Source organism: Streptosporangium pseudovulgare, assembly GCF_014648055.1.
In the GTDB taxonomy this organism is placed as follows: Bacteria; Actinomycetota; Actinomycetes; order Streptosporangiales; family Streptosporangiaceae; genus Streptosporangium; species Streptosporangium pseudovulgare.
On record NZ_BMQJ01000006.1, the window covers coordinates 341,822 to 384,421 of the forward strand.

The 42,600-nt window shown below is 73.5% G+C and carries 35 protein-coding genes and 2 pseudogenes (1 of these 37 running past the window's edge); 23 read left to right on the top strand and 14 right to left on the bottom strand.

Translation table 11 applies throughout. The features are described from left to right. The 5 genes from IEZ10_RS15110 to nrfD all read left to right on the top strand — a co-directional run. A protein-coding gene (locus IEZ10_RS15110; protein ID WP_189247106.1) for a WXG100-like domain-containing protein crosses the window boundary here: on the top strand, positions 1-7,252 show its 3' portion. It extends 2,792 nt beyond the left edge of the window; only the last 7,252 of its 10,044 coding nucleotides appear in the window; its start codon lies beyond the left edge, outside the window; it ends in the stop codon at positions 7,250-7,252. Between the two features lie 109 nt (positions 7,253-7,361). Further along, a complete protein-coding gene (locus IEZ10_RS15115; RefSeq protein ID WP_189247107.1) occupies positions 7,362-7,889 on the top strand; it encodes a hypothetical protein in 528 nt (175 codons plus the stop codon). A 63-nt stretch (positions 7,890-7,952) separates the two neighbouring features. Then, positions 7,953-11,141, top strand: coding sequence for a formate dehydrogenase (gene fdh / locus IEZ10_RS15125; RefSeq protein ID WP_229811278.1), 3,189 nt, complete (start codon positions 7,953-7,955; stop codon positions 11,139-11,141). Further along, the gene (locus tag IEZ10_RS15130) at positions 11,134-12,015 is read left to right on the top strand and encodes a 4Fe-4S dicluster domain-containing protein (protein WP_189247109.1); all 882 of its coding nucleotides are present in this window, start codon (positions 11,134-11,136) and stop codon (positions 12,013-12,015) included. The genes fdh and IEZ10_RS15130 overlap by 8 nt, the downstream gene beginning before the upstream one ends. Positions 12,016-12,019: 4 nt before the next feature. Beyond that, complete coding sequence (gene nrfD / locus IEZ10_RS15135) at positions 12,020-13,021, top strand: NrfD/PsrC family molybdoenzyme membrane anchor subunit (RefSeq protein WP_229811279.1); 1,002 nt, start codon at positions 12,020-12,022, stop codon at positions 13,019-13,021. A gap of 16 nt (positions 13,022-13,037) precedes the next feature. Here the strand turns inward: nrfD and IEZ10_RS15140 are convergent, their stop codons facing one another. Together IEZ10_RS15140 and IEZ10_RS15145 are read right to left on the bottom strand one after the other, a co-directional pair. After that, the gene (locus tag IEZ10_RS15140; RefSeq protein ID WP_189247110.1) at positions 13,038-13,703 is read right to left on the bottom strand and encodes a response regulator; all 666 of its coding nucleotides are present in this window, start codon (positions 13,701-13,703) and stop codon (positions 13,038-13,040) included. Further along, the gene (locus IEZ10_RS15145) at positions 13,700-14,896 is read right to left on the bottom strand and encodes a sensor histidine kinase (protein WP_189247111.1); all 1,197 of its coding nucleotides are present in this window, start codon (positions 14,894-14,896) and stop codon (positions 13,700-13,702) included. Before IEZ10_RS15145 ends, IEZ10_RS15140 begins: the two co-directional genes overlap by 4 nt. A 159-nt stretch (positions 14,897-15,055) precedes the next feature. On the opposite strand from IEZ10_RS15145, the gene IEZ10_RS15150 reads away from it, so the two are divergent. Then, positions 15,056-15,748 (top strand): hypothetical protein, encoded by a 693-nt coding sequence (locus IEZ10_RS15150; protein WP_189247112.1) that lies wholly within the window; start codon positions 15,056-15,058, stop codon positions 15,746-15,748. Positions 15,749-15,879: 131 nt separating this feature from the next. On the opposite strand, the gene selD is transcribed toward IEZ10_RS15150, so the two are convergent. Then, positions 15,880-16,953: a selenide, water dikinase SelD gene (gene selD / locus IEZ10_RS15155; protein WP_189247113.1), complete on the bottom strand. Its 1,074-nt coding sequence runs from the start codon at positions 16,951-16,953 to the stop codon at positions 15,880-15,882. A 151-nt stretch (positions 16,954-17,104) separates the two neighbouring features. Between selD and selA the strand changes: the two genes are divergently transcribed. The 4 genes from selA to IEZ10_RS15175 all read left to right on the top strand — a co-directional run bounded on the left by selA (position 17,105) and on the right by IEZ10_RS15175 (position 22,200). Beyond that, positions 17,105-18,487 carry an L-seryl-tRNA(Sec) selenium transferase gene (gene selA / locus IEZ10_RS15160; protein ID WP_229811280.1) on the top strand — a complete coding sequence of 461 codons (1,383 nt, stop codon included), beginning with the start codon at positions 17,105-17,107 and terminating at the stop codon, positions 18,485-18,487. Then, entirely contained in the window at positions 18,487-20,430 is a 1,944-nt protein-coding gene (locus IEZ10_RS15165) for a SelB domain-containing protein (RefSeq protein ID WP_189247115.1), read from the top strand. The genes selA and IEZ10_RS15165 overlap by 1 nt, the downstream gene beginning before the upstream one ends. Before the next feature lie 49 nt (positions 20,431-20,479). Then, entirely contained in the window at positions 20,480-21,700 is a 1,221-nt protein-coding gene (gene fdhA / locus IEZ10_RS15170) for a formaldehyde dehydrogenase, glutathione-independent (RefSeq protein ID WP_189247116.1), read from the top strand. 329 nt (positions 21,701-22,029) lie between these two features. After that, positions 22,030-22,200 carry a DUF3073 domain-containing protein gene (locus IEZ10_RS15175; RefSeq protein ID WP_179822136.1) on the top strand — a complete coding sequence of 57 codons (171 nt, stop codon included), beginning with the start codon at positions 22,030-22,032 and terminating at the stop codon, positions 22,198-22,200. Positions 22,201-22,432: 232 nt separating this feature from the next. On the opposite strand, the gene IEZ10_RS15180 is transcribed toward IEZ10_RS15175, so the two are convergent. Then, positions 22,433-23,233 carry an SDR family NAD(P)-dependent oxidoreductase gene (locus IEZ10_RS15180; RefSeq protein WP_189247117.1) on the bottom strand — a complete coding sequence of 267 codons (801 nt, stop codon included), beginning with the start codon at positions 23,231-23,233 and terminating at the stop codon, positions 22,433-22,435. A gap of 178 nt (positions 23,234-23,411) precedes the next feature. On the opposite strand from IEZ10_RS15180, the gene IEZ10_RS15185 reads away from it, so the two are divergent. Both IEZ10_RS15185 and IEZ10_RS15190 read left to right on the top strand, forming a co-directional pair. Further along, positions 23,412-24,254, top strand: coding sequence for an SDR family oxidoreductase (locus IEZ10_RS15185; protein WP_189247118.1), 843 nt, complete (start codon positions 23,412-23,414; stop codon positions 24,252-24,254). Between the two features lie 117 nt (positions 24,255-24,371). Next, positions 24,372-24,908 (top strand): glycosyltransferase family 2 protein, encoded by a 537-nt coding sequence (locus tag IEZ10_RS15190; RefSeq protein ID WP_229811281.1) that lies wholly within the window; start codon positions 24,372-24,374, stop codon positions 24,906-24,908. Between the two features lie 71 nt (positions 24,909-24,979). On the opposite strand, the gene IEZ10_RS15195 is transcribed toward IEZ10_RS15190, so the two are convergent. Next, positions 24,980-26,269, bottom strand: coding sequence for an endonuclease Q family protein (locus IEZ10_RS15195; RefSeq protein WP_189247119.1), 1,290 nt, complete (start codon positions 26,267-26,269; stop codon positions 24,980-24,982). Positions 26,270-26,518: 249 nt separating this feature from the next. Between IEZ10_RS15195 and IEZ10_RS15200 the strand changes: the two genes are divergently transcribed. Next, a complete protein-coding gene (locus tag IEZ10_RS15200; RefSeq protein WP_189247120.1) occupies positions 26,519-26,890 on the top strand; it encodes a sensory rhodopsin transducer in 372 nt (123 codons plus the stop codon). Positions 26,891-26,961: 71 nt separating this feature from the next. On the opposite strand, the gene IEZ10_RS15205 is transcribed toward IEZ10_RS15200, so the two are convergent. After that, the gene (locus IEZ10_RS15205) at positions 26,962-27,873 is read right to left on the bottom strand and encodes an alpha/beta fold hydrolase (protein WP_189247121.1); all 912 of its coding nucleotides are present in this window, start codon (positions 27,871-27,873) and stop codon (positions 26,962-26,964) included. A 297-nt stretch (positions 27,874-28,170) separates the two neighbouring features. Between IEZ10_RS15205 and IEZ10_RS15210 the strand changes: the two genes are divergently transcribed. Genes IEZ10_RS15210 through IEZ10_RS15220 form a run of 3 tightly spaced genes read left to right on the top strand, consistent with a single transcriptional unit; the run spans position 28,171 to position 29,985 of the window. Beyond that, positions 28,171-28,893, top strand: a complete 723-nt coding sequence (locus IEZ10_RS15210) for a CPBP family intramembrane glutamic endopeptidase (RefSeq protein ID WP_189247122.1) — start codon at positions 28,171-28,173, stop codon at positions 28,891-28,893. Between the two features lie 4 nt (positions 28,894-28,897). After that, positions 28,898-29,236 (top strand): PadR family transcriptional regulator, encoded by a 339-nt coding sequence (locus IEZ10_RS15215; RefSeq protein ID WP_189247123.1) that lies wholly within the window; start codon positions 28,898-28,900, stop codon positions 29,234-29,236. After that, positions 29,233-29,985, top strand: a complete 753-nt coding sequence (locus IEZ10_RS15220) for a hypothetical protein (RefSeq protein WP_189247124.1) — start codon at positions 29,233-29,235, stop codon at positions 29,983-29,985. The genes IEZ10_RS15215 and IEZ10_RS15220 overlap by 4 nt, the downstream gene beginning before the upstream one ends. Positions 29,986-30,068: 83 nt before the next feature. On the opposite strand, the pseudogene IEZ10_RS15225 reads toward IEZ10_RS15220, so the two are convergent. Together IEZ10_RS15225 and IEZ10_RS15230 are read right to left on the bottom strand one after the other, a co-directional pair. Beyond that, positions 30,069-31,211, bottom strand: a pseudogene (locus IEZ10_RS15225) (sensor histidine kinase); the annotation flags it as partial. Continuing rightward, positions 31,208-31,864: a response regulator transcription factor gene (locus tag IEZ10_RS15230; protein ID WP_189247171.1), complete on the bottom strand. Its 657-nt coding sequence runs from the start codon at positions 31,862-31,864 to the stop codon at positions 31,208-31,210. The pseudogene IEZ10_RS15225 and the gene IEZ10_RS15230, both read right to left, overlap by 4 nt. A gap of 262 nt (positions 31,865-32,126) precedes the next feature. On the opposite strand from IEZ10_RS15230, the gene IEZ10_RS15235 reads away from it, so the two are divergent. The 4 genes from IEZ10_RS15235 (at position 32,127) to IEZ10_RS15250 (ending at position 35,762) form a co-directional block, all read left to right on the top strand. Continuing rightward, entirely contained in the window at positions 32,127-32,645 is a 519-nt protein-coding gene (locus IEZ10_RS15235; RefSeq protein ID WP_189247125.1) for a hypothetical protein, read from the top strand. Next, positions 32,645-33,775: a peptidoglycan-binding protein gene (locus IEZ10_RS15240; RefSeq protein ID WP_189247126.1), complete on the top strand. Its 1,131-nt coding sequence runs from the start codon at positions 32,645-32,647 to the stop codon at positions 33,773-33,775. Before IEZ10_RS15235 ends, IEZ10_RS15240 begins: the two co-directional genes overlap by 1 nt. Further along, positions 33,772-34,509 (top strand): ABC transporter ATP-binding protein, encoded by a 738-nt coding sequence (locus tag IEZ10_RS15245; protein WP_189247127.1) that lies wholly within the window; start codon positions 33,772-33,774, stop codon positions 34,507-34,509. The genes IEZ10_RS15240 and IEZ10_RS15245 overlap by 4 nt, the downstream gene beginning before the upstream one ends. Positions 34,510-34,586: 77 nt before the next feature. Then, positions 34,587-35,762: an ABC transporter permease gene (locus IEZ10_RS15250; RefSeq protein ID WP_189247172.1), complete on the top strand. Its 1,176-nt coding sequence runs from the start codon at positions 34,587-34,589 to the stop codon at positions 35,760-35,762. 43 nt (positions 35,763-35,805) lie between these two features. Here the strand turns inward: IEZ10_RS15250 and IEZ10_RS15255 are convergent, their stop codons facing one another. Then, positions 35,806-36,615, bottom strand: a complete 810-nt coding sequence (locus tag IEZ10_RS15255) for a class I SAM-dependent methyltransferase (protein WP_189247128.1) — start codon at positions 36,613-36,615, stop codon at positions 35,806-35,808. 126 nt (positions 36,616-36,741) lie between these two features. On the opposite strand from IEZ10_RS15255, the gene IEZ10_RS15260 reads away from it, so the two are divergent. Then, positions 36,742-37,950, top strand: a complete 1,209-nt coding sequence (locus IEZ10_RS15260; RefSeq protein WP_189247129.1) for an amidohydrolase family protein — start codon at positions 36,742-36,744, stop codon at positions 37,948-37,950. Positions 37,951-38,066: 116 nt separating this feature from the next. Here IEZ10_RS15260 and IEZ10_RS15265 read toward each other — a convergent pair whose 3' ends face one another. The 3 genes from IEZ10_RS15265 to IEZ10_RS15275 form a co-directional block, all read right to left on the bottom strand. Beyond that, entirely contained in the window at positions 38,067-38,582 is a 516-nt protein-coding gene (locus tag IEZ10_RS15265; RefSeq protein ID WP_189247130.1) for a MarR family winged helix-turn-helix transcriptional regulator, read from the bottom strand. A gap of 118 nt (positions 38,583-38,700) precedes the next feature. Beyond that, positions 38,701-39,615, bottom strand: a complete 915-nt coding sequence (locus IEZ10_RS15270) for a YbhB/YbcL family Raf kinase inhibitor-like protein (protein ID WP_229811282.1) — start codon at positions 39,613-39,615, stop codon at positions 38,701-38,703. A gap of 84 nt (positions 39,616-39,699) precedes the next feature. Beyond that, positions 39,700-40,281, bottom strand: coding sequence for a DUF6817 domain-containing protein (locus IEZ10_RS15275; protein WP_229811283.1), 582 nt, complete (start codon positions 40,279-40,281; stop codon positions 39,700-39,702). A gap of 21 nt (positions 40,282-40,302) precedes the next feature. Between IEZ10_RS15275 and IEZ10_RS15280 the strand changes: the two genes are divergently transcribed. Then, positions 40,303-40,908, top strand: a complete 606-nt coding sequence (locus IEZ10_RS15280) for a CGNR zinc finger domain-containing protein (RefSeq protein ID WP_229811284.1) — start codon at positions 40,303-40,305, stop codon at positions 40,906-40,908. A 20-nt stretch (positions 40,909-40,928) separates the two neighbouring features. Here the strand turns inward: IEZ10_RS15280 and IEZ10_RS15285 are convergent, their stop codons facing one another. After that, positions 40,929-41,888 (bottom strand): LysR family transcriptional regulator, encoded by a 960-nt coding sequence (locus tag IEZ10_RS15285; protein WP_189247175.1) that lies wholly within the window; start codon positions 41,886-41,888, stop codon positions 40,929-40,931. Positions 41,889-42,329: 441 nt separating this feature from the next. Between IEZ10_RS15285 and IEZ10_RS15290 the strand changes: the two genes are divergently transcribed. Next, the gene (locus IEZ10_RS15290) at positions 42,330-42,518 is read left to right on the top strand and encodes an ASCH domain-containing protein (RefSeq protein WP_229811285.1); all 189 of its coding nucleotides are present in this window, start codon (positions 42,330-42,332) and stop codon (positions 42,516-42,518) included. Here IEZ10_RS15290 and IEZ10_RS15295 read toward each other — a convergent pair. Continuing rightward, a pseudogene (locus IEZ10_RS15295) lies at positions 42,506-42,600 on the bottom strand (IS5/IS1182 family transposase); the annotation flags it as partial. The gene IEZ10_RS15290 and the pseudogene IEZ10_RS15295 overlap by 13 nt on opposite strands.

A 42,600-nucleotide genomic window follows, 5' to 3' on the forward strand; every position in this document is an offset into this window, starting at 1 on the left:
CGAGGAAGTGGCCGAGCGGGCGAAGGAGCCCGCGAGGGCGCCGGTGGACGAATACGCCGAGCTCCGGGCGACGGCGATGAGCCGGGAGGTCGGCGCTCTCCTGCAGCAGGTCACCACGTCCGGACAGGCGGGGGCTCCGGCGGGCACGGCGACCGCGGAGCCGGGACAGGAGGTCCTTCCGCCCGCGGAGCTGTCCGTCAGGCTGCAGCGGCTGGCCGAGACCGTGGCGAAGGCCGAGACCGCCCTGGAAGAGCGCGCCAAAGCATGGTCGGGCAGGGCGAAGGCCGCCCGTGAGGACGCGGACAGCACGCTTGAGAAGGTGGAGGCCGCGGAGAAGGCCGAGCGGGAGGGGAAGCCGCTCAGGGGAGAGCGCGACAGCCGGGCGCAGGAACGGCGCCGCCAGGCTCGCGAGAGCGCCAAGGCCGGCCGGGAGGCGGCGGCCATGGACAGCCGGGTCGCCGCCAGGTACAGGACGGCCCGGACCCGGGCCGTGGCGGCGCGTGCGGCGCTGGCGGAGGCGGCCGACGCCCTGAACCGGCTGGCCGGCGAGCGGGAGGGGAGCCCGACGGCGGCCGGCCTGTCCGCCGAGGCCGCGCGGCTCGCCGGGAATGCGCAGGACGCGTTCGACAGGTACCTCGACGCGATGAAGGAGGCGCTGCCGCCGGAGGCCGTACGGTCCGCGACCTTCGCGGCCGGTCCGCTGCCGCACATGGCCGCGCTGACCGACGCGGTCAACAAGCTGCTGGCCGACCAGAGGATCGATCACGAGTTCTCCCCGGCCGAGCTGGAGGACCGCCTGCGGGCGGAGTTCCGCCGGATGATGTCCACCGACGGAGCGGTGCTGCGGCTGGAGACAGGCAAGGGCGCCGAGCTGGTGATCAGGATGGAGGTCGAGGACCTCGTGGAGGTCCTCGACCCGGAGGTGACGCACTCCGAGACGATGCTCGGCTGGCTGACGCAGGGAAACCGCTCGGCGTCGGCCGGTGCCGGCCGCAGCGCCGGCACGTCCGTCGGCGCCGACGTGCCGGGGTTGGTCGGGAACCTTCTCGGGCTCCTGCCGGGCGCCGGCCCCGCCCTGGCAATGGTGAAGGGACTGGCGAAGCGTCTCGGCCTCGACGTCGGCTACGGCCGCGAACAGGGATCGTCGCAGAGTGTGAACGGTTCCAGGTACGTGCTGGGCGGCGGGGTCCTGGACAACCGGGGCCCGGCGGCCAAGTACCAGGCGGGGAAGGTCAAGTTCACCGCCGGGCTCGACGCCCCCGGGATGAGCGGGCGGGTCACCGTCCAGGTCACCGAGGGCGCCCCCGGCGACGGGACGACCGCAGAGCTGTGGGTCTCGCACGCCCACATCGAACCGGCCCCCGAGAAGACGGCCCAGCGCGACTTCGCCGAGGGACACCGGCCGACCCTTCCCGGCCTCCAGGTCATCCACGTGGCCGGTCTGGAGGAGGCGATCGACGAGGTTGAGGTGAGCCTCGCGGACAGGGGCGCCGGCGTGGGCTCCATGATCCATCACGAGATCCGCACCGCCCTCGCCGAGGAGGTGGCGAGCAGGCTGCCCGAGGTGGTCAACAACCCGGGCGGGCTGTCGCGGCCCATCGCCGGGGCGTCGGGGATCACCCTCGACGTCGAAGGTGATCTCAAGGTGCGGCGCGCCGGGCAGGGAAGGTTCACGGTCGACGCCGAGATGGTGGGAACGGCCACTTCCCAGCAGTTGGGGGAGGAACTGGGCGTCGGGTTCGTCTCGATCTCGGACGGCCAGGGAGTCAACCAGTCGCGGAACGTGAACCTCACGGTGGGCGGGAAGTTCGCCGACCACGTACCCTTCCTCGACATCGACGCCAAGGGCCTGTCGGGGAAGCTGAGCGGCAGCGGCTCCCGGGGAGTCTCGCGGTCGGAGGGGGTGAACGCGAACGGCACGGGCATCCTGCCGCTCGTCGGGCGGAAGAAGGACCACAACGAGACGTGCGTGTTCGACGTGATCACCACGATCACCGTGCGGGTGCCCGGGGAGAGCGAGCCGCGACGGCTGGGGCCGATCACGCTGACGGTGACGGCGCAGATGACGGAGAGCGACGCCTACAAGGCGTACTTCCCGGTCGACGAGGCGGCGGTCACCCGGGACGAGGACGCGGTGACCCTGAGGGACGACGTCCTTCCGGAGGCGCCCCCGGGACGGCGGAACCGGCCCGCGGACTGGGAGGGAGAGGGGCCCGGGCGGGTGCGCAGCGTCGGTTTCGCGCACGTCGAGCTGATGGACGACATCACCGGCCTGCGGGAGCAGGCGGAGACGTACCTGCGCGGGCTGGACCTGCTGCCCGGCCCGGACGGCGAGGTGTCGAAGGACGAGGTGCGGGCCGCCGGCCAGCGCGACAACCAGCGGGCCCTCGACGAGACGCTGTCCAAGTCGCGGTTGCAGACCGAGTACGGCAACCGGGTGCTCTACCTCCCCGTCGTGGACCAGCGCAAGGGCCGTCAACCGCAGCACTCCACCCTGCGCATCCAGGTCAACCGGGGCTGGAGGACCAGGATCTACGCCGGCCACACCCCCGGCAGGCCGGTGGTCTCCCTGTTCATCGGGTCCGACACCTCCGGAAGTTCGAGCGGCGGGTCGGGGTCGTTGTCGGGGAATGTCGGGGTGGGTGCCGGGTACGGGACCGCGGACGGGGAGTCGAAGATCTCCGGGGGCGCGGGGCACGGCAGGAGCATGGGCCGGGGGTCCGGCGAGAGCCGGGGCTTCACCACCAACGACGTCTATCTGGTGGAGAACCTGACGTCGACGGCGCTGACCGACGAGGTCGACACCGTGACGATCGACCACCTGACGGGCGACACCTCCCATCGGGTCGCCTCCGACCAGGTGCGGGTACGGCAGAAGCTGCCCGCCGACCTGCTGCCCGCGGCCGGCTCCGCGATGCCCGCGACCGGCATGCCCTCCTCCGAGGAACTGCTGGACGTGTCCGTGCCGCTGGCACTGGACCTGGGCAGGGACGCGGATGCGGCCCCGGGCCGGAACGCCGAGATCGCCGAGGAAATCGCCAGGAAGGCCGGCATACAGCCGGGCACCCTCGCCTTCCAGGCGGTCACCGGGTTCCTGAGCACCCTGAACCTCCTGACCCACCCCGACTTCCTGCACACTCCTCACGAGATCGAATTCACCGTCGACCCGGACGGCCCCAGTCCGCGCCGCTGGTCGCTGACGATCGGCGCCCGCCTGGGCGACTCCACGTTCGTCGGTGAGAGCGACCTGGTGGACAGCCCGCTCAACCTCTCCCTGACCAGTCACGGCGCCACCACCGGCAAGCAGAGCGGCCGTACGACCGACGGTTCGGTCTCCGGGGGCCTCAGCCAGGCCGAGGACCCCACGACCGGCGGGGACGCGAACGGCTCCGCGGGCAAGAACACCTCCAGCGAGGTCATGGACCTGGGAATCGGCGGAAACGAGGTCCTGCCCATCCGGACCGGCCCGAAGGACGTGTTCCGGGCCGACCTGGAGACCGTCATCACCCTCGCGGAGGTGGGCACCGACAACAGCGTCACGATGCGGACGACCGACGGCACCTACATGTACGGCGTCCCGCTCCGGGACGGGCTGAGGGCCTACGCCGAGGGAAGGGCGTCCCTGCCGCTGGACTACGTGGCAGACGTGGTGGAGCGCTACCTCTACGGCCACGTGACCCTCGGCCGCGACGTCCAGGCGCCCCTGGTCCAGCGCTACCTGAAGGATCTGGCCGCCGCGCGCCGTTCCGGTGTGAAGGTCCCGCTGGCCGACGAGCACACTCCGCGGGCGCTGCTCGACCGGATGATGCAGTTGTTCGGCAACCATGACGAGGAGCTCAGGCGGGAGGCCGACCCCGGCCGCCGCCTGGCCAAGCTGCTCGCCAAGGAACGCGACAGGATCGCGGATCCGGAGAAGGTGCGGCTCGCCGACTCCGTCAGGGAGCGGATGGGCCAGTCGTGGCCCGAACGGGTCGTGCTGCGCACCGAGGACGGCACCAGGACCGACGTCCACCACGCGATCCTGCGGGCCGTCGAGGAATACGCGCCCGGCGCCCTGGCGGCGAACTCCGCGTTGCGGCGGCGCCTGTTCGGTGACTTCGCGGGCAAGCGCTGGTGGGGAAAGATCATCAACATGCTGGGGCAGAACGGGCACGCCCAGTCCCAGCCGCTGACGGACGAGGCGCGGCGCGGCCTGCAGATCCCCATCAGGCTGAAGATGAGGATCGACGGCGAGGACGTCGTGCTGCTCGCCCATGTCAGCGAGGACGGCATCATCGTCCAGGGATACGACTACGAGGAGAAGGCCGTCACCGAGACGGTCACCAGGTCGCTCGGGGGCGGCGTGGGAGGCAACGGCTCGGTGGGCGTCTCCGGCATCAGCGTCGGCACCTCCGGTTCGCTGAGCACCGGGCGGAGCCGCTCCGAGTCGACGACCCGGGGCGAGCAGTGGACCTGGATGGAGCGGATCGCCTCGTTCAACGGGATGGAGAAGGTCCGGCACGGGTTCGAGATCACCATCGAGGTCGGAGACGGCCAGGCCGCCCAGGGCACCCGGCCGCCCGTCACCGTCACGCTGAACGGGGAGATGACCCGCTTCGTCCCCACGGAACTGGTGGAGACCGAGGAGAACGGGCCCGTGGAACCCGACCCCCGGCCGGTGAGGCTCCCCCAGCTCTTCAAGGTGGACAACCTGCAGCTCGACGGGTTGCCGACGGCGGTGCAGGAGGTGCTGGCGGACAAGAGGCTGCTGGGCGCGGAGAACGCCCGCGCGGTGTTGCCGATGCTGGAGCAGAACCTGTCCCGGCTGCGGCAGACCGGTCATCTCCGCGCCCTGCTGGAGGGACGGGCCACCACGCTCCGTCTCCGGCATCCGGATCACCCTCGCAGGTTCGTGGACGTGACCGTCCGCGCCCGGCCGAAGGACGTACGCGTCACCGTCACCGGCCGGCACAACACCGAACTCGGCCGGGTGCACCGTATCCAGCGCATCATCTCCAGGTCCTTCGCGTACACCCGGCGATTCTCGCTCAGCAGGGTGCGCAGGTTCTTCGGCCTGTCCAGGACCCGCACCAACGGCTGGCAGGTCTCCTTCAGCTCCTCCTACAGCGGCGGCAACCGCAACGAGACCAGCGTCTTCGAGAAGGGCACCGCCGCCAGCGCCGAAGTGCCGCTCGTGCTCGACGTCACCGCCGAGACGAAGATCGTCAAGCGCAACCGGGCCGTGAAGATCCGCGCACGGGTCGACGCGCCGAACGCCGCGACCGGCATGGCCGAGGTGACGCTGTTCGAGCGCGACCTGCGGGCGCTGGAGGCCCAGCGCGGAACCGAGGGCCGACGCCGGTGGGGCTGGAGGTTCGGTGATCCGGAGGTCACCCGGACCGCCGAGCGCCCCGGCTGGCGTGCGCGGTGGCGGAACGGGGCGCCGGCCGCCGCACCCGGGTTCGATCTGAACGAGCTCGCCGCCGAGATCTCGGACCGCTCGCTGACCGCCGTCGAGACGGAGCGTGAGATGACCGCGGCCGCCAGACGGCGGCTGCCCGAAGGCTGGAGGCCCGGTACGCCGGTCCGGATCACCGCCCGGGCGGACGCCCCCGGACGGTTGGGGCAGGTGACGGCCGCGCGCCTGCTGGCGCAGAGTCTGGCCACCGACGTCTACGTCGAGATCCGCGATCCCGGCGGCGCCGTCCGCGGTCACTACCGTGCCACCCGTGAGGGTGAGCTGAGCAGCGCGGTGCTCGACGGCACACGGCCCAGGGCGATGCCCGACGGCGGGTTCGCCTCGGCGTTCGCCACGCTCCCCGCCGCGCTGGTGAGACAGGCGGACGAGGCGGGGATCGACCTGCGCGTGCTGTACAACGGCTCGCCGGACAACGGGGACTTCGCCGCGCGCGTCCGGGAGAGGCTGTCCCCGGTCGGCGAGACCGGTGGCCGACCCGGCACCTCGCAGGAGACACAGGAGACAGAGGAGGCGGGCTCGCCCCGGCCGAGCGGTGGCACCTACCAGGGGGCCGCCGCGGGCTCACAGCCGGGGGGCGCCGGAGGTTCGGTCCAGGGCGGCGGTTTCGCGGCGATGGCGTCCCAGATCCCGGGGACGACGTTCACCGTGGACAGCCGGCCGCCGCATCTGCCCTCGCTGACGCGGGAGGAGATCCGTCAGGTGATGGCGGCCGTCCATCCGTCGGTTCTGGGCCCGGACGTCGTGAACGTGAGCTGGTCCGCCGACGGCTCGACGATGGCGGTGGAGACCCGCAACCGGGGTGTCCTGCACATCCGGTTCGACATCGGCCGGCCCAGGAGGTGGATGACGTGGGACCGGGTGTCGGGTATGCCGAGCCTGACGTTCGGCCGGTCCGGCAGGGTGATGGCGAGGACGCGGATCAGGTCCGGCACCGCGGAGGCCCCGCACCGGGTGCTGGTCACCAGCAGGCCCCACCCGAGGGTGGTGACGCGGATCGTGATCCACGAGCTCAGCCACATCCGCCAGCGGGTGGCCGCCGCCGATCGCCTGGCGGATTCGAGGGCGTTCCGCCGTGCCCTCGCGCGGGTCTCCGAAACCGCGACGCAGGACCACTGCGTGCAGGCCCGGTACGACGAGCACCGTGAGCTCGGGAGGCAGTGGAGGGCGGCCCGCACCGCTGACGACAGGCTCTACTACGAGCATGAGATCAAGGGGGTGGCGCAGGCCATCTGGGAGCACGGCCACGTCCCCCCGGTGCCGCCCTGGGAGGCCGGGACGCCCGCCGAACCCGGGTTCGGGCTGGACGCCCTGCTGAACCGCCCCGCGACGCCGTCCACGACCGAGGAGACGAAGGACGCCTACTGGGCGCGAATGCGCCGGCTCACCAACTCCACCGGCTGGATCCCGCCGGAGAACGAGGAGTGCGTCTGCCCGCCCACCGGCCCGTGCGTCTGCGGGCGGCGTTCGCGGACGCCGGGGGACGGCACGTCACCGGTCCCCTCCCCGCGTGCGTCCTCACCGGCCCCCTCCGAGGGCACGGCCCCGGGACCCGGCGAGCCGGAGGACCCGCGCCCGCGGGACGGCGGGGACACGCCGGTGACCGGCCGCCGGGTGAAGGTCTCCCGGGACACCTCGCTCTGGGCGCTGGCCGAGCGGTACTACGGCGAGGGCCGCCACTGGAAGGTCATCTGGGAGCGCAACCGTGAGGTGATCGGTGACGACCCCGGCATGCTCCGGGCGGGGATGACCATCACCGTTCCCGACCTGCCCCGGAAAGCCGGACGGGCCGGGTGAGCGGGGTGACCCGGTGGCCCGCCGTACGGTGCCCGGACGGGCCGGATGAACGGGAGGATCGGAGGAGGACGGTTCGCGGGCCGGAGAGGACCGGGGAAGGGAGGATGCGATGCCGTTTCCGGTGGCGCGGAGCCGGGACGAGGCGCTGTTCTATCTCGACCTGAACCCCTGCGGATGCGGTTCGGCCGATACGGCCTGGCAGAGCGGGCTGGTGACCGTGGCGGACGAGCTGGTCTCCCGCTACGCGGGAAGGTGCCGGGGCTGCGGTGCCGACCGGGAGTTCTTCTTCGGTCTGCCCGAGCGGGAGACGACGTCCGCCCGGTTCCCGGCGTTCGGCGGCCCTGAGCCCTCAGGGCTTCTCGACGCCGGGGAGTGGCTGTGGGCCTCCGACCGGATCGCGGGCAACGTGCCCTCCGACGACCCGCACGAGGCCGCGATCGCCCTGGCGATCGCGACGGCGGCGGTGGAGGAGGTCGTCAAGTTCGTCCCGCCCGGTCAGGAGGAGGTGCCCGGGGAGGCGTTCTGGACCGAGCGCGGCAGGCGGATGCGGGACGCCGGTCCGGGGCGGTTCCGCCTGGACCGGCTGCTGGTCGTCCGCGACGCCTACCGGTCCATGGCCGCCCAGAAGACGACATGACAGCAAATACGAAGAAATCCTAAAAGCGGGTTAGGCCGCCGAGGCATGGGTAACAAGAGGCGCATGACACGGGAGAGGGGGATCTTCCGCTGGCCGGTACTCCGGCAGCTCAGAGGAGAGGATCCCCGGAGCGACGCGGCGCGGTCGGCGCGGACCGACGCGCTCCGTCCCCGTGTCGAGCAGGCGGACAAGGTCGCGCGGTCGGTGTGCCCGTACTGCGCGGTCGGCTGCGGCCAGCTGGTCTACGCCAAGGAAGGCCGGGTCACCCAGATCGAGGGCGACCCCGACTCCCCCATCTCCCGGGGGCGCCTGTGCCCCAAGGGCTCGGCCAGCAAGCAGCTCGTCAACCACCCCGACCGGCAGACGACGGTGCTCTACCGGCGCCCGCACGGCACGGAGTGGGAGCGCCTCGACCTCGACACCGCGATGGACATGATCGCCGACCGGGTGGTCCGCACCCGGCGGGAGACCTGGCAGCAGGAGGAGGACGGCAAGGTCGTCCGGCGCACCCTGGGCATCGCCAGCCTGGGCGGAGCGACGCTGGACAACGAAGAGAACTACCTGATGAAGAAGCTCTACACCGCCCTCGGGGCCATACAGGTGGAGAACCAGGCCCGTATTTGACACTCCTCCACCATCCCCGGTCTGGGGATCAGCTTCGGGCGTGGCGGCGCCACGGACTTCCAGCAGGATCTGGCCGAGTCCGACTGCATCGTCATCCAGGGCTCCAACATGGCCGAGTGCCACCCGGTGGGCTTCCAGTGGGTGATGGAGGCCAAGGCCCGGGGCGCGAAGGTCTTCCACATCGACCCGCGCTTCACGCGGACCAGCGCGCTCGCCGACCGGTACCTGCCGATCCGCGCGGGCACCGACATCGTGCTGCTCGGCGCGCTGATCAACCACGTGCTGACGAACGGGCTCGACTTCCGCGAGTACGTCCTGGCCTACACCAACGCCTCGACGATCATCTCGGAGGACTTCCGCGACACCGAGGACCTCGACGGGCTGTTCTCCGGCTACGACGCCGAGGGCCGCAAGTACGACCCGTCGAGCTGGGCCTACGAGGGCGCGGAGGAGGAGGCCGCGGCCGGGCAGCGCCGGGAGCAGCTTGAGGGCGGGGCCCTGCACGCCGAGGCGGCCGGTCCGCACGAGTACGGCTCGGGCGGTCCCGCCATGCTGGCCACGCCGTCCACCGACCCGACGCTGAACCACCCGCGCTGCGTCTACCAGATCCTCAAGCGGCACTTCGCCCGCTACACCCCGGAGATGGTGGCCGAGGCGTGCGGCATCGAGCCGGAGGCGTTCGCCGAGCTGGCCGAGGCGATCACCGCCAACTCCGGCCGGGAGCGCACCACCGCCTGGGTGTACTCGGTCGGCTGGACCCAGCACTCGGTGGGCGCGCAGTACATCCGCGCGGGAGCCATCCTGCAGCTGCTGCTCGGCAACATAGGACGGCCCGGCGGCGGCATCCTGGCGCTGCGCGGCCACGCCAGCATCCAGGGCTCCTCCGACATCCCGACGCTGTTCAACATCCTGCCCGGCTACCTGCCGATGCCGCACGCCCACCGGCACGAGGACCTCGACGGCTACCTCGCCGCCGCCGGCGCCGACACCGGCTTCTGGGGCAGGAAGCGCTCCTACATGGTGAGCCTGCTCAAATCGTGGTGGGGTGACGCGGCCACCGCCGACAACGACTTCCGCTTCGACCACCTGCCGCGCCTCACCGGCGACCACGGCCACTACACGACCGTGCTGGGGCAGATCGACGGCACCGTGAAGGGCTACTTCGTGGTGGGCGAGAACCCCGCGGTCGGCTCCTCCTCCGGCAGGCTCCAGCGTCTCGGGCTCGCCAACCTGGACTGGCTGGTGGTGCGCGACCTGCGGCTGGTGGAGACCGCCACCTTCTGGAAGGACAGCCCGGAGCTGGAGACCGGGGAGATGCGCACCGAGGACATCGGCACCGAGGTGTTCTTCATGCCCGCCGCCAGCCACGTCGAGAAGGAAGGCACCTTCACCAACACCCAGCGGCTGCTGCAGTGGCGCGAGAAGGCGATCGACCCGCCGGGCGAAGCCCGCAGCGACCTGTGGTTCTACTACCACCTCGGCAAACGGATCAGACGGCGGTTGACCGACGACGACATCGACCTGCCGCTGCGTGAGCTGACCTGGGACTACCCCGAGCACGGCGAGCACGCCGAGCCGTCGGCCGAGGCGGTGCTGCGCGAGATCAACGGCACCGGCCCCGACGGGCGGGCACTGTCGGCCTACACCGAGCTGGAGCCGGACGGCTCCACCCGGTGCGGCTGCTGGATCTACTGCGGCGTCTACGCCGACGAGGTCAACCAGGCCGCCCGCCGCAAGTCCCGTCACGAGCAGGGCCGGATCGCCCCGGAGTGGGGCTGGGCCTGGCCGGCCAACCGGCGCGTCCTGTACAACCGCGCCTCCGCCGACCCCGAGGGCCGCCCGTGGAGCGAGCGCAAGAAGCTCGTCTGGTGGGACGAGGAGAAGGGCGAGTGGACCGGCCTCGACGTGCCGGACTTCGAGAAGGACAAGCCGCCGCACTACCTGCCACCGGACGAGGCCAGGGCCGAGGACGCGATCTCCGGCAGCACGCCGTTCATCATGCAGGCCGACGGCAAGGGCTGGCTGTACGCCCCGGCGGGCATGGCCGACGGACCGCTGCCCACGCACTACGAGCCGCACGAGTCGCCGGTGCCCAACCCGCTGTACGGCCGGCGGGCCAACCCCTGCCGGAAGGTCTACGACCGTCCGGAGGTGCCCTACAACCCCGCGGGGTCGTCGCGCTTCCCGTACGTGCTGACGACCTACCGGCTGACCGAGCACCACACGGCGGGCGGCATGAGCCGGTCGCTGCCGTACCTCGCCGAGCTCCAGCCGGAGCTGTTCTGCGAGGTGTCGCCCCGGCTGGCCGAGGAGCTGGGCCTGGTCAACGGGGGCTGGGCGACGATCGTGACGACGCGCGCCGCGATCGAGGCCCGCGTCCTGGTGACCGGCCGGATCCGCCCGCTGCGGCTCGACGGCCGCCGGATCGAGCAGGTCGGCCTGCCGTACCACTGGGGCTGGAGCGGCGGCGTGGCGACCGGCGACGTGACCAACGACCTGATGCCCGTGGTGCTCGACCCGAACGTCTACATTCAGGAGGGCAAGGCCGCGACCTGCGACGTGCGACCCGGCAGGCGTCCCAGGGGACCGGCGCTGCTCGAACTGATGGAGGAGTACCGCCGTGGCTGAGCGGGTGGGGTTCTTCACCGACACGAGCATCTGCATCGGATGCAAGGCGTGCGAGGTGGCCTGCAAGGAGTGGAACGACGTCCCCGACGACGGGTTCGTCTTCCGGGCGACCTCCTACGACAACACGGGCGGCCTCGGCGCGAGCACCTGGCGGCACGTGGCGTTCATCGAGCAGCGCGTCCCCGCCCCGGGGGACGGCGGGCCCGGCGGCCCGTCCGGCGCCGGCGAGCTGCCCGCCGACTCCGTGGGCCCCGGCGTCGAGACCGGCGCGGACGGCGAGCGGCCCGGCGCCGTGACAGGCGAGCCGGTGGACCGCTGGCTGATGGCGTCCGACGTGTGCAAGCACTGCACGCACGCCGCCTGCCTGGACGTCTGCCCCACCGGAGCGCTGTTCCGCACCGAGTTCGACACGGTGGTGGTGCAGGCCGACGTGTGCAACGGCTGCGGGTACTGCGTGCCGGCCTGTCCCTACGGCGTGATCGGCCGCCGGGAGGACGACGGCCGGGCCTTCAAGTGCACGATGTGCTACGACCGGCTGCGCGGCGGGCTGGAACCGGCCTGCGCCAAGGCGTGCCCGACCGACTCCATCCAGTTCGGCCCGCTGGACGAACTCCTGGAACGCGCCGAGCGGCGGGTCACGGACCTGCACGGGCAGGGCAGGACCGAGGCCCGGCTGTACGGCGCCGACCCCACCGACGGCGTGGGCGGCGACGGCGCGTTCTTCCTGCTGATGGACGACCCCGAGGTGTACGGCCTGCCGCCCGACCCGGTGGTCACCACCCGCGACCTGCCCGCGATGTGGGGCTGGGCCGCGGGCGCGGCGCTGTCCATGGCCGGGATCATGACCGCGGCGTTCCTGAGAGGAAGGCGGTAAGGCGGTGGCAAGGCGCGAGGACGCGATGGTGCCGGAGGCCGAGTTCCGGTCCTACTACGGGCAGCCGGTGATCAAGGCCCCGGTCTGGCACGTGCCCCACATGCCGCTCTACCTCTACCTGGGCGGGCTTTCCGGCGGGGCGTCGCTGATGTCGGCCGCGGCCCGGCTCGCCGGGCACGACCGGCTCGGGCTCACCGCCCGGGTCACCGCCGCCGCCGGGGCCACCCTCGGCGCGGGCTTCCTGGTCGCCGAACTCGGCCGGCCCGAGCGGTTCCTCAACATGCTGCGGATCTTCAAGCCCACCTCGCCGATGAGCGTGGGCTCCTGGATCCTGGCCGCGCACAGCGGGCTGAGCGCGCTCGCCACGGCCTCGGCGGTGGCGTCCGCCGCGCCCGCCTCGGCCGTCGCCGCCCGGCTGCCCCGGAGGGTCGCCGCCGCGCTGCCCGCCGTGGGCGACGCCGCGGCCGTGGCCACCGCCCTCACCGGTCCGCTGATGGCGACCTACACGGCCGTGCTCGTCGCCGACACCGCCGTGCCGGCCTGGCACGAGGCACACCGGGAACTGCCGTTCCTGTTCGCCGGGAGCGCGCTGGCCAGCGCGGGCGCCATGGGCATGCTGGCCACCCCCCGCGCCCAGGCGGGCCCGGCCCGCGTCGCCGCCGCGGCGGGGGCGGCCGTCGAACTGGCCGCGGGCGCGGTGATCGAACGCCGGCTCGGCCTGGTCGGCGAACCGTACCGGGAGGGGAAGTCGGGCCGCCTGATGCGGGCCGCCCGCGCCCTCACCACCGGCGGCGGCCTGCTCGCCACGGTCGCCGGCCGCAGCCGCGCGCTGACCGCGCTGTCCGGCCTCGCGCTGACCGCCGGCGCCCTGTGCACCCGGTTCGGAGTCCTGGAGGCCGGCCGGGCCTCCGCCGCCGACCCCAAGTACACCGTGGTGCCCCAGCGGCAACGCCTGGAATCAGGCGACCGCGCCTCCACCCCGGCCCCCGCCCGCTCCTGGCCGTAGGCCGACGGACGTCCCTTCACCGGTCGCGCGCCTCGCGCCGGGGCCGAACCACGCCGGCCTCGTACGCGAGCACCACCGCCTGCACGCGGTCCCGCACACCGAGCTTGGCGAAGATGCGGTTGATGTGCGTCTTCACGGTCGCCTCGCCGAGATGCAGTTCCCCGGAGATCTCGCGGTTGGACAGCCCCCGGGCCAGCAACCGCAGCACCTCGGTCTCCCGGGCGGTCAGGTCGGCCAGCCCGGGAGCGGTGACCGGTGGCGCCTGGGAGGTGTAGTGGTCGATCAGACGGCGGGTGATCTCCGGTGAGAGCAGCGCGTCCCCACGGGCGACGGCGTGCAGCGCACCCGCCAGTTCCTTAGGCGGGGTGGTCTTGAGCAGGAATCCACAGGCGCCCGCGCGCAACGACCGGTAGACGTACTCGTCGAGATCGAACGTGGTGAGCATGACGACGCGACGGTCGGGGCGGTCCGCGAGGATCCGCTCCGTCGCGGCCACGCCGTCGAGCCTCGGCATGTGGATGTCCATCAGCACGACGTCCGGCTCTTCCCGGATGGTCAGCCTCAGCGCCTCCTCGCCGTCCGTGGCCTCCGCGACCACCTCGATGCCGGGCTGAGCGCCGAGGATCATCCGCAGGCCGGTGCGTACGAGCACCTCGTCGTCCGCGATGAGGACGCGCGTCACACCGACGCTCCCGTGTGCGACGGCACGGGGGCCGCGGAATCTCCGCTCAGGGGCAGTTCCACCCGCACCTCGAACCCACCGCCTTCCCTCGGACCGGTGACGGCCGTGCCCCCGAAGAGTTCCACGCGCTCGCTGATCCCCGTCAACCCGAGGCCGCCGCCGTCGCTCTGGCGGACGATCCGCGGGCCGTCGTTGACGGCGTGAATCCTCAGATCGGTGCGTCCGACGTCGATCGCGACCGAGACCGTGGTCCCCGGCGCGTGTTTGACCGCGTTGGTCAGGGCCTCCTGCAGCACCCGGTAGCCACTGACGTCGACGGCCGCGGGCACCCTGCCGAGGTCGCCGTTGACGGCGACGTCGACCCGCCCGCCGGCGGCCCGGACTCCGGTCAGGAGCGGCTCGATGTGCCGCAGCGAGGGCAGCCGCTCCAGAGTCCCCTCGCCACGGAGGATGACGAGCAGGCGACGCAACTCGGTGACGACGTCACGACCGACCTCCTGCACCACGTCCAGCGACTCATGGGCCTGCCGGACGTCGGAGTCGAGCATGACCTGGGCGGCTCCGGCCTGCAGCACCATCACGGCGACGCCGTGCGAGACGATGTCGTGCAGCTCCCGGGCCATCCGGAGCCGCTCGTCGGTGCGCGCGGCGGCCTCCCGTTCGGCGGCCAGCGCGACCAGACGTTCCGCCTGGGCACGCCGCATGCGTACGGCGTAGGCCGGTCCCATGACCGCGAGCGCGACGAAGACGATGAAGGCCCAGTCCGGGTCGTCCGCGACCGTGGTCTCGATCCCGAGCGAAACGAAGTAGGAGACACCGGCGATCACCGGGCCGTGGCGGCCGCCCACGGCGACGCACGCGAAGCAGACGACGACCAATGCCAGGAGCGGCACGACCGGCCATTCGGGGAGGACCGGCGTGAAACTCTGCGCGACGAAACAGACGCCGACCAGGACCACCGCGGCCCGGGGGTACGACCCGCAGGCCGCGACCGCGAGGCAGTAGCCGGCGAGCAGTACGGTCAGCACGGCCAGCCAGCCACCGGGCAGCGCGGCGAGATCGGGGCTCTCGCCCTCGACGTACGGGGCGAGCGGCACGTAGATCTCAACCGAGCCGAACCCGAACAGCGCGAGGCCCGCCGCGACAGGCCCGAGGTCACGCCGACGCCGTCCGAAGCCCCGGAGCCATCCCATGGCGGGGAGCATATTCGAGCCGCCCGCCGCCCGGCATCCACCCACGGGTGGAGCGGCGTCCCGCGGCGTCAACCCGTCGATCAACATCCGGACCGACGACCTGAGCGGTACGACGCTCCTAGCCTCTGCACCGTCAACGGATCACGACGGGAGATGTCGATGGATGACCAGGCCGCCAGGCCGTACGGCCGGCGTTTCGCAGCGATCGCGATGGCGGGTGGCGGCGTTCTCTACGCCGTCGCCAACGCCTTCTACTGGGTGATGTTCCCGGACGAGGTGTCCGAGACCGCGGCGAACGTGGATGTGGCCGCTTCCGACCTCGGCGCCTGGCGGGCCGAGACGATCCTCTTCGCGCTGGCGCACCTGCTGCTCCTGCCGGCGGTGGCGGGCCTGATCGTGGCGGTCGGCCGCCGCAGGCGCCTGGTCGCCACCGTCGGCGGAGCCTTCGCCGTTCCCGCTCTCTACTTCTCGGCGATCCACCTGTGGCACTACAACGCCTTCTTCGGGGCCCTCGCCGGAGGGGGCGTGAAGGTGGAGGCGGTCCGGCCGGTCGTCGGCGCCCTCGACGAGGACCCGCTGGTGATGGCGTCGTTCGCGGTCTGGATCCTGGGCTGGATGATCGGGCTCCTGGTCCTGGCCTTCGGTGCGTGGCGAGCCGGCCTGGTGTCCCTGTGGGTGCCGCTCGTGCTCACCGGCGGCCAGGTGCTCGACTTCGTCTCCAACGGCGTGGCGCCCAAGCTCGTGGTGAGCGTACTGATGGCCGCCGGACTGATCGGGCTGGCGCAGGGCGTCCGCCCGGGACGCGTGGAGAGCGTGGCCGCGGCCGCGCGCGGTACCGAGACCACCCGATGACGGATGACCACCACTCATGATCCCGGCCCACCGCCGGAACGAGCACGCCCGCACCACGCCACACCCGGCCGTTGACCCGCGACGTCAGGATGAGGCGAACGCATCGGAAGCGTTCACCCGCATCCTCACCGTCAGCGCAGCCGCAGGGCCGTGCCGTCGAAGGGGACGAGTTCGCCGACGACCGGTGCGCCGGGCACCTCGCCCGCCACCAGCAGGCCGCCGGAGGTCTGGGCGTCGGCCAGCAGCAGCACGTCCTCCTCGGCCAGGCTCCCGGCGTCCAGGTGCGGCTCCACCCAGGCGAGGTTGCGCCGGGTGCCGCCGCTGACGTGGCCGTCGCGCACGGCCTCGCGGGCGCCCTCCAGGTACGGCACGGCCGCCGCGTCCACCACGGCCGTGACGCCGCTCGCCCTGGCCAGCTTGTACAGGTGGCCGAGCAGGCCGAAGCCGGTCACGTCGGTGGCGCACCGGGCGCCCGCGGCGAGCGCCGCCCGGGAGGCGTCCCGGTTGAGGGTGGTCATCGCGGCGACCGCCTGCGGGAAGACCTCACCGGTCGCCTTGTGCCGGGTGTTGAGCACCCCGACGCCGAGCGGCTTGGTCAGCGACAGCGGCAGCCCGGCCCGGCCGGCGTCGATGCGCAGCAGCCGCTCCGGGTCGGCCAGGCCGGTGACGGCCATGCCGTACTTCGGCTCGGGGTCGTCCACGCTGTGGCCGCCCGCGACGTGGCAGCCCGCGGCGCGGGCCACGTCCAGGCCGCCGCGCAGCACCTCCTTCGCCAGGTCCATCGGCAGCCGCTCGCGGGGCCAGCCGAGGAGGTTGACCGCGACGAGGGGCTCGCCGCCCACCGCGTAGACGTCGGACAGGGCGTTGGTCGCGGCGATCCGCCCCCAGTCGTAGGGGTCGTCCACCACGGGCGTGAAGAAGTCGGCGGTGGCGACCACGGCCCGGCCGCCCTCGATGCGGACGACGGCGGCGTCGTCGCCGTCGTCCAGGCCCACGACCAGCTCGCCCAGCGGCGAGGGCGAGCCGTCCGCGGACCCGTCCGCCTCGGGCCGCCGCACGAGGCCCGCCACGACGGCCTCCAGCTCCCCGGGCGGGATCTTGCAGGCGCATCCGCCGCCGTGCGCGTACTGCGTCAGCCGGATCCTCCCCGGCGCCGGGGCGCCAGGGGCCGCCGTGAGACCGGGTTCCGCCGTCGTTCCCGTCATGCCGTGTCCTTTCCGGTGCCCGTGGCGCACCGGGCCGGCGCGCCGCCTTTCCCTACCCGGCTCACCGTACGCTCACCCGCCGCGGCCACGCGGCGGGCCGTGGCGGCAGGGCGGGTGGGGTCTCCTTTCGGTCCGGCTCTATTTTCGTTACGTGGACCCACGAAGGCACGTGCCGCGCACCGACACCGTCCTCGCCGACCCGCGGCTCGCCGCGGCGGAGCGCAGACTCGGGCGGACGATGGTCAAGGAGGCCGTCGCCGAGGCCCAGCGGCGGGTACGGCAGGGCGGCCTCGCCCCCGCCGAGGTGGCCGACGCCGCCGTGGCGGCGCTGCCCCGGTACGCCGCCGGTCTCCGGCCGGTGCTCAACCTGACCGGCGTGCTGGTCCACACCAACCTGGGCCGGGCACCCCTGTCGCCGGCCGCGGTGGAGGCGGTCACCGCGGCGGCGGGCTGCACCGACGTGGAGTTCGACCTGGTCGCCGGGGGCCGCGCCCGCCGTGGACGGGGCGCGCTGGAGGCGCTCGCGCGGGCGGTTCCCGCCGCCGAGGGCGTCCACGTGGTCAACAACAACGCCGCCGCGCTGGTGCTGGCGGCCACCGCGCTCGCCGCCGGGCGGGAGATCGTGATCAGCCGGGGCGAGCTGGTGGAGATCGGGGACGGCTTCCGCATCCCGGACCTGCTGGTGTCCACCGGGGCGAGGCTGCGGGAGGTGGGCACCACCAACCGGACCTCCTACGCCGACTACCGGGACGCCGTGGGGCCGGAGACCGGGTTCGTCCTCAAGATCCACACGTCCAACTACCGGATCGAGGGGTTCACCGGGTCGGTGGAGGTGTCCGCGCTCACCGGGCTGGGCGTGCCCGTCGTGGCCGACATCGGCTCGGGCCTGCTGTCCCGGGAGCCGCTGCTGCCCGACGAGCCCGACGCGGCGGGCGCGCTGCGGGACGGGGCCGACCTGGTCACCGCCAGCGGCGACAAGCTGCTCGGCGGACCGCAGGCGGGACTGCTGCTCGGCCGCCGCGACCTGGTCGAGCGGTGCCGGCGGCACCCGCTGGCCCGTGCGCTGCGGGTGGACAAGCTGACGCTGGCCGCGCTGGAGGCCACGCTGCGCGGTCCCGAGACCCCCGTGCACCGGGCGCTGCACGCCGACCCGGCGGTCCTGCGGGAGCGGGCCGAGGCGCTCGCCGTACGGCTGGCCGCGGCCGGGACGGACGCGCGGGCGGTGCCGAGCGAGGCCACCGTGGGGGGCGGCGGCGCGCCCGGCGTGACGCTGCCCAGCGCCGCGGTGAGCCTGCCGGCGCGGCTCGCCGTACCGCTGCGGACCGGCGAGCCGCCGGTCGTCGGGCGGATCGAGGGCGGCCGGCTCCTGCTCGACCTGCGGACCGTCCCGCCGGAGGCGGACGACGAGGTGGCGCGGGCGGTCCTCCGGGCCGCCGCCCCCGCGGGGGCGAACGGCTCCGCGGAGGGCGGGGTGGCCGGTTCCGGGGGCGGCGGGGCGATCGGTTCCGGGGCCGGGCGCGGGGGGAGGCGCTGATGCACGTCGTCGCCACGGCCGGGCATGTCGATCACGGCAAGTCCACGCTGGTACGGGCCCTCACCGGGATGGAGCCCGACCGGCTTGCGGAGGAGCGGCGGCGGGGCCTGACGATCGAGCTGGGCTACGCCTGGACCGCGCTGCCCTCGGGGGAGCGGCTGGCCTTCGTCGACGTGCCCGGTCACGAGCGCTTCCTCGCCACGATGCTGGCCGGGGTCGGCTCCGCGCCCGCCGTCATGTTCGTGGTCGCCGCCGACGAGGGCTGGATGCCGCAGTCGGAGGAGCATCTGACCGCTGTCGAGGCCCTCGGCGTACGGCACGGCCTGCTCGTGGTGACCCGCGCCGACCTCGCCGACCCCGCCCCGGCCATGGAGACGGCCCGGGCGCGCCTGGCGGCCGGCGGGCTCGCCGGGATCGAGGCGCTGGCGGTGAGCGGACGCACCGGGCGGGGCCTCGACGAGCTGCGCGGGGCGCTGGACCGGCTGGTGGCCGGCCTGCCCGCGCCCGATCCCGGGGCGCCGGTGCGGCTGTGGATCGACCGGGCGTTCAGCGTCCACGGCAGCGGCACGGTCGTGACGGGCACGCTGCCCGAAGGCCGGATCGCCGCGGGCGACGAGCTGGAGCTGCCCGGCGGGCCGGTGCGGGTCCGGGCGCTGGAGTCCCTGAAGGAGTCGCTGCCCGCGGTGACCGGTGTGGCGCGGGTGGCGCTCAACCTGCGCGGCCGGGCCGTCCCCGAGCGGGGGCAGGCCCTGGTCACGCCGGGCGCGTGGACCGTCACCGACCTCGTCGACGTACGGCTCTCCCCGGTCGGGACGGGCGGCCGGGGCGCGGGGACGGGCGGCCGGGAAGCGGAACCGGGCGCGCCGGGTGGTCCGGGAAGGGACCTGGACGTGCCGGGTGGCCGCCGCGCAGCGGGGGGACGGGCGGGGCCGGGTGCGCCGGTGGACCGCCTGCCGGCCCGGCTGACCGCCCACATCGGCTCGGCGGCCGTGGTGTGCTCGGTGCGTCCGCTCGGCGGCCGCGTCGTGCGGCTGCGCCTGGCCCGGCCGCTGCCGCTGCACGTGGGCGACGTGCTGCTGCTGCGCGACCCGGGCCGCGAGCGCGGCGAGGTGCGGGTGCTGGCGGGGGCGAGCGTGCTCGACGTGCGGCCGCCATCGGTGAGCCGCCGGGGCGCGGCCCGCGAGCGCGCGGCCGAGCTGGCCGGAGCCGTTCCCGGCGCGGCGGCCCTGCTGCGCACCCACCGGCTGCTGCGCGCCGGCGAGCTGCGGGCGATGGGCTGCCCGCCCGCGGACGAGCCGGTGTGCGGCGACTGGCACGCCGACCCGGAGCACTGGTCGCGGCTGGTGGCGCGGCTGCCCGAGGCGGTGCGGCGGTACGCGGCCGGGCACCCGCTGGAGCCCGGCATGCCGGTCGAGGCCGCCCGGCACGCGCTGGGGCTGCCCGACCGGCGGCTGGTGGCGGCGCTCGTCCGGCCGCCGCTCTCCGTCGCCGACGGGCGGATCTCCGGCGGCCGGCCCGCGCTGCCCGCGCCGGTGGCCCGCGCGGTCGCCCGGCTGGGCACGGAGCTGTCCGCGCGCCCGTTCCTGGCGCCGGAGGCCGGACGGCTGGCCGAGCTGGGGCTGGGGCCCCGGGAACTGGCGGCGGCGGTGGCGGCGGGGGCGCTGCTGCGGGTGGCCGACGGGATCGTGCTGCTGCCCGGCGCGGACGTCCGGGCGGCGCGGGTGCTGGCCCGGCTGCCGCAGCCGTTCACGGTCAGCCAGGCCCGGCAGGCCCTGGGAACCAGTCGCCGGGTCGCGGTGCCGCTGCTGGAGCACCTCGACCGCCGGGGGCTGACCGAGCGGGACGGCGACCACCGCCGGTGCCGCCCCCCGGCGCCCGGCACCGTACCTCCAAACCATCGGAAATCCGGTCAAACTTCGCATAAGCGCACATCTCCATATTGAGCTGCGGGTATGGCCCGGAAGAGAAGCGGGAACCGCCTGGGGGTGCGCCATGGCCGGAAACAGGGGCGTCGTCTACGAGGGACCGGGCAGGGTCGTGGTCGAGGACTTCGACTACCCGGTGTTCGAGCTGAAGGAGGGGCCGGGGGTCAACCCGGCGAACGTCGGCCGGAAGGTCCCGCACGGCTCGATCGTCAAGACCGTCGCGACGAACATCTGCGGCAGCGACCAGCACATGGTCCGCGGCCGTACCACCGCCCCCCACGGCCTCGTCCTCGGTCACGAGATCACCGGTGAGGTCGTCGAGAACGGCCCCGACGTGGAGTTCATCAAGGTCGGTGACCTGGTCTCGGTGCCGTTCAACATCTCCTGCGGGCGCTGCCGCAACTGCAAGGAGCGCAAGACCGGCATCTGCGAGAACGTCAACCCCGACCAGCCGGGGTCGGCGTACGGCTACGTCGACATGGGCGGCTGGGTCGGCGGGCAGGCCAGGTACGTCCTCGTGCCCTACGCCGACTGGAACCTGCTGAAGTTCCCCGACAGGGACCGGGCGATGGAGAAGATCCTCGACCTGGCCATGCTGTCGGACATCTTCCCCACCGGCTACCACGGGTGCGTGACCGCCGGGGTGACCACGGGCTCCACCGTCTACATCGCGGGCGCCGGCCCGGTGGGCCTGGCCGCCGCCGCCTCGGCGCTCCTCCTCGGGGCCGCCGCGGTGATCGTCGGTGACCTGAACGCCGACCGCCTGGCGCAGGCCCGCAGTTTCGGCTGCGAGACCGTCGACGTCTCCCAGGGAGATCCTCGCGACCAGATCGAGCGGATCCTCGGCACCTCCGAGGTGGACTGCGGCGTGGACGCGGTGGGCTTCGAGGCCCGCGGCCACGGGACCGAGGCCGCCACCGAGCACCCGGCCACCGTGCTCAACACGCTCATGGGCGTCACCCGGGCCGGCGGCGCGCTCGGCATCCCCGGCCTGTACGTGACCGGGGACCCCGGAGCCGCCGACGAGGCCGCCAGGGAGGGAACGCTGTCGATCCGGCTGGGCCTCGGATGGGCCAAGTCACTCGCCTTCTTCACCGGCCAGTGCCCGGTCATGCGGTACAACCGGCAGCTGATGATGGCGATCCTGCACGACCGGGTGCAGATCGCCAAGGCGGTCAACGCCACGCCGATCCCGCTGGAGGAGGCGCCGCGCGGCTACCGGGAGTTCGACCAGGGAGCCGCCCGCAAGTACGTCTTGGACCCGAACGGGATGCTCGGCACGTCCTGACGCTCGCGAGTGTTCGCCGTGTCGATGTGTTTTCCCTGCCCGGAAGTGATTTACATGGTGCAGGAGAAGATCATCGATTGCCATTCCCGGGAATGGCGGAGTTTTTCACATTGAAACGATCTTGGGTAGGATAATGGTAATGGCCTGTTCTCCCGTACCGCCCGGCCAGCTCCGAGCCCGTTCCGGTCGGGGACGAGGCGGGGCGCCGCCGAGGACGGCCATGGCGAGCGCGTCCTGCCGACCGCGCCAGGCCGTGCCGGGCCGTGCTCGCCGCGAAACGCAACCGGTGACAAGAGGTCGAGCAGGACCTGCGTGAGGGAGTACAGCCAATGGGCCGGGGTCGAGCCAAGGCGAAGCAGGCGAAGGTGGCGCGCGAGCTCAAGTACGGCAGCCACGGGATGGATCTCGATCGGCTGCGCGAGGAGCTCGTCGCGGCGGGCGGCTCCCGGACGGAGTCCCAGGCCGAGGACACCGCCGACGACTACTTCGCCGACCGTTAGACGAAGCCGGTCGGAAACCGGGGACCGTTCCGCGGACCGCCGGCCTTCGGATTCGTTCCGCAGGCGCCGTGACGCGGGACGGCGAGCCGGGTCCGCCGGATCCGTTCCGCGGGCCCCCGCCGTGACGACGGGGGTCCGCGAAGCGAGCCCGGCGACCGTGCGGCCCGGTCGTCCGCCCGGCGGTCGTGCGGGCGTGACGTCGTGACCCACGGCCGGCGGGTGTGACTCGCGGTCACTCGCCCGAGCCCGGCTCCGACAGCCGACGGCTCGCGGCGGCCTTGGCGGGCTCGGGGGTGACCCGGGCGGCCTGGGCCATCGCCTTGTTGGCGAAGGACCCGGCGACGATGTGGTCCTTGCCCGCCATGAGGGCCTCGAAGCCCTGGCGCGCGACCTCCGCCGGGTCGTCCTTGTGCCCCGAACCGATCCTGGTGTCCTCCATGCCCGCCCGCTCGAAGAACTCGGTGTCGGTCGGCCCCGGCATGAGCGAGGTGACCGTCACCCCCGTGTCCTTGAGCTCGTTGCGGATCCCCTCGGCGAAGGATTGCACGAACGCCTTGGAAGCGTGGTAGACCGCCTGGAACGGGCCCGGCATCGTGGCGGCGATGGACGAGGTGAACAGGATCCGCCCGCGCCCGCGCGCCACCATGTCCCGGGTCACCCGCTTGGCGAGGTGGACGGACGAGGTGACGTTCAGCCGGATGAGCCGTAGCTCGTCCTCCAGCGAGGTGTCCCGGGCGAAGTCGCCGCCGGCGCCGACACCCGCGTTGATCGCGACCGCCTCGGCCGGACGGCCGGTCGCCCTGACCGTCTCGTACAGCCTCTCGACGCCCTCGTACTCGGCCAGGTCGGCCCGCACGCTCTCGACCTCGGCCCCGAGGTCCCGCAGCGACCGGGCGGCCGTGTCGAGCTCCGCGTCCTCGGCGGCGATGACCAGGTCGAAGCCGTTGCGGGCGAACTGCGCCGCGAGCTCGTAGCCGATGCCGCTGGAGGCGCCGGTCACGACGGCGAGTGGCCTGTCGGGGTTCATAGCCATATTTCGTGATTCCTTCACTTATCGGGTGATTGCCCCTCCAGGGCGGCGTGCCCCGACCGGTGGTCCTTACACCGCCCCGGACGGCCGGCCGGACCCGGGGCGAGTAGGGACCCCGCCCGGGGGGTACGCGCGCCTCGGAGGAGGGGTGCCGGGGGTGCGCCCGGGAAAGGAGACGGCGATGGCCGGAACGTCACAGGCGGGCTCCCCGCCCGGCCGCGCGGGAGGCGGCGACTACGACCGGGTGGCGATCGTCACCGGAGCCGACTCCGGCATCGGCCGGGCGACGGCCGTGGCCCTTGCCGAGCAGGGCTTCGACGTGGGGATCACCTTCCACTCCGACGAGGAGGGCGCGGAGGGGACCGCCGGGGAGGTACGCGGCCACGGCCGGAACGCGGCCGTGCGCCGGCACGACCTGACCGACCCGGAGGCGGCCGCCGCGGTCGTGGACGAGCTTGCCGACGAGCTGGGGGGCCTCGGCGTCCTGGTCAACAACGCCGGGACCGGCAGCAGCGAGCCGCTGATGGAGATGGACTTCCAGCGGTGGCGGTCGGTGATCGCGGTCGACCTCGACGGTGCCTTCCTGTGCTCCCAGCGGGCGGCCCGGCGCATGGTCGCCGCCGGCCGGGGAGGCCGCATCGTCAACGTCACCAGCGTCCACGAGGAGTACCCGCGCGTCGGCTCGGGGCCGTACTGCGCGGCCAAGGGCGGCCTGCGGATGCTGAGCCGGGTGCTCGCGCTGGAGCTGGCGCCGTACGGGATCACGGTGAACACCGTCGCGCCGGGGGAGATCGCCACCCCGATGACCGGTCAGGACGACCGGCCGCCGCGGCCGGGCAGCCGTCCCGGCTACCCGATCGACCGGCCCGGCGACGCCCGGGAGGTCGCCTCCGTCGTCGCCTTCCTGGCGAGCCCCGGAGCGTCCTACGTCACGGGCTCGTCGGTCTTCGTGGACGGCGGGCTGGGGCTCATGGGCCCACAGGCTGCCGGAGCCCTGGAGTCCGGGGACTGGCGTCAGGGCTGACCCGCCCGGCCGCGGACACGCGTCCGGCCCTGGAGACGCGTCCGGCCCCGGCCTTGGAGGCCGAGGGGGGACGAGGGGGCGGTCGGCGGCAACACCAAGGTCGGCAACCGGCGGGGCATGATCGGCCGCTGGCAGCACATCGAGTACGTCATCGGCTTCAACCTCGACCGCCGCGCCTTCGACCTGCTGGGCTGCATGCCCACCGTGCCGGGGGCGATCGGCGCCTTCCGCCGTTCGGCGCTGCGGGAGATCGGCGGCGTCAGCACCGACACGCTGGCAGAGGACACCGACCTCACCATGGCGATGTGCCGAAGCGGCTGGCGGGTCGTCTACGAGGAGCACGCCCTGGCCTGGACCGAGGCGCCGACCTCCCTCGGGCAGCTGTGGCGCCAGCGCTACCGCTGGTGCTACGGCACGCTGCAGGCGATGTGGAAGCACCGCCGCGCCGTGACCGAGCGGGGCACGTTCGGCCGCCGCTGCCTCGGCTACCTGACGCCGTTCCAGGTGGTGCTGCCGCTCCAGCAGTTCGTCTACCGGCAGCTCATGTACCTGGTGGTGATCCAGTCGGTGGCGACCGCCGTCCTCGGGGTGCGGCTGCGCTGGCAGACGATCCGCCGCGAGGGCACCTTCGCCTCCGCCCCCGCCTCCTCCTGAAAGGTCCGGGTCTCGGGGCCCCGGGACTTCAAGGCCCCGGGGCCCGACGAGCCCGGACCCCGGGCCCGGTCTTAGAAGAGCGTCGGGGCGGCGGCCTCCGCGGCCACCCGGTCCAACTCGCCGGGCCGGAAGAACCGGATCGAACCGAACACCCCGTCGTAGCCGGGGTCCCGGATCACCTCGCCGCGGCGCAGCCGCCCGACCGCCTCGGCCAGCGGTGGCGAGTGGACCGCGATGTCGTCCACCGGCACGTCCTGGAGGATCGCCAGCTCCGGGCCCAGGGCGGCGGTGAGGTCGTCGATCTCCCGGGCGACCTTCTTGGTCTTGGACCCCACGCCCAGGACCTCGCCCACGATCTCCGGCAGCGGGACGAGGCTGCGGAAGCCGGGCACGCCGGCCGGGCGGGCGCCCTCGGGCCGGTCGGCCAGGTCCTCGACCCGGCTCAGCACGCCCACCGTGAGCGGCCTGCCGCACACCGGGCACCGTCCACCGCGCTCGCGGGTCTCCCGCGGGGTCATCCGGACGCCGCACCCGCGGTGCCCGTCGACGTGGTACTTCCCCTCCTCGGGGAAGAACTCGACGGTTCCGGCGTACCCGTCGCCGGTCCGCAGCGCGTCGAGGACTGCGAAGTAGTCGAGGTCCGTCTCGAACACCGTGGTCTCGCGGGCGACCATGGGCGGCGAGTGGGCGTCGGAGTGGCTGACTAGCCGGTAGCGGTCGAGGGCGGAGACCCGCCAGTTCATGGCCGGATCGCTGGACAGTCCGGTCTCCAGCGCGAAGATGTGGCCGGAGAGCTCGCCGTAGCACTCCTCGACGGTGTCGAAGCCGGACTTCGAGCCGAACACGCCGAACCACGGCGTCCAGACGTGGGCGGGCACCAGGTAGGCGCCCTCACCGCTGTCCAGGACGGTCTCCAGCAGGTCACGGGAGTCCAGGCCGAGGATCGGCCGGCCGTCGGCTGCGAGGTTCCCCACCTTCGCGAGTTCGCGGTTGAACCTCTCGGCCGCCGCGAGGTCCGGCATGTACACCAGGTGGTGGATCTTCCTCGTACGGTCGCCGCGCCGGTAGATCGTGGAGACCTCGGTGGAGAGCATGAACCGCACCTCGGCGGAGGCCAGGCGGGGCGGCAGCGTGCGGGCGACGTCGCGGTCGATCTCCTCGCGCAGCCGGAACAGCCCCGGCTCGGCCGGGACGAGGCTCTCGCGCAGCCGCTCGAACCACACCGGGTGCGTGAGGTCGCCGGTGCCCATCAGCGTGACGCCCTTGCGCCGCGCCCACCACGTCAGGTGTTCGAGGTCGCTGTCCCTGCTGCAGGCCCTGGAGTACTTCGAGTGCATGTGCAGGTCGGAGTGGAACCGCATCCGCGTCCGTCCCGTCACCGGCCGCGCGGGCCCGGGAACGGCCCGGCGGACCCGGTCGGCTGGGGGGAACCGGGCCGGTGGCCGCGGCTGTACGTCGTCAATGGGGTCATGGGGACTCGTTTCCCTGCGTGACGGGGGGTACACACGCACGCGAACCGGGAATGGCCGGAGTGACGACGGACGCACGGAGGTCCGGGGAGCGGCGAGAACGGCGACGGACGTGTGCCGGACGCGGGGGCAGGAGGCGCGATGACGGCGGTGGGCACCACCACATGGGCCATCCCGGAGGGCTACATCCCCTCGGGCGGCACCGGCCCCGAGCCGGAGATGCTCAGTCACGAGACCGCGTGCATCCTCAACGCGGCGGACGAGGACGCGCACGTCGAGATCACGCTGTACTTCGCCGACCGCGAGCCGGTCGGGCCGTACCGGGTGACGGTGCCCGCGCGGCGCACGGTGCACCAGAGGTTCAACGACCTGACCGATCCCGAGCCCGTGCCGCGTGACACGCCGTACGCCTCGGTCATCCGCAGCGACGTCCCCGTGGTGGTCCAGCACACCCGCCTGGACTCACGCCAGGCCGAGAACGCGCTGCTGTCGACGATCGCCCACCCGACGTGACCGGCCACGGCGCGCGCCGTCCCACACGATCGGGTACGGCGCGCGGTTCCGCGTGATCGGGTGTGACACGCTCACCCGGCGGTGGGCGGTGCCGCGTCCCCGGGGGCGAAGAACTCCAGCAGCAGGCGGTTCAGCGCCTCGGGCCGCTCGGTCGGGATGCCGTGGTGTGACACATCCGGCAGCACGGCCGTTCCGGCGTGCGGCATCAGCCGCCGCGCACCGGCGACGACCGCGCGGGCGTCGTGCGCCCGGCTGTGCTCCGCCGCCACGACGAGCGTCGGTACGGCCGAGGCCCGCAGCCGGGCGGCGTCCGGGCGGCGGACGGGGATGATCTTCGATCGCGGGAAGTCCGTCGCGCCCGAGACGTAGAGCTCCAGCCAGTCCTCGTCCACGGGCGTGCCGCCCGACTCCCAGGTGGTGAAGGCGCGCACCCGCCCGGGGGTCGGGCGCAGCAGCGTCGGCAGGGCGCGCAGCAGGTAGCGCGGGCTGAACCTGGTGAAGCACCGGGTGGGGTCGAGGAGCGCGAGGCGGCGCACCCGGTGCGGCGCGCGCAGCGCGAACGCGAGGGCCAGTTCGGCCCCGTACGAATGTCCGCACAGGTCCGCCCGGTCGAGGCCGAGGCCCGTGAACGTCGCCTCCAGCCAGTCGAGCAGGTCGTCCTCGTCGCGGATCGGCCTGTCGCCCCGCGTGCCGCGTCCCGGTTCGCCGATCCGGTCGATCGCGTAGACGCGGTGTGTGGTGGCCAGGGCCGCGACGTTGGCGAACCAGACCGCCGAGGTGGCCCCGCCGCCGTGTGCCAGCGCCAGCGGGGGCGCGTCTCCGGGCCCGCAGGCCAGCACCCGGGCGGTGCCGTACTCCGAGTGGACGTCGATCTCCTCGGGGGTGACGGGCCACCGCGCGAGGACGCGCCCGTAGGCGGCGGAGAAGCGTCTCTCGGCCTCGGGCGTCCGGAAGGCGGGTGCGGGGTGCGTGGTCTCGGGCATGCGATCCCTTCCTGTTCGGCGCGGGGCTTCCGCGCGGCGTGGAGAACGTCTCCCGCACCGGCTCCCGGGAGATCTCCCGCGCCGGTTCCCGGGGAGGGAGGGCCCTCCTGCGTGGATCCCGTCGGCCCGGAGAGACCGTCCCGGTGGGGCGACGGCCGGTCGACGGAGATCCACGACGAGTCTTCACCCCGGGGTCGGCGGGTCCTCATCCTCCCCAGCGTTCGTCCGACTACATAGATAGCATTTCTAACTAGGTTGCTCTATCGTTTAGGTGGCAGAAACAACGAAAGGACCCCCATGCCCTCCCTGGTGCTCGCCGCGGCCCTCGTCGTCCACCTCGCCCTCGTGAGCCCCTGGCTCGGCAGGCGCTCCTACGCGCGCCTGGAGCGCGACCGCGACCGGGACGGGAGGGCCCTGGTCCGGATGTTCACCGCGTGGACGGCGGAGCTGTGGGCGCTGGCGGCGGTGGCCCTCCTGGTCGTCGGCCTGTCCCCGGAGATCGACCTGGCCGGCGTGGGCCTCGTCCTCCAGGCCGACCCGGCGACCACCGCCGGGATGCTGGTCGGCGCCGCGATCGCGTCGGCGGTGGCCGTTCTGGTGGCCGTCCGGATGAACAGGGCGGGCAGGCCGGTGCCCGGCCAGGCCGCCTTCCGGGCGATGCTGCCGCGCACCCCGGCCGAGCGGCGGGGCGCCCTGGTGCTCTCCGTCAGCGCCGGGATCTGCGAGGAGATCGTCTACCGGGGGCTGCTCATCGCGCTGGGCACGCGCGTGCTCGGCCTGCCCCTTCCCGTCGCCGCCGGTCTGGCCCTCGCGGTGTTCGTCGCCGGTCACCTCTACCAGGGGTGGCGGGGCATGGCCGTGGTGACACTGGCCGGGTTCGGCCTCACCATGCTGTACCTCAGGACGGGCAACCTGCTGCTTCCGATCCTCCTGCACGCCGTCGTCGACATCCGCTCGCTGCTCCTCGTCCCGGCGGGTAAGCGTGACACGCTAGATGGCGCCGCTACCGTGCGAGGATGAGGTCATGGCGACCGACCGACGCGCGAGCTGGCTCAAAGGCGTCCTCGACCTGCTGGTGCTGGCCAGCCTGACCGGGGGCGAGAGCTACGGCTACGAGATCTCCAAGACGCTCGCCGAGGCGGGTCTGGGTCAGATCAAGGGCGGCACCCTCTACCCGGTGCTCAACCGGCTGGAGGAGGCGGGTCTGCTCGCCGCCGAGTTCCGGGTCACCGAGCGCGGCCCCGGCCGCCGTTACTACCGACTCACCGAGCGGGGCCGCGAGACGCTGACCGAGCAGAGCGGGCTGTGGCTCGCCTTCGACGAATCCGTACGGGCCATGCTGACCAAGGGGGCGGCCGGATGAGCGACTACTTCGACGAGCTGGCCGCGCTGCTGCGCGACAGGGGCGTCCCGGCGGAGCGGGTGGCCTCCACGATCGAGGAGCTGGCCGGGCACGTCGCGGAGAGCGGCGCCGACCCGGAGGAGGAGTTCGGCCCCGTCGCCGCCTTCGCCGACAGCCTCGGCGGGGACACCGGGGCCGCCGGGGACGACGGGACCGCCGGCGACGGGCGGGCGGCCTCCGCCGGGGAGAGCTGGTCGTGGACGGCCGACATCTTCGCCGACGAGCGGCGGCTCAACGAGTTCGGCGAGCAGGGCTGGGAGGTCGACCGGGTCGACCGGCGGGGCATGTTCGTCAGCCACCGGGACTCCGAGCGGCCGCAGCGCTGGGAGTACCGCCGGGAGACGGTGTGGCCCGAGGGCAGGAGCGCCGTGACCGAGCGGCTCGCCCCGGACGGCTGGGAGCCCTGCGGCACCTGGTTCCTCTACGAGTACTTCAAGCGTCCCGGGGCCGCCTCGGTGGGCCCGGCGGCCGAGATCGGCTCCCCGCCCCCGGCGCCCGGCGGACGGCTGTTCTTCAGTGCGCGGTTCCTGCTGATCCTGGTCGCCTTCGTGCTCCTGACGGTGGTGGCCGGGTGGGTCGTGGTGGGCTTCATCGGATCCGCCGGCTCCGGCGACGACGGCGCCGGGTTCGCCGCCGGCGTGGCGGTGGGCGTCGCGGTGGTCGGGGGAGCCGCCGCCGCCCTGTGGTCGCTCGCGCGCCGCGACCGCTGACCGGCCGTCCGGCGGCTGTCCGCGTCGCGGGGAAGGACCACCGTCACGACCAGGCCGCCGCCCTCCCGGGGACGGGCCGTGACGTCGCCGCCGTGGGCGAGGGCCACCGAGCGGACGATCGACAGGCCCAGCCCCGCGCTCCGCGCCGTGACCACGCGGTCGGCGCCGAGCCGACGGAAGGGCTTGAAGAGCGTCGGGACGTCGTAGGGCGGTACGGCGGGTCCGCTGTTGCCGACCTCGACCTCCACGTGCTCGTCGGAGACCGTACGGCTGGCCACCCGCACCCAGCCGGAACCGTCGCCGACGTTGTGCCGGATCCCGTTCTCGACCAGGTTGTGCACCAGCCGCTCCAGCAGCAGGGCGTCCCCCCGGGTGGGCGCGGGGCCCGCCGTCTCCCGTACGGTTACCCCCGCCTGCTCCGCCTCCGCGGCGGTCTGCTCCACCACGTGGGAAACCACGTCGGCCAGGTCCACCGGCGACCGGTCCGTGATCTCGTGCTCGGCGCGTGCCAGCAGCAGCAGCCCCGAGATGAGCCGCTCGTGCCGGGCGCTGATCTCCAGGAGGCTCTCGCCCAGTTGTACGACGTCCGCCGAGGCTGATCTACGGTGCATGGCGAGTTCGACGAGGGCACGGGTGAGCGTCAGCGGGGTGCGCAGCTCGTGCGAGGCGTTGGCGACGAACCTGCGTTGCCCGTCGAAGGAGCGGTCGAGCCGTTCGACCATGGTGTCGAAGGTGTCGGCGAGCTCCTTCACTTCGTCTCCCGGCCCGCTCAGGGCGATCCGCTCACGCAGGCCGTGGTCGGCGACGGGGGCGGCGGCGATCCGCCGGGCGGTCTCGGTCACGCGGTGCAGTGGGGCGAGCACCCGCCCGGCGATCACCCAGCCGAGGCCCGTCGCGGCGGAGCCGACCACGGCCAGCGCGACGGCCCCCTGGATGAGCAGCGACGTGACGGCCGCGTCGTTCAGCCTGTCCTTCTGCTCCCGCAGCCACTGCTCCGCCGCCGGGCCCGTCAGCACGTCGCCGTCCTTGGCGATCAGCGTCAGCCGCCTGTGCCGGCCGTCGGCGGAGGTGTACCGGTCGTCGAAAGACTGCGAAAGCTGCTGGTTGAACAGCAGGTAGGTGACACCGAGCAGGATCAGCCCCGTGACGAGGAAAACGGCGCCGTAGACGAGGGTGAGCCGGGCCCGCAGTGTGGGCGACCGGTGCGGCGACGTAGGGAAGATCATGCGATCCGGTATCCCGCGCCCGGCACCGTACGGATGACCTGTGGTTCACCCAGTTTGCGGCGGAGCTTGAGGATGGTGAGACGCACCGCGCCGGTGAACGGGTCGGCGTACTCGTCCCACGCCTTCTCCAGCAGCTGCTCGGCGGAGACCACGGCCCCGTCGGCGCGCAGCAACTCGGACAGGACGGCGAACTCCTTCTTCGAGAGCGGGACGTACCGCTCGTCCCGGAAAACCTCCCGCCGCGCTGGGTCGAGGGTGATCCCGCCCCGCCGCAGGACCGGAGGGGCGGCCGGCCGGGATCGCCTCCCCAGCGCCTGGACACGGGCGGCGAGCTCGGCGAACGCGAACGGCTTGGCCAGATAGTCGTCGGCGCCCAGGGACAGGCCGGTCACCCGGTCACCGATCTCCGCGGCGGCGGTGAGCATCAGCACCCGCGCCGCCGACTCCGAGGCGACCAGTTCTCGGCAGACGTCATCGCCGTGCACGAGCGGCAGGTCCCGGTCGAGGACGACCACGTCGTAGTCGTTGACCGCGATGCGCTCCAGCGCGGCCTCGCCGTCGTGCACGGTGTCGACCGCGTGCGTCTCCTCGCGCAGCCACTCCGCTATCGCGCCGGCCAGCACGCGTTCGTCCTCCACCACCAGTACCCGCATCGCGGTCTCGTGCCCCCTCTCGTCGCCTACGGGGAGATGGTGGCGCATGCGATGTTTGCTCGGCGTTAACGCCTGTCACCCGGGGCCGAGGCCGGCTGTCCGGCTCCGGCTCCGGCTGTGCGGCGCCGGTGGAAACGGCCCGGAAACACGCCTCGCTGTTGCATCCGCTGTCGAACGCTCCGCCCCGGACGCGGACGTTCCGAACACACCCGGCGTTCCGGATGACCGGCGCGGCGACGCCGGCTCCGGAGAGGAGGACGACATGCGATTTCCCGGCGCGCTGGCGGTGGTCCCGCTGGCGCTCACCCTGACTCTCACCGGTTGTGCGCCGGACGGCGACGACGGTCCAGGAGCGGCGTCCGCGAACGGCGGGGGCGCGGCCGCCCCCGCCGCGACCGTCACCCGCCAGGCCACCCCCGCCATGGACCAGGACGAGCGGAACATCAGGTTCGCCCGGTGCATGCGCGAGAACGGCGTCCCCATGAAGGACCCCCAGCCCGGCAAGCCCGTCCTGGTCAGGGGTGACGGGAGCGACAGGGAGACCGTGAGGAAGGCCGTGGAGGCGTGCAAGGAGTTCCAGCCGACGGGCGGCACCGGAGCGGCCGGCGCCGAAGCCTCCGAGAAGCTGCGCCGGCTCGCGCGGTGCATGCGGGACAACGGCGTTCCGGACTTCCCCGACCCCGAGCCGGGCGATGGCATACGGCTCGACAAGAAGCTCGCCGAGGACCCCGACTTCCCGGCCGCCCAGCGCAGGTGCCAGCTGGAATCGGGCGGCTCCTGATGGACACGGCCACCCCTGGGGAGGGACCGGGTGCGACCGCCGCCACAGCCACCGCCCGGCCGCGCCGCCGGGCCGGGCGGCTCGCCGTACTGCCGGTTCTCGGGCTCGTCCTGGCCGGCGCCGCGGTGGTCGTGAACGGCGCGGACCGGCCCGGCGGAGGCGATGCCACCGGCACAGCGGCAGCCGTCCGCCCCCCGGCCACCGCCGTGGTGACCAGGGAGACGCTCCAGGACACGCGCGACGCCGACGGCGAACTCGGTTACGGACCCGCCACCGCCTTGGTGAGCCGCAGGCCGGGCACGGTCACCTGGCTCCCGGACAGCGGAGCCCGGATCACCCGGGGCCGCTCGCTGTACCGGATCGACGACGACCCCGTGGTGCTGATGTACGGCTCGCCTCCGGCGTACCGCGACCTGCGGCCCGGCGTCGAGGGACCGGACGTCGAGAGCTTGGAACGCAACCTCAGGGCACTGGGCTACGACGGTTTCACCGTGGACGACGAGTACACCTCCGCCACCGCCGCCGCGGTCACGCGCTGGCAGGAGGACCGCGGCCTCGCCGGGACCGGCGTGGTCGAGCTCGGCCGGGTGGTCTTCGCCCCGTCCGCGGTCCGGGTGGAGAGCCTGGACGTACAGGCCGGCCAGCCCGTCGCCCCAGGGCAGAAGGTGCTCTCCCACACCGGCACCGCCAAGGTGGTCACGGTACGGCTGAAGACGGAGGACCAGCGGGTGGCCGAGAAGGGCGCGAAGGTGTCGGTCACCCTGCCCGGCGGCGGGACCGTGGGCGGCCGGGTCACCGACGTCTCCACGGTCATCGTCCCGGGGGAGGGACGGGACGCGGAGCCGGAGACCGAACTGGAGGCGCTGGTCTCCCTCGACGGGCGGCGGGCCGCCGAAGGGCTCGACCGGGCGGCGGTGGACGTGACCTTCACGGCCTCCCGGCGGAGGAACGTGCTCGCCGTGCCCGTCGCGGCGCTCGTGGCGCTGCGCGAGGGCGGGTTCGGCGTCGAGGTGGTCGAGGGCTCCGCCTCCCGCCACGTCGCGGTGAGGACAGGGCTGTTCGCCGGCGGCCGCGTCGAGGTCTCCGGCGAGGGCCTCGCCGAGGGCGTGACCGTGGGGATGCCGGAATGATCTCACTGACCGATGTGTCGAAGACCTACCCCGGCGGCGTCACGGCGCTGGCCGCGGTGTCCCTGGAGATCGCCCGCGGTGAGCTCGTCGCCATCGTCGGGCCCTCGGGCTCCGGCAAGTCGACGATGCTCAACATCATCGGCACGCTCGACCGGCCCACCTCCGGGGAGGTGCGCATCGACGGGTACGACGTGTCGAAGCTGCCGGACCGGCGGCTCGCCGCGTTGCGCGCGACCGGGATCGGCTTCGTCTTCCAGCACTTCCATCTGGCCCCGGGGGTCTCCGCGCTGGACAACGTGGCAGACGGCCTCCTCTACGGCGGGCTCCGCCGGGCCGAACGGCGGCGCCGGGCCGCGGCCGCGCTGGAGCGCGCCGGGCTGGGGCACCGCCTCGGCCACGAGCCGCACGAGCTGTCCGGCGGCGAGCGGCAGCGCGTCGCCATCGCCAGGGCCGTGGCCGGCGATCCCCCGCTGCTGCTCGCCGACGAGCCGACGGGCGCGCTGGACTCGGTCTCGGGGACCGGGGTGATGGAGCTGCTGCGCGCCCTCAACGCCTCCGGCACCACCGTCGTGATCATCACCCATGACCGGGAGATCGCCGCCGCGCTGCCCAGGCGGGTGCCGATGCGTGACGGACGGGTCGTCCCCGATCCGGACACGGGCCACCGTACGGGCCGTGACGCGGATCGCGGGGCCGGTCCAGGACGGCGGCACGCCGGATCGGGGGCGATGTGATGGCCGTTCCCGCCCCCGGCCATGCGGCCCGGCCCGACCCCGGCCACGCGGAGCGACCCGGTCCGGTCCCGGCCAGGATGCGGCCACCCGACGTGATGCGGGTCGGCGCGGCCGGCCTGCGCACCCGCCCGGCGCGGGCGCTGCTGTCGGCGCTCGGCATCGCCATCGGCATCGCGGCGGTGATCGGCGTGGTCGGCATCTCGTCGTCGTCGGGAGCCGAGCTGGACCGCCGTCTCTCGGCGCTGGGCACCAACCTGCTCACCGTCTCGGCGGGACGGACCCTCCTCGGGGAGGAGGCCGAGATGCCCCTCGAAGCCGAGGCGATGGTCGAGCGGATCGGGCCGGTGGAGTCGGTCTCCGCGGCCGGATACGTCGAGACCGCCAAGGTCTACCGGAGTGAGGAGGTCCCCGAGGCGCAGACGGGCGGGATCTCCACCTACGCCGCCCGCACCGACCTGCTCACGACGGTGGGCGCGACGGTGCGCAACGGCACCTGGCTGAACGAGGCCACCCAGCGCCATCCGGCCGTGGTGCTCGGGGCGACCGCGGCCAGGCGGCTCGGGATCGGCGGGACGGGACCGGACACCCAGGTGGTCGTCGGCGGCGTGCGGTTCACGGTCGTCGGCGTCCTCGACCCGGTGCCGCTCGCCGCCGAACTGGACAGCGCGGCGCTCGTCGGCTGGCCGGTGGCGGAGTCGGTGCTCGGCTTCGACGGCCACCCCACGATCCTCTACACCCGCTCGGCGGAGTCGGGGCTGGAGGACGTCAGCGCGGTGCTGGCCGCCACGGCGAACCCGCGGGCGCCCAACGAGATCGACGTCTCCCGGCCCTCCGACGCGCTCGTCGCCAAACAGGTCGCCGGTCAGGCGTTCACCGGGCTCCTGCTGGGGGTCGGCGCGGTCGCGCTGCTCGTCGGCGGGGTCGGAGTGGCCAACACCATGGTCATCTCGGTGCTGGAACGGCGCGCGGAGATCGGGCTTCGGCGTGCCCTCGGCGCGACCCGTGGCCAGATCCGCACGCAGTTCCTCACCGAGTCGCTGCTGCTGTCCGTGCTGGGCGGGACGGGTGGAGCGCTGATCGGGGCCGGCGTCACCGCGGGCTACGCGCTGTACCGGGGCTGGCCGACGGTGGTCCCGGCCTGGGCGGCGGCCGGCGGTCTGGCGGCGACGCTGGTCATCGGCGCGCTGGCCGGTCTTTACCCGGCGGTCCGCGCCTCCCGCCTCTCCCCTACGGAAGCCCTGGCCACGCCGTAGCCGGGGAGCTTCACCTGGGAATCCGCACCCGAGGAGCCGCCCTTCAGAAGTCCAGCCGGTAGTAGACCGACATCCGCCGCATCACCGGCAGGCGCCGGGCCACCGCCACGAGCGTCCGGTATCCCCGGCCCAGTTCGGTGTAGCCGGGGTCGTCGAAGACGCTCTCGGACGCCGTGCACCGCAGGCCGGGGGCGATCGTCTCCAGCTCCGCGCAGCCGTCGATTCCCCAGTGGAGGGTGGCGCCGGCCTTCCGGACGATCCGGTTGGCCCACTGCATCCGGACGCCGAGCCTGCTGAAGCCGTCGAAGACGAATCGCCCGGAGGGGAAGCGGTCCACGACGCGCCGGAAGAGCGCCCGGCCCTCGTCCTCCTCCAGGTACATGGTCAGGCCCTCGGCGACGACGAGGACCGGCCGGTCGGCGGGCACCTCCTCCAGCCAGGCGGGGTCCGTCACGGACGAGGCCACCAGCTCGTAGCCGTCGCGCGCCGGATAGAGCCCCCGCTTGAGATCGATCACGGCGGGCCGGTCCACGTCGTACCACCGCACGCCGGGGCCCGGATCGACGCGGTGCACCCGGCTGTCCAGGCCGCAGCCGAGGTGCAGCACGGTCGCCTCGGGGTGGCCGGCGAGGAAGTCGCGGGTCCATGAGTCGAGGAACCTGCCCCGGAGCGCGATGGTGACATGGTCGCCGCGGTGGACCCCCGTGTCGGCGGGGTCGAACTCGATCTCCCGCAGGGCTGTCACGGCCAGCGTGTCGCCCAGGATCGGACGCGGCGACCGGGCGTCCAGGGCCCTGCAGTACAGCGTGGCCAGCATGGTGGCCTCCGCACCGGAAAGGCGCGCCTTCGGCATGGGTTCACCGTAACTCCGTTCCCTTCGGGACGCGCGGTCGCCCGGGATGATGTTTGACCTAAGATAGTTTGACGTCTTACTATCCGATGGCTAACCAAAAATGCGAGGCCGAAAAGAGAGATTCCGATGCGAACCCTCATCCGCGACGTCCGCGTCTTCGACGGCGAGCGGACCGTCCCCCGCGCCGACGTCCTGATCGACGGCGCCCTGATCGCCGAGCCCGACGGCCGCCCGGTGGACGTCGAGATCGACGGCTCCGGCAGGACCGTCCTCCCGGGCCTGATCGATGCCCACACCCACGTCTTCGACGGCGACCTCGCGCAGGCGCTGACGTTCGGGGTGACCACGGAGCTCGACATGTTCTGCCTGCCGCGGAACCTCGCCCGGCAGCGGCGGATCGCCGCCGAACGCGACGACGTCGCCGACCTCCGCAGCGCGGGCGTCCTCGCCACCGCCCCCGGCGGGCATCCGAGCCAGCTCATGGCGGCGGAGGGGATGGCGGCTCTGGGCGACGCGGTCGGGCCGTTCGAGACGGTGGCGGACGCCGGCCAGGCCCGGGCGTTCGTGGCGGCGCGGCTGGCCGAGGGCGCCGACTACCTGAAGATCGCCATCGACGGCGGGACGGTGTCCGGGACGCCGCTGCCGGTCCTCGGGCCCGACGTGGTGGCCGCCCTGGTCGAGGCCGCGCACGACGCCGGCCTCCAGGCGATCGCCCACGCGGTCACCACGAAGGACGCCCTCGTCGCCCTGGACGCGGGCGTCGACGGCCTGGCGCACGTCTGCTTCGACGCCGACCCGCTGGACTCCGCGGCCGATGATCTCGCGGCCCGGATCGCCGCCCAGGGGGTCTTCGTCGTCAGTACGCTGAGCTACTTCGAGGCGATCACCGGCAGCCCCGGCGGCGCGGAACTGATGCGGGACGAGCGCATCCGGTCGCGGCTGCCGGAGCACGCCCGGACCGCCGGAGACCGCGACACCGACGCCCTCCCGGTCTACTCCGAGGGCGTGGCGGGAGCCCTGCACGCCGCCCGGGCGCTGCACCGGGCCGGGGCGCCGTTGCTGGCCGGAACGGACGCGACCCCCTTCGCCCCGCTGCACGGCGCCGGCATGCACCGGGAGATGGTGCTCCTGACCGAGGCGGGGCTCACCCCTGAGGAGGCCCTCGCCGCCGCCACCGCCGTACCGGCCCGCTGGTTCGGGCTGACCGACCGCGGGCGGATCGCTCCGGGACTCCGCGCGGACCTGGTACTGGTGGAGGGCGACCCGACCGGCGACATCACCGCCACCCGGGCCGTCGCCGACGTCTGGCGCCGCGGCGTCCGGCAGTCACGCTGACGGCCGGACCGGGCCGGGCCGGCGTCCGGCCGAGCCGGTGCTCACGCCGGTGCTCGCAGGGGCCGCGCCGCCGGACCGGCGGTCCCGCGGTCACGCCGGTGCCGGCGGCGTCGCGGTCACGACGGCGTGCGGGCCGCCAGCATGGCGCGCAGAATCCGGTCGAGCTCGGCGGCGTCCTCCGGCGGCAGGCCGACCGCCAGCCGGGCGAGGCCGGCCGCGTGGTCGGTGACCGCGGCATCGATGACCTCGCGGCCCGTGTCGGTCAGGGCGACGCGGAAGCTGCGGCGGTCAGCGGGGTCCAGGCTCCGCCTGACCAGCCCCGCGGCCTCCAGCCGGTCGATCCGGTTGGTCATGCCCGCGCGCGATGTCATCAGCACCGCGGACAGCTCCGAGGGGATCAGCGTGTACGGCGGGCCGGAACGGCGCAGCGCGGCCAGCACGTCGAACTCGCCCTGCCGCAGGCCGTGCCGCGCGAACACCTCCTCGACCGCCGCCTCCAGGAGCCGCGTCAGCCGGGAAAGACGGCCGAAGACCCCCATGGCCGACAGGTCGAGGTCGGGCCGTTCCCGGCGCCACCCCTCGATGACCAGGTCGATCGCGTCCGGAGCTCGTTCCGCTGTCTCACCGCTCATGGGGCCACTTTATTCGGCGCCAGATAGTCAGACCGCGTACCGTCTTCACCCTCGACCCGGTGCACCTGGTTCAGGCCGCGGGCCTGGTCCGGCTCGCTGAGCTGACCCGCACCGGCCGTCAGCCGCGCCGGAACGTGGGTCGCAGGACACCGCGGGCGACGGTGTGCGCGGTGAGGACGAAGCCCGCGTGTCCGGCGGGGGTGTCCGGGGCCAGCGCGAGGTCGTCGGTGTCGAGGGCGTGTACGGCGAACAGGTAGCGGTGGTCCGGATCGGCGGGCGGCGGGCAGGCGCCTGTGTATGCGGCCTGCCCGAAGTCATTGCGCAGGTGAAACGCTCCCCCCGGAAGCTGCGGGCCGTCGCCGTGTCCGGCGCCGGCGGCCAGACCGGCGCAGTCGGCGGGAAGGCCGAGCAGTAGCCAGTGCCACAGGCCGCTGCCGGTCGGGGCGTCCGGGTCGTAGCATGTGACGGCGAACCCGCGGGCCGACGCCGGGGCGCCGGTCCAGGACAGCGCCGGGCTTTGGTTGCCCCCGCCGAGGCCGTCGTGAACGTGGCGCGGGTCCAGCGGCGCGTTGTCGGCGATGTCGCCGCCGGCCAGGTCGAGTGCCGGAACCGGCGGCAGCAGGTCGTAGGGGTCGGGGGCCTGAGGGCGGCCGGCGTCGTAGGTGCTGATCTCGACGAGGTTCCGGTCCGGGTCGCGCAGGTAGATGCTGGTGATCGGGCCGGTGGCGCCGGTACGTGCGACCGGGCCGGTCTCGATCGGCACGGCCAGCGCGTGCAGGTGTGCCCGTACCTCGTCGAGGGGGACGGCGCTGACCAGGCACAGGTCGGCGGAACCCGGTGTCGGGGCGGCGGCTTTGGGTTCCAGCTCCTTTCCGGCCTGGTGCAGGTTGAGCTTCTGGCCGCCGAAGGCGAGGGCGACTCTGCCGCCGCCGAAAACGACGGGCCGCATCCCTAGGACGGTGCGGTACCAGTCGACGCTGGCCGGGATGGAGCGGACGGTCAGGACGAGGTGGTCGGCGCGGACGATGCGCATACGGCTGCCTCCTGTCGTGGTCTCGGGTGCGAGGAGGAACGGGTGCGGTCCGGCCGTCCGGGCCGCAGGTGTCTGCCCCACGGCTTACGCAGCCGGGCCGCGACTGCCAGGCCCCCGCCGCACCGCCTCCCACGCACCTGCGGACAGCAGATGACGGACGGGCTCCAGCACCAGGCGCAGTCCGGCACCGTGGCGGTTCGCCGGTTCCCTGTTGTGCTCGAACACGTCGAGTTCGTTGGCTGCGGTGATCTCCAGGAAGGCCCGCAGGTCCTCGGTGGCGGGATCGTGGTCGGTGCCGGTGAACCGGTCCCTGAAGACCGGCCGTCGGCCGCCGCCGAGGCGTGGATAGGTGGCCGTCCGGTCGCAGCTCGCGTACAGGTACACCAACGCCTCGGCCCGCTCGCCGACCAGCGCGGCCAGGACCGGGCGGTCCCCCAGGCCCACGAGGGACCTGGCGAAGCCGTCGGTCCCGTAGGCCGCGTGGCAGAGGCCGGCGACCTGGATCTCGTGCGAGGCACCCCAGTCCGCGAGCCGCTGCCTGACCCGGATCAGATGTTCCAGCAGCGTCCCGCCGGGGTGCGACAGGTCTGCGGCGTCCCGGGAGCGCAGGAAGTCCTCGATGCCGCACCAGTGGGCGGGCGCGGGGACGCTCGGATTCTCAAGCACGTCACGAGTTATAGTCGTGATGTGAAGCCGGACGCAACACCGACCGATGACCTGCCCGCCGGGGAGCCGGCGTTCAACTTCCGTTCCGGGCGGCTCAGCCTGGCGTTCGTCGCCACGGTCGGCGAGCGCTGGCGCCGGAACGTCGAACGGCTGCGCGACCCCGCCGATCTGGCCCGCTGGTACCGCGAGGTGGGCCTGCTCGGCGAGGCCGTCACCGTCACACCGGCCGGGCTCGACACGGCCCGTACCGTGCGCGAGGCGGTCTACCGCTGTGCCAAGGCCCTGATCGCCGGACGTCCCGCGGCCGAGGCCGACGAAGCCCTGATCAACGCCGCCGCCGCAGCCGCGCCGCTGGTCCCGGTGCTCCGAGGCGGCGCGGGGCTTCTCACCGCTCCTGCCACTGATGCCGAGTCGGCCGTCCTGAGCACGGTCGCTCGCGATGCCATCGACCTGTTCACCGGCGTCCTCGCCGATCGCATCCGGGAGTGCGACAGCCCCGAATGCGCGCTGCTGTTCGTGGACACCAGCCGCCCCGGCCGCCGCCGCTGGTGCTCAAGCGACGCCTGCGGCAGCAAGGACCGTTCCGCGGCCTACCGCCGACGCCGCCAGGCCGGACCACCCGCGTAGCCGGCCCCGACCGATGACGGTCAGCTCCGCCCCTGCAGCGCCGAGTCGGCCGTCGGCTCCCGGCCAGGCTCGTCCGCTGCCTGGCGGGTGGCCTGGCAGTGCTGCCGGACCATGTCGGCGAAGGTGCGGGCGAGCGGGGTCAGCGCGTCCCAGCGGCGGACCGCCCAGCCGACCGGGAGCGGCGGCAGGTCCGGCAGCGGCAGGAACCGCAATGGGCTGTCCGGCGCGCCCGCGGAGAGCTGTCCGGGCAGAGCGGGGACGACGGCGTGCCCGACACCGAGCGAGGCCAGCAGGATGGCCGTGTCCCAGTCGGTGACGCCGGTGTCGGACGTCGGATGGATACCCAGGCGGGCCAGGGCGGTGTCCAGGTGGGCCCGGGAGGAGGAGTTCGCCGGGAGCCGGATGTGCCTGATGCCGACGAGATCGGCGGCTGTCACCGGTGCCCGCAGGGCGAGCGGATCGTCCGCCCGAACCGCCAGGACCCACGGCAGTTCCACGACCGCGCTCTGCTCGATGCCCGGTGCCGGACGGCCGATGGTCACCCAGGCCAGATCGACGGTGCCCGCCGCGAGCGCGTCGAAGCAGCTGCGTGTGGCGGTCTCCGTCCGGAACTCCAGGTTCGCCCCGGGGTGCCGCGCCCGGAAGTCGACGACCGCCTCGGACATGAAGTGCCGCACCGTCGTCGCGCCCGTCGTCACGCGGACCGATCCGGCTTCGCCACGCGCGAGTTCACCGAGCCGGCGCAGGGCCAGGTCCAGCCCGACGATCCCCTCTCTCGCCGCAGCCTGGAGCACCAGGCCCTCCGGAGTGGGCACCACACCGCGCGCCCTGCGTTCCAGCAGCCGCACCCCGGTCGTCCGTTCCAGCCGCTTGACATGCTGGCTCACCGCGGACTGGGTGCAGGACAGGTCGCGGGCGACGGCACTCAGGCTTCCCGCCTGGCAGACCGCCACGAACACACGCAGGTCGTCGAAGGTCATCGGCACGCAGGACACGGTAGCCCCCTCCCCGATCCAAGCTCCGACTTGGGGATTCTTAAGCAACCCCGAGGATTGACTTGCCTGTTGTTCCTCACCGAGGATCACTGCGGGCCCAGGGCGGCAACCCTGTCCCGCCTTCCCTGCCGCGTCCGGACGAGGCAGTCAGCGGGCGGGACGGGTGCCGACCCACCAAGCTGAGAGGAACCCATCCGTGCCCCATCCCGCATCCGTCGACAGCGCCGGCGTCTCCCCGCCGCCCCCGGCGACAGCCTCGCAAAGACCGGTGGCCACGGTGGCCTGCGCCGCTCCAGGGATCGGCGGATCGGCCGGCGCCCCGAGAGTGTCGCGGGCCCTGGCCGGGTCCCGGCCTGCCGAGGGTTCCGCGAACGAGGAGGGCGGTGACTCTTGAGCAACGCGAACCCGGCTTCCCACCCTCACCCGATGGGACATGACGACCTCCCGGCTCTTGAACTCGCCTTCCCCGGCCCGGAGCGCGACCGTGGTGTGGCGGCGATCCTGAGCGGTCAGAAGACCGCGCTCACCGGCCTTCTGGAGATCTACGAACACGCCGGAGAAGCGGTACCGATGACCGGTCAGCGATTCTCAGTGAGCCTTTTTCATCTCGAATAGCGGTCAGCTTCGAAGGTCTGCAGCACGACGATGGCCTGGACGATCGCAGTGGCGCGGCGCGGGCAGCAGCGGAGCCGGTCCA

What these genes read in the sequence shown, in the direction of transcription:
- IEZ10_RS15115 (WP_189247107.1), top strand. Translation starts at nt 7,362, where the DNA reads ATGCCGTTTCCGGTGGCGCGGAGCCGGGACGAGGCGCTGTTCTATCTC.
- IEZ10_RS15145 (WP_189247111.1), bottom strand. Translation starts at nt 14,896, where the DNA reads ATGGGATGGCTCCGGGGCTTCGGACGGCGTCGGCGTGACCTCGGGCCT.
- IEZ10_RS15150 (WP_189247112.1), top strand. Translation starts at nt 15,056, where the DNA reads ATGGATGACCAGGCCGCCAGGCCGTACGGCCGGCGTTTCGCAGCGATC.
- selD (WP_189247113.1), bottom strand. Translation starts at nt 16,953, where the DNA reads ATGACGGGAACGACGGCGGAACCCGGTCTCACGGCGGCCCCTGGCGCC.
- IEZ10_RS15165 (WP_189247115.1), top strand. Translation starts at nt 18,487, where the DNA reads ATGCACGTCGTCGCCACGGCCGGGCATGTCGATCACGGCAAGTCCACG.
- fdhA (WP_189247116.1), top strand. Translation starts at nt 20,480, where the DNA reads ATGGCCGGAAACAGGGGCGTCGTCTACGAGGGACCGGGCAGGGTCGTG.
- IEZ10_RS15175 (WP_179822136.1), top strand. Translation starts at nt 22,030, where the DNA reads ATGGGCCGGGGTCGAGCCAAGGCGAAGCAGGCGAAGGTGGCGCGCGAG.
- IEZ10_RS15180 (WP_189247117.1), bottom strand. Translation starts at nt 23,233, where the DNA reads ATGGCTATGAACCCCGACAGGCCACTCGCCGTCGTGACCGGCGCCTCC.
- IEZ10_RS15185 (WP_189247118.1), top strand. Translation starts at nt 23,412, where the DNA reads ATGGCCGGAACGTCACAGGCGGGCTCCCCGCCCGGCCGCGCGGGAGGC.
- IEZ10_RS15190 (WP_229811281.1), top strand. Translation starts at nt 24,372, where the DNA reads ATGATCGGCCGCTGGCAGCACATCGAGTACGTCATCGGCTTCAACCTC.
- IEZ10_RS15195 (WP_189247119.1), bottom strand. Translation starts at nt 26,269, where the DNA reads ATGCGGTTCCACTCCGACCTGCACATGCACTCGAAGTACTCCAGGGCC.
- IEZ10_RS15200 (WP_189247120.1), top strand. Translation starts at nt 26,519, where the DNA reads ATGACGGCGGTGGGCACCACCACATGGGCCATCCCGGAGGGCTACATC.
- IEZ10_RS15205 (WP_189247121.1), bottom strand. Translation starts at nt 27,873, where the DNA reads ATGCCCGAGACCACGCACCCCGCACCCGCCTTCCGGACGCCCGAGGCC.
- IEZ10_RS15210 (WP_189247122.1), top strand. Translation starts at nt 28,171, where the DNA reads ATGCCCTCCCTGGTGCTCGCCGCGGCCCTCGTCGTCCACCTCGCCCTC.
- IEZ10_RS15215 (WP_189247123.1), top strand. Translation starts at nt 28,898, where the DNA reads ATGGCGACCGACCGACGCGCGAGCTGGCTCAAAGGCGTCCTCGACCTG.
- IEZ10_RS15220 (WP_189247124.1), top strand. Translation starts at nt 29,233, where the DNA reads ATGAGCGACTACTTCGACGAGCTGGCCGCGCTGCTGCGCGACAGGGGC.
- IEZ10_RS15230 (WP_189247171.1), bottom strand. Translation starts at nt 31,864, where the DNA reads ATGCGGGTACTGGTGGTGGAGGACGAACGCGTGCTGGCCGGCGCGATA.
- IEZ10_RS15235 (WP_189247125.1), top strand. Translation starts at nt 32,127, where the DNA reads ATGCGATTTCCCGGCGCGCTGGCGGTGGTCCCGCTGGCGCTCACCCTG.
- IEZ10_RS15240 (WP_189247126.1), top strand. Translation starts at nt 32,645, where the DNA reads ATGGACACGGCCACCCCTGGGGAGGGACCGGGTGCGACCGCCGCCACA.
- IEZ10_RS15245 (WP_189247127.1), top strand. Translation starts at nt 33,772, where the DNA reads ATGATCTCACTGACCGATGTGTCGAAGACCTACCCCGGCGGCGTCACG.
- IEZ10_RS15250 (WP_189247172.1), top strand. Translation starts at nt 34,587, where the DNA reads ATGCGGCCACCCGACGTGATGCGGGTCGGCGCGGCCGGCCTGCGCACC.
- IEZ10_RS15255 (WP_189247128.1), bottom strand. Translation starts at nt 36,615, where the DNA reads ATGCCGAAGGCGCGCCTTTCCGGTGCGGAGGCCACCATGCTGGCCACG.
- IEZ10_RS15260 (WP_189247129.1), top strand. Translation starts at nt 36,742, where the DNA reads ATGCGAACCCTCATCCGCGACGTCCGCGTCTTCGACGGCGAGCGGACC.
- IEZ10_RS15265 (WP_189247130.1), bottom strand. Translation starts at nt 38,582, where the DNA reads ATGAGCGGTGAGACAGCGGAACGAGCTCCGGACGCGATCGACCTGGTC.
- IEZ10_RS15270 (WP_229811282.1), bottom strand. Translation starts at nt 39,615, where the DNA reads ATGCGCATCGTCCGCGCCGACCACCTCGTCCTGACCGTCCGCTCCATC.
- IEZ10_RS15285 (WP_189247175.1), bottom strand. Translation starts at nt 41,888, where the DNA reads ATGACCTTCGACGACCTGCGTGTGTTCGTGGCGGTCTGCCAGGCGGGA.
- IEZ10_RS15290 (WP_229811285.1), top strand. Translation starts at nt 42,330, where the DNA reads ATGGGACATGACGACCTCCCGGCTCTTGAACTCGCCTTCCCCGGCCCG.